Annotated in this window: 52 protein-coding genes (1 of these 52 only partly in view); 31 read left to right on the top strand and 21 right to left on the bottom strand. The window is 78.1% G+C overall.

Features of this window, described 5'->3' with window-relative positions; all coding sequences use genetic code 11:
* Nucleotides 1-102: 102 nt before the first annotated feature.
* From LO771_RS00525 to LO771_RS00500, 6 genes are all read left to right on the top strand, one after another.
* Complete coding sequence (locus LO771_RS00525; RefSeq protein WP_230647167.1) at nt 103-498, top strand: hypothetical protein; 396 nt, start codon at nt 103-105, stop codon at nt 496-498.
* Between the two features lie 190 nt (nt 499-688).
* On the top strand, nt 689-1,069 hold the full coding sequence (locus LO771_RS00520) for a WXG100 family type VII secretion target (protein WP_230647165.1): 381 nt from the start codon (nt 689-691) through the stop codon (nt 1,067-1,069).
* Between the two features lie 98 nt (nt 1,070-1,167).
* A complete protein-coding gene (locus LO771_RS00515) occupies nt 1,168-6,159 on the top strand; it encodes a toxin glutamine deamidase domain-containing protein (protein ID WP_230647911.1) in 4,992 nt (1,663 codons plus the stop codon).
* A gap of 34 nt (nt 6,160-6,193) precedes the next feature.
* Entirely contained in the window at nt 6,194-8,065 is a 1,872-nt protein-coding gene (locus LO771_RS00510; RefSeq protein ID WP_230647164.1) for a hypothetical protein, read from the top strand.
* Nucleotides 8,066-8,196: 131 nt separating this feature from the next.
* Entirely contained in the window at nt 8,197-10,065 is a 1,869-nt protein-coding gene (locus tag LO771_RS00505; RefSeq protein WP_230647161.1) for an ATP-binding protein, read from the top strand.
* Nucleotides 10,062-11,363: an SUKH-4 family immunity protein gene (locus tag LO771_RS00500; protein ID WP_230647158.1), complete on the top strand. Its 1,302-nt coding sequence runs from the start codon at nt 10,062-10,064 to the stop codon at nt 11,361-11,363. Before LO771_RS00505 ends, LO771_RS00500 begins: the two co-directional genes overlap by 4 nt.
* A 122-nt stretch (nt 11,364-11,485) precedes the next feature.
* Here LO771_RS00500 and LO771_RS00495 read toward each other — a convergent pair whose 3' ends face one another.
* The 3 genes from LO771_RS00495 to LO771_RS00485 all read right to left on the bottom strand — a co-directional run bounded on the left by LO771_RS00495 (nt 11,486) and on the right by LO771_RS00485 (nt 14,337).
* Entirely contained in the window at nt 11,486-12,025 is a 540-nt protein-coding gene (locus LO771_RS00495; RefSeq protein WP_230647155.1) for a DUF6328 family protein, read from the bottom strand.
* A gap of 209 nt (nt 12,026-12,234) precedes the next feature.
* Complete coding sequence (locus LO771_RS00490) at nt 12,235-14,058, bottom strand: ABC transporter ATP-binding protein (protein WP_230647152.1); 1,824 nt, start codon at nt 14,056-14,058, stop codon at nt 12,235-12,237.
* Between the two features lie 120 nt (nt 14,059-14,178).
* Nucleotides 14,179-14,337 carry a hypothetical protein gene (locus LO771_RS00485; RefSeq protein ID WP_230647149.1) on the bottom strand — a complete coding sequence of 53 codons (159 nt, stop codon included), beginning with the start codon at nt 14,335-14,337 and terminating at the stop codon, nt 14,179-14,181.
* Between the two features lie 167 nt (nt 14,338-14,504).
* Between LO771_RS00485 and LO771_RS00480 the strand changes: the two genes are divergently transcribed.
* Nucleotides 14,505-15,125, top strand: coding sequence for a sigma-70 family RNA polymerase sigma factor (locus LO771_RS00480; protein ID WP_308188799.1), 621 nt, complete (start codon nt 14,505-14,507; stop codon nt 15,123-15,125).
* Nucleotides 15,126-15,226: 101 nt separating this feature from the next.
* On the opposite strand, the gene LO771_RS00475 is transcribed toward LO771_RS00480, so the two are convergent.
* Nucleotides 15,227-15,895 (bottom strand): TetR family transcriptional regulator, encoded by a 669-nt coding sequence (locus LO771_RS00475; protein WP_230647145.1) that lies wholly within the window; start codon nt 15,893-15,895, stop codon nt 15,227-15,229.
* 129 nt (nt 15,896-16,024) lie between these two features.
* On the opposite strand from LO771_RS00475, the gene LO771_RS00470 reads away from it, so the two are divergent.
* Complete coding sequence (locus LO771_RS00470; protein ID WP_230647142.1) at nt 16,025-17,266, top strand: acyl-CoA dehydrogenase family protein; 1,242 nt, start codon at nt 16,025-16,027, stop codon at nt 17,264-17,266.
* A 132-nt stretch (nt 17,267-17,398) separates the two neighbouring features.
* Here LO771_RS00470 and LO771_RS00465 read toward each other — a convergent pair whose 3' ends face one another.
* Entirely contained in the window at nt 17,399-17,845 is a 447-nt protein-coding gene (locus LO771_RS00465; protein ID WP_230647139.1) for a hypothetical protein, read from the bottom strand.
* 752 nt (nt 17,846-18,597) lie between these two features.
* Here LO771_RS00465 and LO771_RS30495 point away from each other — a divergent pair.
* The 3 genes from LO771_RS30495 (at nt 18,598) to LO771_RS00455 (ending at nt 19,957) form a co-directional block, all read left to right on the top strand.
* Nucleotides 18,598-18,729, top strand: a complete 132-nt coding sequence (locus LO771_RS30495) for a hypothetical protein (RefSeq protein ID WP_255743571.1) — start codon at nt 18,598-18,600, stop codon at nt 18,727-18,729.
* A gap of 92 nt (nt 18,730-18,821) precedes the next feature.
* Complete coding sequence (locus LO771_RS00460; RefSeq protein WP_230647136.1) at nt 18,822-19,484, top strand: winged helix-turn-helix domain-containing protein; 663 nt, start codon at nt 18,822-18,824, stop codon at nt 19,482-19,484.
* A 164-nt stretch (nt 19,485-19,648) separates the two neighbouring features.
* Complete coding sequence (locus LO771_RS00455; protein ID WP_230647134.1) at nt 19,649-19,957, top strand: DUF6401 family natural product biosynthesis protein; 309 nt, start codon at nt 19,649-19,651, stop codon at nt 19,955-19,957.
* Between the two features lie 106 nt (nt 19,958-20,063).
* On the opposite strand, the gene LO771_RS00450 is transcribed toward LO771_RS00455, so the two are convergent.
* Nucleotides 20,064-20,540 (bottom strand): helix-turn-helix domain-containing protein, encoded by a 477-nt coding sequence (locus tag LO771_RS00450; protein ID WP_230647909.1) that lies wholly within the window; start codon nt 20,538-20,540, stop codon nt 20,064-20,066.
* A 254-nt stretch (nt 20,541-20,794) separates the two neighbouring features.
* Between LO771_RS00450 and LO771_RS00445 the strand changes: the two genes are divergently transcribed.
* Complete coding sequence (locus LO771_RS00445) at nt 20,795-21,685, top strand: alpha/beta fold hydrolase (protein ID WP_230647131.1); 891 nt, start codon at nt 20,795-20,797, stop codon at nt 21,683-21,685.
* 676 nt (nt 21,686-22,361) lie between these two features.
* On the top strand, nt 22,362-23,408 hold the full coding sequence (locus LO771_RS00435) for a hypothetical protein (protein WP_230647128.1): 1,047 nt from the start codon (nt 22,362-22,364) through the stop codon (nt 23,406-23,408).
* Nucleotides 23,409-23,565: 157 nt separating this feature from the next.
* Here the strand turns inward: LO771_RS00435 and LO771_RS00430 are convergent, their stop codons facing one another.
* Nucleotides 23,566-24,603 carry a polysaccharide deacetylase family protein gene (locus tag LO771_RS00430; protein WP_230647125.1) on the bottom strand — a complete coding sequence of 346 codons (1,038 nt, stop codon included), beginning with the start codon at nt 24,601-24,603 and terminating at the stop codon, nt 23,566-23,568.
* A gap of 353 nt (nt 24,604-24,956) precedes the next feature.
* Between LO771_RS00430 and LO771_RS00425 the strand changes: the two genes are divergently transcribed.
* Nucleotides 24,957-26,516: a putative glycoside hydrolase gene (locus LO771_RS00425; protein WP_230647122.1), complete on the top strand. Its 1,560-nt coding sequence runs from the start codon at nt 24,957-24,959 to the stop codon at nt 26,514-26,516.
* Nucleotides 26,517-26,597: 81 nt separating this feature from the next.
* Here LO771_RS00425 and LO771_RS00420 read toward each other — a convergent pair whose 3' ends face one another.
* The gene (locus LO771_RS00420; protein WP_230647119.1) at nt 26,598-26,918 is read right to left on the bottom strand and encodes an isoamylase early set domain-containing protein; all 321 of its coding nucleotides are present in this window, start codon (nt 26,916-26,918) and stop codon (nt 26,598-26,600) included.
* Nucleotides 26,919-27,337: 419 nt separating this feature from the next.
* Here LO771_RS00420 and LO771_RS00415 point away from each other — a divergent pair, with 419 nt between their 5' ends.
* Nucleotides 27,338-29,428, top strand: coding sequence for a SpoIIE family protein phosphatase (locus LO771_RS00415; RefSeq protein WP_230647116.1), 2,091 nt, complete (start codon nt 27,338-27,340; stop codon nt 29,426-29,428).
* A gap of 85 nt (nt 29,429-29,513) precedes the next feature.
* Complete coding sequence (locus LO771_RS00410) at nt 29,514-30,164, top strand: AAA family ATPase (protein ID WP_304944743.1); 651 nt, start codon at nt 29,514-29,516, stop codon at nt 30,162-30,164.
* An 87-nt stretch (nt 30,165-30,251) separates the two neighbouring features.
* Here the strand turns inward: LO771_RS00410 and LO771_RS00405 are convergent, their stop codons facing one another.
* The 4 genes from LO771_RS00405 to LO771_RS00390 form a co-directional block, all read right to left on the bottom strand.
* Complete coding sequence (locus tag LO771_RS00405) at nt 30,252-31,214, bottom strand: ribonuclease BN (protein WP_308188798.1); 963 nt, start codon at nt 31,212-31,214, stop codon at nt 30,252-30,254.
* Between the two features lie 211 nt (nt 31,215-31,425).
* Entirely contained in the window at nt 31,426-31,821 is a 396-nt protein-coding gene (locus LO771_RS00400) for a hypothetical protein (protein WP_230647111.1), read from the bottom strand.
* Nucleotides 31,822-31,908: 87 nt separating this feature from the next.
* Complete coding sequence (locus LO771_RS00395; RefSeq protein ID WP_230647108.1) at nt 31,909-32,133, bottom strand: YozE family protein; 225 nt, start codon at nt 32,131-32,133, stop codon at nt 31,909-31,911.
* A 135-nt stretch (nt 32,134-32,268) separates the two neighbouring features.
* Nucleotides 32,269-33,906: a diguanylate cyclase gene (locus tag LO771_RS00390; protein ID WP_230647105.1), complete on the bottom strand. Its 1,638-nt coding sequence runs from the start codon at nt 33,904-33,906 to the stop codon at nt 32,269-32,271.
* Between the two features lie 442 nt (nt 33,907-34,348).
* On the opposite strand from LO771_RS00390, the gene LO771_RS00385 reads away from it, so the two are divergent.
* A complete protein-coding gene (locus LO771_RS00385; protein ID WP_230647102.1) occupies nt 34,349-34,969 on the top strand; it encodes a hypothetical protein in 621 nt (206 codons plus the stop codon).
* 114 nt (nt 34,970-35,083) lie between these two features.
* On the opposite strand, the gene LO771_RS00380 is transcribed toward LO771_RS00385, so the two are convergent.
* Nucleotides 35,084-35,911 carry an aldo/keto reductase gene (locus LO771_RS00380; protein WP_230647099.1) on the bottom strand — a complete coding sequence of 276 codons (828 nt, stop codon included), beginning with the start codon at nt 35,909-35,911 and terminating at the stop codon, nt 35,084-35,086.
* 95 nt (nt 35,912-36,006) lie between these two features.
* Here LO771_RS00380 and LO771_RS00375 point away from each other — a divergent pair, with 95 nt between their 5' ends.
* Together LO771_RS00375 and LO771_RS00370 are read left to right on the top strand one after the other, a co-directional pair.
* Nucleotides 36,007-36,219 (top strand): hypothetical protein, encoded by a 213-nt coding sequence (locus LO771_RS00375; protein WP_230647095.1) that lies wholly within the window; start codon nt 36,007-36,009, stop codon nt 36,217-36,219.
* 405 nt (nt 36,220-36,624) lie between these two features.
* Nucleotides 36,625-37,020: a hypothetical protein gene (locus LO771_RS00370; RefSeq protein WP_230647092.1), complete on the top strand. Its 396-nt coding sequence runs from the start codon at nt 36,625-36,627 to the stop codon at nt 37,018-37,020.
* Nucleotides 37,021-37,151: 131 nt separating this feature from the next.
* Here LO771_RS00370 and LO771_RS00365 read toward each other — a convergent pair whose 3' ends face one another.
* The gene (locus tag LO771_RS00365) at nt 37,152-37,538 is read right to left on the bottom strand and encodes an ATP-binding protein (protein WP_230647091.1); all 387 of its coding nucleotides are present in this window, start codon (nt 37,536-37,538) and stop codon (nt 37,152-37,154) included.
* Nucleotides 37,539-37,868: 330 nt separating this feature from the next.
* Between LO771_RS00365 and LO771_RS00360 the strand changes: the two genes are divergently transcribed.
* Both LO771_RS00360 and LO771_RS00355 read left to right on the top strand, forming a co-directional pair.
* Nucleotides 37,869-38,477, top strand: coding sequence for a QsdR family transcriptional regulator (locus LO771_RS00360; RefSeq protein WP_230647088.1), 609 nt, complete (start codon nt 37,869-37,871; stop codon nt 38,475-38,477).
* A 381-nt stretch (nt 38,478-38,858) separates the two neighbouring features.
* A complete protein-coding gene (locus LO771_RS00355; RefSeq protein WP_230647084.1) occupies nt 38,859-39,155 on the top strand; it encodes a hypothetical protein in 297 nt (98 codons plus the stop codon).
* 7 nt (nt 39,156-39,162) lie between these two features.
* On the opposite strand, the gene LO771_RS00350 is transcribed toward LO771_RS00355, so the two are convergent.
* Entirely contained in the window at nt 39,163-40,080 is a 918-nt protein-coding gene (locus LO771_RS00350; protein WP_230647081.1) for a YhjD/YihY/BrkB family envelope integrity protein, read from the bottom strand.
* Between the two features lie 243 nt (nt 40,081-40,323).
* On the opposite strand from LO771_RS00350, the gene LO771_RS00345 reads away from it, so the two are divergent.
* The 4 genes from LO771_RS00345 (at nt 40,324) to LO771_RS00330 (ending at nt 43,156) form a co-directional block, all read left to right on the top strand.
* Complete coding sequence (locus LO771_RS00345) at nt 40,324-40,626, top strand: GNAT family N-acetyltransferase (protein ID WP_230647077.1); 303 nt, start codon at nt 40,324-40,326, stop codon at nt 40,624-40,626.
* A 168-nt stretch (nt 40,627-40,794) separates the two neighbouring features.
* Nucleotides 40,795-42,036 carry an FAD-dependent oxidoreductase gene (locus LO771_RS00340; RefSeq protein WP_230647074.1) on the top strand — a complete coding sequence of 414 codons (1,242 nt, stop codon included), beginning with the start codon at nt 40,795-40,797 and terminating at the stop codon, nt 42,034-42,036.
* A gap of 207 nt (nt 42,037-42,243) precedes the next feature.
* Nucleotides 42,244-42,687 carry an STAS domain-containing protein gene (locus tag LO771_RS00335; RefSeq protein ID WP_230647072.1) on the top strand — a complete coding sequence of 148 codons (444 nt, stop codon included), beginning with the start codon at nt 42,244-42,246 and terminating at the stop codon, nt 42,685-42,687.
* Nucleotides 42,688-42,793: 106 nt separating this feature from the next.
* The gene (locus LO771_RS00330; RefSeq protein WP_230647069.1) at nt 42,794-43,156 is read left to right on the top strand and encodes a hypothetical protein; all 363 of its coding nucleotides are present in this window, start codon (nt 42,794-42,796) and stop codon (nt 43,154-43,156) included.
* Nucleotides 43,157-43,501: 345 nt separating this feature from the next.
* Here LO771_RS00330 and LO771_RS00325 read toward each other — a convergent pair whose 3' ends face one another.
* The 3 genes from LO771_RS00325 to LO771_RS00315 all read right to left on the bottom strand — a co-directional run bounded on the left by LO771_RS00325 (nt 43,502) and on the right by LO771_RS00315 (nt 47,052).
* Nucleotides 43,502-43,798, bottom strand: coding sequence for a hypothetical protein (locus tag LO771_RS00325; RefSeq protein WP_230647066.1), 297 nt, complete (start codon nt 43,796-43,798; stop codon nt 43,502-43,504).
* Between the two features lie 6 nt (nt 43,799-43,804).
* The gene (locus LO771_RS00320; protein ID WP_230647907.1) at nt 43,805-45,268 is read right to left on the bottom strand and encodes an ATP-binding protein; all 1,464 of its coding nucleotides are present in this window, start codon (nt 45,266-45,268) and stop codon (nt 43,805-43,807) included.
* Nucleotides 45,269-45,381: 113 nt separating this feature from the next.
* A complete protein-coding gene (locus tag LO771_RS00315) occupies nt 45,382-47,052 on the bottom strand; it encodes an FAD-dependent oxidoreductase (protein WP_230647906.1) in 1,671 nt (556 codons plus the stop codon).
* A gap of 154 nt (nt 47,053-47,206) precedes the next feature.
* On the opposite strand from LO771_RS00315, the gene LO771_RS00310 reads away from it, so the two are divergent.
* Nucleotides 47,207-48,223, top strand: coding sequence for an alpha/beta fold hydrolase (locus LO771_RS00310; protein WP_230647063.1), 1,017 nt, complete (start codon nt 47,207-47,209; stop codon nt 48,221-48,223).
* A gap of 164 nt (nt 48,224-48,387) precedes the next feature.
* On the opposite strand, the gene LO771_RS00305 is transcribed toward LO771_RS00310, so the two are convergent.
* Nucleotides 48,388-49,899 carry a M36 family metallopeptidase gene (locus LO771_RS00305; protein WP_230647061.1) on the bottom strand — a complete coding sequence of 504 codons (1,512 nt, stop codon included), beginning with the start codon at nt 49,897-49,899 and terminating at the stop codon, nt 48,388-48,390.
* Nucleotides 49,900-50,381: 482 nt separating this feature from the next.
* On the opposite strand from LO771_RS00305, the gene LO771_RS00300 reads away from it, so the two are divergent.
* The gene (locus LO771_RS00300) at nt 50,382-50,843 is read left to right on the top strand and encodes a hypothetical protein (protein WP_230647059.1); all 462 of its coding nucleotides are present in this window, start codon (nt 50,382-50,384) and stop codon (nt 50,841-50,843) included.
* On the opposite strand, the gene LO771_RS00295 is transcribed toward LO771_RS00300, so the two are convergent.
* Complete coding sequence (locus LO771_RS00295; protein WP_230647057.1) at nt 50,813-51,184, bottom strand: hypothetical protein; 372 nt, start codon at nt 51,182-51,184, stop codon at nt 50,813-50,815. The genes LO771_RS00300 and LO771_RS00295 overlap by 31 nt on opposite strands.
* A 389-nt stretch (nt 51,185-51,573) precedes the next feature.
* On the opposite strand from LO771_RS00295, the gene LO771_RS00290 reads away from it, so the two are divergent.
* The 4 genes from LO771_RS00290 to LO771_RS00275 all read left to right on the top strand — a co-directional run bounded on the left by LO771_RS00290 (nt 51,574) and on the right by LO771_RS00275 (nt 56,037).
* Complete coding sequence (locus tag LO771_RS00290; RefSeq protein ID WP_230647055.1) at nt 51,574-51,807, top strand: RNA polymerase subunit sigma-70; 234 nt, start codon at nt 51,574-51,576, stop codon at nt 51,805-51,807.
* Between the two features lie 3 nt (nt 51,808-51,810).
* Complete coding sequence (locus tag LO771_RS00285) at nt 51,811-52,350, top strand: Clp protease N-terminal domain-containing protein (RefSeq protein ID WP_230647053.1); 540 nt, start codon at nt 51,811-51,813, stop codon at nt 52,348-52,350.
* 184 nt (nt 52,351-52,534) lie between these two features.
* A complete protein-coding gene (gene pepN / locus LO771_RS00280) occupies nt 52,535-55,072 on the top strand; it encodes an aminopeptidase N (RefSeq protein ID WP_230647051.1) in 2,538 nt (845 codons plus the stop codon).
* A 95-nt stretch (nt 55,073-55,167) separates the two neighbouring features.
* A complete protein-coding gene (locus LO771_RS00275) occupies nt 55,168-56,037 on the top strand; it encodes an oxygenase MpaB family protein (RefSeq protein ID WP_230647049.1) in 870 nt (289 codons plus the stop codon).
* 329 nt (nt 56,038-56,366) lie between these two features.
* Here LO771_RS00275 and LO771_RS00270 read toward each other — a convergent pair whose 3' ends face one another.
* A protein-coding gene (locus LO771_RS00270) for an STAS domain-containing protein (RefSeq protein ID WP_230647047.1) crosses the window boundary here: on the bottom strand, nt 56,367-56,439 show its 3' portion. Its footprint extends 272 nt past the window's final position; only the last 73 of its 345 coding nucleotides appear in the window; its start codon lies beyond the right edge, outside the window; the stop codon is at nt 56,367-56,369.

Here is a 56,439-nt window from a genome sequence, read left to right as displayed (position 1 = left end):
GGGCCGACCCCGGGGGTTCCGCCGCCGCCCGCGTGCCGGCCGGGCGGTTGTCTATGATCCGTGTCGGCAGGGCGTCGGAACACGCGAGGGGGAGTGGCCGCCATGGCCCGCGAGCACGAGATCGACGACACCGAACTGCTGGACGTGGCCGACGACCTGGGCCAGGCCGCGTCGCTGCACAGGGCGCTGCGGACCATCGCGGCCAACCCCTCGGTCGGCCCTGAGCTGCAGGACATGGCCAAGGGCGTGCTGAGCGGGCGGATCGGCATGAAGGACGTGATCGCCTCCGACCGCTACCTGGACGCGCTCGGCGACCGGCTCGGGAAGATCCGGGAGGCCGCGGAGGACATGGCGCCGGAGGAGCGCCGCCGCTCGGAGCAGCGGGCGGAGCGGATGCTCCGCGAGGCGGAGGAGGCCGGACGGGGCGGGACGGCCGGCCGCTCCGGCGGCCCGGACGGCGGACGGGACGACAGGCGTCCCGGCGGCACCGGCGGTTGAGGCGAAGGTGTATGGGCGGAGTGCCGGAACGGTGAGGGTGCGTTTCCGGGCGGTCGGGGGAGCTGTCGGGGCGCATCTCCCGTAGATAGGATCTTCCGACTTGGCGGGGCGGCGCCGTGCCGCCGCCGGAGCGGCCGACACGGCCGGTCCGGCCCGGTCCACGAAGTGCGGTGCCACGGGGGTGGTGGGGATGAGCGGGCGCATCGTCGTCGACGAGGCGAACCTGCGTGCGCAGGGACGCGCCCTGGAGGACGTCGGGCGGGACTTCCGGCAGGCGGCCGACACGCTGCGGTCGCGCCTCCAGTCGCTGGAGGGCGGCCAGGAGCCCCCGTGGGGCGACGACGACCTGGGGGAGAAGTTCGGCGTCGTCTACGAGGGCCTGCGCGACGGTATGGAGGAGTCCATGGACTCCCTCGCGGAGCGGCTCGGCGAGACCGGTCGGAAACTGCAGGCCATGGCCGACAACCACGCGGCGCACGAGGCCGACGAGGCGGGCCGGCTGGCCGCTCTGCGCGGCCGGGCGGAGGAGCTGGGCGGCGAGGTCGGCCGCCTGCACCACCCCGCCTTCTGACGACGTCCTCCGACGTCGCGCCACTGATCTGATGTTCCGCCCCTGCGCCGGGAGACGGTGCGGGGCGGCCGTACGGGGGAGTTGAGCTCGTGTCGCTGATGCTGCCGGACAGCCTCGAGTGGGTCCTGGAGATGCTCGGCTTCGACTGGCCGAAGGCGGACGAGGACAAGCTGCGCGAGTGCGCCCAGGTGTGGCGCGACTTCGCCGACGAGGTCGACGACCTCAACCACCGCGCCCTGGCGGCCGCGAACAGCGTCCGTTCGGCGAACAGCGGCGACTCGATCGACGCGTTCGGGAAGGCCTTCGACAGGTTCTCGACCGGCGGGGACGGGTATCTCGCGGACGCCTCCTCGGCGGCGCGGCTGATCGCGGCGGCCTTCGACGCGGCGGCGGTGATCGTCGTCGCCTGCAAGGTCGCCGTCATCGCGCAGCTGGTGATCCTGGCGGCGGAGATCATCGCCGCGCAGGCGGCGGCGCCGTTCACGCTGGGCCTGTCCGAGGTCGGTGCGCTGGGCGCCACGCAGGCCACGAGGATGATCGTGCGCCGGCTGCTGAAGGAGCTCCGGGAAGCCCTGATCGAGGCGATCATGGAGACGCTCAAGGACCCGGTCGTCTCCGCCGTGCAGGCGATGCTCTCGGACCTCATCGCCCAGACCGTCGACCAGGGCTTCGGCGCCCAGAGCGGCTACGACCTGGGGCGTACCGCCGACAAGGGCTGGGAGGAGGGCAAGGAGTCCGCCAAGAACTGGCAGCAGACCTTCGGAGAGTCGCTGCGGGACGGGCTCGGCTCGCGGGCCGGCGGTGCCGCACGGCACCACGCGGAGACCATGGCCGGCCACGGGGACGCCGGGGCGGACCACGGCTCGGACGGCGGCACCGCGGACAGCGGCACCGCGAACAGCGACGGTCCGGCGGGTGACGGCACCGACAGCACCGGCACCGACAGCAGCGGCGCGGGTGGCACCGACACGGGGAGCACCCGCAGCGACGGCGCCGGGAGCCAGGGCGGCGACGGCCGCTCGGGACAGTCAGGCCCCCAGAACCCGCCGGGCTCCCCGGACCCGTCCGGCGGCGCGCCGGACGGACACGGTCCGTCCGGCTCCGTCGCGCCGGGTTCCTCCGTCCCGGCCCCGTCCGGCGGCGGACCGCACCCCCTGCCCGCCGACGGGGGCGCGGGCGGCGGTCACCGGGCCGGGAGCGGCGGGACCACCGGCGCCGGTACCGCCGACCACGGCGGCGGGGCCGCCCGGCCCGGCCACGACACGCCCCCGCTCGACCCGTTCGGCACCCGGCTGGCCTCAGACCCGGCCCCCGCTGCGGCCTCCGCTGCGGCCCCCGCTCCGGGCCACGCGTCCTCAGGCGGCGCGGACGCGCAGACGCCTTCGCACGGCGGCAACCGCCACCCCGCCCCGGATCCCGCGCCCGCCTCTGCGCCCGCCTCCACGCCCGCTCCGGCCCATGCGGGGACCGATGCGGCGGGTGCGGGGGCGGGTGCGGGTGCGGGTCCGGCCGGTGGTGGTCACCCTGCGGGCGAGGGCGGTGCCACGGGTGCGGGCGACCCGTCGGGGGCCGGGTCGCACGCGGGCGGGGAGGGGCAGCCGTCCCACGGTCCTGTCTCCTCCGTCGTGCCCGCTCCGGCGCACGGGGGCGCCGACGCGGCGGCTGCGGGCCCGGCCGTCGGTGACCACCGTGCGGGCGAGGGCGGCGCCGCGGGTGCGGGCGACCTGCCGGGGACCCGGCCGCACCCGGCCGCGGACGGGCAGCCGTCGCCGGTCCACGCCGTGACGGACGGACGGCATGGCCCGGCGGGCGCCGAGGCGACGCCGCAGCCCCACGCCGGAACGGACGGCGGCCCGTCCCGCGACCCGGGGCCGGCCGCGGCCGGACCGGGTCCGGACCACCGCTCCGACGGTCGGACGGCACCCTCGCCGCTCCCCGGTCTCGACGACCGCACCGCCCCCCTGCCGCACTCCGTCCCCGACGGACACGCAGCACCTCTGCCGCACAACGCCCCTGACGGTCACCCGGCGCCCCTGCCGCACAACGCCCCCGACGGCCGCCCCGCGTCCGACCCCCTGTCCGGCCGGCTGCACGGCGACGGGACGCCCTCGCCCGTCCCCTCCCACGACGGGGACGTGCGTCCGGCCGTCTCCGACGGGCCGGTGCGGGTCGGCGGCGACGCGTCCGTCCTGCCGGACCGTGCCGACGGGCGGGACGGGGCGTCCCCGGACCCCGTCCCCCGCGCGTCCGAGTCCGGCGCGGACCTGCCCCTGCAGCGTCACGAGCCCTCCGACGCCGGGCCCGACGCCGCGCCGCAGCGGGACCGTGCCGACGGGAGCGACCCCGCCGGAGCGCTGCCGCACGCCGGACCGGCCGTCCCGCACACCTCCGCCGCCGACCCCTCCGGAACGGAGGACGGCCCCCACCGCCACACCACCGTCCAGACCGCCTCCGCCGCCGTCGCCGACGCGCCCCCGTTCCACGCGCCCGCCCCGGACGGCAGCACCGACCAGTCCGACGCCCGGCAGCCCGCCGCGGGACCGGCCACCCCGTCCGCCGACGCCGCCCACCCCGCCGGACCCGCCGCCGGCACGTCCGGCGCCTCCTCCGGTACGCCCGCCGCCCACCGCCCCGGCGGTCAGTCCGTGCCGGGCCAGGGCGGCCCCCGCCCCGCCGACGGCGGCTCCGCTGGCCCCGGCCGGCGGGACGGCGGACCGTCCTCGGCCGCCGCCCCGGCCGGTACGGGTCTGCGGCCCACCGAGGGCCGCCCCGACCCGCGCACCGACCCCCGCCCCGACCCGCGCACCGACCCCCGCGCCGGGGCCGTCGGCGACCGCCCGGCCGGCCGGCCGCACACGCCCGAGCGGGCACCCGCCTCGGACCGGGCACCCGCCTCGGACCGGGCCCCCGCCTCGGACCGGCCGCGCACGCCCGGGCGCGGGGACGGGCCCGACGGCCCCACCCGCCGCCCCGAGACCCCGCAGGACCGTCCGGCGGCCGACGACCCCGCCCGGCACGGCGGCCCGCAGGACCCCGTCGCCCGGCACGGGACCCCCGCCGCCGTCCCCGTCCCCGTCCCCGGCGGCGTCCGGCCCGGTGCCACGGGGCACGCGGACCTCCGGCCCGCGCCCGACGCGCCCGACGCGCCCGGCACGCCCGACCACCGGCGCCCCCTGTCGGCCGACCGCCCCTACGACACCCCCGGCGGCCTGGCCCGCGTCGAGGAGCACCACCAGCAGGAGCTGGAGAGCCGCATCCCGCGCCATCCGGACGGCACCCCCCGGCGCCACCCCGACCCGTACGGCGACTGGCCCGGCGCGGTCAACGGCGACGGCCACCGCTCGCCCGGCCGCGACAACAACTGCCTGGACGTCGCGCTCTCCAGTGCCGACACCTACAGCGGGAACCCCACCGCCGCCGCCGCGCGCACCGACGACGGCAGTCCGGACGGCGAGCACGGCGGACGCGACCGCGCCGAGCGGCGGCTCGGCGCGCCCTTCCAGGACCTGGGCGACGGCGACCAGGCCTTCCACCGGCTGGAGGACCGGCTCCGCCGGGCCGGGCACGGCTCCCAGGCCGTCGTCGTCACCCAGGACGCCCACGGCCGCGCCCACGCCTGGAACGTCGTCAACCACGACGGCCGCATCACCTACCTCGACAACCAGACCGGGGCCCGCGGCGACAAGCCCCTGCACAGCGGCGACCACGGCGTCTTCGCCGTCCCCCTCGACCCCGACCGCCGCCCGATCCCGCCGGACCGCCCCGCCGCCGACGGCGGCCGCCGCCCCGCCGACCCCGCGGGCAAGCACGACCGCGAGGAGGACGGCGGGACGCCCGGGGGGCACGATCCCAAGCGGCGCAGGACGGACGGCCCCGACGCGGGGACGGGGGGCGCCCCGGGCGCCGTCGCCGGATCCGGGCACACCGCGGGCGGCCACACCGCCGGCGGCCACGACGGGCCCGGCTCCCCGCAGGACTCCGACGGCACCCCCGAGGACGGGGCCGAGCGGCGGTCCAAGGGCTCCACCGACTACGACCGGCGCCAGGACGCCGACCACACCCACTACGGCGTGCTGCCGGACGCGACCCAGCAGCACGCCCGCGGGACCAACGAGTTCACCCAGACCAACACCGAGGTGGCGCACGCCTTCCTCGAGAGCCACCTCGACGACGGCACGGTCGCCGCCGTCCTCCACGAGGCGGCGGGCCGGGCCCACAGCGACCCGCCGCAGCTCGGCTTCGACAAGCGGGAACTGGCCGACCGGCTCCCCGGCTTCGACGGTCTGACGCGCGGTCAGCAGGGCGCCGTGGTGGCCTCCCTGGGCCGGCTCAGCCTCGGCTTCCACCAGGCCCACGCCGTCGGTGCCAGCCCCGAGCGCGCCGACAGGCCGTACGCGTACGACGACGACGCCGACCGCAGCGGCCTGTCGGCGCGGGAGCGCAAGAAGCAGCGGAACGACGACGCCGCGCTCACCGACACCGCCTCGCGCGGCGTCGCCTACCACGCGAGCCAGGACTTCCGGACCGCGGGCCCGCCGTCCGGCGGCGACGCGCCCGCCCCGGCCCACCTGGTGCGCGAGCACCTGGTCGAGGACGGCCGCTTCGGCGACCGCGACGCGGTGTACGCCCTCGCCGCCGGGCCCGGCCGCGGCGACCACCGGCCGGACTTCTCGGGCAAGAACTTCGCGGTGATCGAGGTCGTCGATCCCGACGGCAACCACCGGTACGTGGTCGACAGCTCCATCCCCGCCAACCAGGCGGGCCGGCGCCCCGAGCACTCCGAGCCGCACCTCGGCCGCTGGATGGACCGCCTCAACGCACGCCAGGAGGCCGGCGGCTACACCGTCGCCAGCCTGTACACGGAGCGCGAGCCCTGCGGCAGCAAGCCGGGCCATGCCGGCTGCTCGCGCTACATCGCGGAACGGCTGCCCGGAGTGCCGGTCGACTACGGTGTGGGCTACCGGAAGGGGGTGCAGACCGGCGACGGCGACCCCGCGCAGAGCGCGGCCGACATGACCGAGGACGCGCAGCGCGACCTGAACCGGCTGGGGACGATCTGGGCGCGCATGGCGCAGGCCGGCCAGCTCTGACCCCCCGCAGGACGGACACCGAGGAAAGACGGCTGTGACGAGGACTGACGACGGGACGGACCCGGGGGACGGCGCCGCGGCGGAGCGTGCGGTGGGCCGCTGGGCCGCCGACGGGCCGCACGGACGGCTGCTGGTGCTGCGGGGCGTCCGCGGGGCCGGGAAGAGCGGCGTGCTGCGGCGGGTGCTGGCCGCCCTGCCCGGCACCGCCGTGGTGGAGTGCGCGGGCCGCGACGTCGACGACGTCGCCGCGGCCGTCCTGGAGGCGCTCGGCGCCCTCCCGCACGGCGTCCGGCCGCGCGGGACGTTCCGCGACCTGCTCGACGGGGCCTCCGCCGTGCCCGGCCTGGTGCTGCTGGACGTCCACCTGGCCGGTGCGTACCGGGGGTCGGCGGCGCCGCAGGCGGTCCTCGACCGCGTGGTGCGCCACCTGGCCCGCCGCGGCGGGCCCGCGGGGTGGGTCGCCCTGGAGGCGGACGCCTCGCTCCGGGCGGCCCCGTCCGCGACGACGACCGCGGTGGACCTCCCGGCGCCCGCCGGCCCGCCGCCGCACGCCCCGGACCCGCGGGCGGAGCGCACCTTCGACCCGGCCGACCTGCCGGACCTCATCGGCAGCCCCGGCTTCCTCGCGGCGGCCGACCGGGCCGAGCTGGTGGACGCACTGCCGCTGGCCTGGCCGGACGGCGTGCCCCACAACTCCCTCGCGGCGGACGTCCACTACCTCGACCTGCTCGGCGTGCGCCCCGGCCGCGACCGGCACGGCGAGTGGCTGGCCGCGCTCCACCACCGGCTGGTGTGCCAGGGCGCCGCGGACCTCGCGGCCCGGCTCGCCGACGGGGCCGACCTGCCGTGGCGCACCGTGTGGGCCCACTGGCTGCCGGCGGGCCGCTCGGCGGACGCCCGCCCGGTGCCGGGCCCGGTCGAGGCGGTCCTGCCCGCCGTGCTGGACGGGGACGGGCGGCAGGTCGTGGTCAGCCGCGACCCGGACGTCCCGGACGAGGACGTGGACACGGGCGCCGTGCGGGCCCGCACCGAGTACGTCTTCGACCTCGCCACGGGTGAGCGGCTGGGCGGCCCGTACCGGCGCACCGCCGGCTCGGCCGAGGCCGCACCCGTCCGGCCCGCCGATGACGGCTGGGAGCGGCTGACCTGGTCCGACGGCCGGCTGCGGGCCGCCGGCAGGGTGGCCGCCCCCCGCTTCCCCTTCGAGGTCACCGGCGGTGTGCGCCGCGGCGGCGACCTGGTGCTGGCCGGCGCCGACGGGATCTTCCGGATCGGGCTGTCGGCCCCGGTGGACGAGGAGGCGCCCGGCTGGGCCCGCACCCCCTTCGTCGAACCGCTCGTCTCCGAGGCCCTGGAGGACCTGCCGGCCGCCGCCGTCCCGCCCGACCCGCGGTGGCTGGCCGCGCCCTTCGCCGGACTGTGGCGGCCCGCCGCGGACGACCTCCCCGACGGCCTCGCGGACCCGGGGGCGCGGGCGTTCCTGACCGGCACGGGCATGCCGCTCGCCTCCGGCCGGGGCACGCTGTGGACCGGCCACCTGCCCGAGGAGGGCCTGGAGGAGTGGGACCGCGAGCCCGACGGCAGCGGCGGCGTCCGCGTCCTGTACCGGATCGGCCAGTGGCTGGGCGGTGACCTGCTGCTGGACGGCTCCACGGGCCGGGTGCTGCTGGAGGACCTCGACGGCGACACCGAGCACGCCGCCGACGCGCTGCCGGCCTTCTGCGCCATGCTGCGCCTGGTCTGCGAGCCGGGCCGCACCGTCCGCCAGGTCAACCGCCGGTACGTCGCGGACCAGCTCGACCACTGGCTGCGCGCGCTGGACGCCGAGGCCGCCGACGGCTGCTGGCACACCCTCCTGCACGAGCGGCAGGACCTCGACCCCGCCCTGTGGGGCGACGAGAAGTGACGCATCCGCACCCGCACCTGCATCCGCACCTGCATCCGCACCCGCCCGGCCCCCCCGGGGCCCCCGCGCCCGGCCGCGCCGGGCGGGCGTCCCGGCCCGCGGCTGCACCGTCCAGTCTGGAGGCCACCCGCGTGACCGGCCCGACCACCCACCGGCCCCACCCGCACGTCGGCGGGCGGGCCGCCGCGCTGCGCGCCCTGGCCGCCTGGCGCTCCCGGGCCGACGGCGCGCCCCGGACCGTCCTGCTCACCGGGGGCCCGGGCAGCGGCCGCACGCGCCTGCTCGACGGGTTCCTGATGCTCTGCGACCCGGAGTACCGGAAGCGGATCGACACCGCCGTCCTGGACCCGTCCACCGTGCCGGCGGGCGACCTGCCCGAGCCCCTGGTGTTCGACGCGGCGGGCCTCACCGCCGGCCAGCTCCTGTGGGCGGTCGCCGACGAGCTCGCCCCCTCCGCCGGGCGCACCGTCGAGGCGCTCCGCCTGCTGGCGGAGCCGCGCGTGCGGCCCGCGGAGGTCGTCGTCGCGGACACCGACCGGGCGGGGGTGCTGCCGCTGCCCGGCGAACCCGCCCGGGTCGCCGCCGAGGTGCTGCTGCCGCTGGCGGAGTCCCCCGGGGTCCGGCTCCTCGCCGACGTGCCGCGCGAACAGGCCCGGTGGCTGGCGGACCGGCTGCCCGCCGCGGAGCTCCTCGTCGTCGACCTCGACGAGGAGCCGTGGGCCGACCCGGCCGGACTGCGGCTCCAGGCCGAGCACGCCCTCGGCGGCCCCGGGGACGGCCCCGACCGGGTGGCGCGGGCCGCCGGGAGCCCCCTGGCGGTACGGCTGGCCGCCCGTTCGGCGCTCGCCGTCCCCGGGGACGGCGTCCCGCTGCCGCGGGGCGTCGGCGACGCCCTCGACGTCCACGCCGGGCGCTGCGGCACGGACGAGCTGACCCTGCGCCGCCTGCTCGCCCCGCTCGCCCTGGCCGCACCCGGCGAGCCGCTGCCCCTGGCGCTGTGGGCGCCGCTGGCCTCCGCCGTCGCCGGGAGGGACCTGGGGCCCGCCCTGGCCGGCGGCCGGCTCCTGCTGATGCCGTTCGTCGAGCCCGTCGGCGACGACGCCGACCCCGCCGTGCGCATCGTCCACCCCGCCGTCGCCGCGGAGGTGCGCGAGCGCTTCGGGGGCGCCGTCCGCGAGGTGCAGCGCCGCATCGCGGCCGCCCTCCTCGCGGCCGTCCCCGGTGCGGAGGGCGGCGAGGGGCCCGGCCGCTGGGAGCGCGCCGCGCCGTACGTGCGCGGGCAGCTGGCCGGGCACGCCCTGGAGGGCGGCGTCCTGCCCGAACTGCTGGACGACCCCGGCTTCCTGCTCCACACCGACCAGGTGCGGCTGCGCGCCGCCGTCGGGCACCTCGCCGCCTCCGGCGCCGGCCTGCCGCCGCTCGCCCGCACCTGGCTGCGGCTGGCGCCGCTGTTCACCCGCCACGAGGCCGGTCCGGTGCTGCGGGCCGCCCTGCTGGAGCACGCCTGCCACCGCGACGGCCTGCCCGCCCCCGACCTCGGCCCCGGACTGCCGTGGCGGACCCTGTGGACCCGGCCGCTGCCGGGCGTCACCGCCCTCACCGCGGCCGTCGCGCCCGACGGCACGGTGGTCGCTGCCGCCCACGTCCCCGGGGCGGAGCCCCCGCTGAGGGTCCACGACGCCCTCACCGGGGAGCCCGTGGAGGCCGCCCCCGAGCAGCTGGCCCCCCTGCCGGAGGAGCGGCGCGAGGCGTGCCCGGTGCGGCTCGGCACCGGCGGGGACTACGTGCGCCTGTGGCCGCGCGAGGGCGGCGGCCCGTCCGGCCTCCTCCTCTCCGCCGGACCGCTCGGCGGCGCCGACGTCACCCCGGACGGGGTGCTGCTGGTCGCCGACGCCGCCGGCCTCGGCGCCCTGCGGCTGCACCTCCCCGCCCCGGGGCGGGCCCGGGCCGCCGCTACTGTGGAACCCCCCTCCGGCTCCGAAGGAGAGCGACCCGCGTGACGACCCGTGAGCAGGCGATCGAGGCGGCCCACCGGTGGATCAACGGCGACCGGCCCGAGGAGCGGTGGCGCCGCATCGGCGTGCACGAGTTCGACCTGGGCTGGGTGCTGTGGGCCGAGCCGCAGGAGGCCCCGGCGGACGCCCCCCCCGGCGCACGGCGCGCCCCGGCCGAGATCGGCCCGGCGTGCGCGGTCGTCGACCGGGGGACCGGGGAGCTGACCCACTGGCCGTCCGTGCCCGTCGAGGAGGTCGTCCGGCTCTACCGGGACAAGCTCGGCGCCGGCACGTACGACCCCGCCCTGCCGCCGGCCGTCGGCCCGGGCGCCACCGCCGTCCTCACCTACCGTGACGCCGCGGGCGAGGAGCGGAGCCTCTTCCGGATGTCCGCCCCCGGCACCGGCCACCCCGAGGTCGCCGCCTTGCGCGAGCTCCGGCGGCAGGGCGTCCGCCCGGAGGACGTGCTGGCCGTCCACACCGACCTGCGCCCGTGCGAGCTGCCCGGCGGCTACTGCGCCGCCGCGCTGCTCGCCGAACTGCCCGTCGCGGCGTTCTCCTACAGCCACGACTACGGCCCGCGCTACGACCGCCGCGCCGCCGCCGTCCGCGCCCTGGCCGACGCCACCGAGGAGGTCTTCCGCAGCGCCGGCCGCCCGGTCCCGCCGCGCCCCAACCGGGTGCCGTTCCCCCGCGACGTCCCCGCCGCCGGGCCCGAGCGGGACGCCGCCCTCGGCCGCCGCCTCGCCGGCCTGTTCGGCGCCGAGGGCGTGCACCGCGCCGACGCCGACGACACGGCCGCCTCGCCGCTGCCCGAGCCGGCCCGCCACACCCTGGTCTGGGCCGGCCTGCCGGTCCGCGTCGAGGGCTTCTTCGAGGTCCTGCCCGGCCTGGCCGACGTCGCCTCCCACCTGGCCGCCGCCGGCCGCGGCGCCCGGGTCCCCGAGCACACCCGCGCCCTGCTCGCCGAGTACGTGCTGCTCGGCACCGACGGACACGCCCTGGTCGCCGTCCAGTGCGGCGACGGCGGCACCGGCACGGGGGCGGGCACCGGCCGGGTCTGGGCCGTCGACCCCGGCAACGGCACCGGCCGCTACCTGAACGCCGACCTGTCCGCGTACGTCCGCTGCCTCGCCCTCCTCGCGGAGCGGCGCCCCGCCCTGCGCGGCCTCGACCCGTACGCGGCCGCCACCGCCGTCGACGCCCTGCAGCGGGACCTCGCCGCCCTCGACCCCACCGTCTTCCAGGACCCGGAGAACTGGTGGGCGGTCGTCGTCGAGCAGATGTGGGACGGCCTGCTCTGACCCCCCGCTCCCGGCGTGTCTGACCCCCCGCTCCCGGCGTGCCGGGCCCGGTACGGCGACCGGGCCCGGCACGCCGGGAGCAGGGCAGCGGCCGCGCACCCCCGGCTCCCCCCGGAGAGGGCTCACTCCCCGGGCGGCCGCCGGCTCTCCGGCCGCTCGCCGCGCCAGCGGATCCAGTACGGGACCAGCAGCCAGCAGACCGCGAACCAGACCATCACCGCCGCCGTGGTCCACACCGCGGCCGCCCGGCCCGTCGCGACGTGCAGCAGGAGCAGCAGCGAGGAGCCCACGGTGAGGGCCAGCAGCACCACGCCGAGCCCGGTCAGCCGGGCGGCCATCTGCACCAGCTCCGGCTTCAGCCGCCGCCCGCTGAGCATCCGGTGGAAGGAGACCGGCGCGATCAGCGCCCCGGTCGCCGTCGCCCCCAGCACCACGGTGACCAGGTAGACCCGGCGGTCGAAGTCGCCCAGCCGGGCGAAGCGGGGCGTGAAGGCCACGCTCAGCAGGAAGCCGAGCAGGATCTGCACGCCCGTCTGGGCGACCCTGACCTCCTGGAGCAGCTCGGCCCAGCGGCGGTCCGCCCGCTCCTCGGGCGTCTCGTCGCGGCCGTGCCGCGGGCCGGGGGCCCGCTCGGGGCCGGTACCGCCCGGATCCTCGCCCATGGCCGCCTCCCGCCGCTCGTCCCCGACCGGGTGCCCGCTGCGCGGGGCGCCATGCCCCGCCGAGCGGGTGCGGTCCCGCCCGGCCGGGACGCCGGGGGCCCCTGGCGGCGGCGCGCCGGAAGCCCCCGGCCGGGGCGGCCGGGGGCGGAACCGGGCCGAGGGGGCCGGGACTCCCGGCCGGGCGGGCTCGGGCGGGGACTCGGGCGGGCTCAGGCGGTGCCGGCGCTCCCCAGGCGGTCCGCCGGCCGCACGCCGTGGCCGACGCCGTCCGCGGAGATCTCCAGGACCGCGTCGGCGTGCCGCAGCAGGGCCGGGTCGTGCGTGATCAGGACGGTGGTGCGCCCCGCCATCAGGCGGTGCAGCGGCTCCACCACCCGCGCGGCGGCCTGTGCGTCCAGTCCGGCGGTCGGCTCGTCCAGCACCAGGACGGGCGTGCCGCGCAGGAAGGCCCGGGCCACGGCGATCCGCCGGGCCTGGCCGCCGGACAGCTGCAGGCCGTCCTCCCCGAGGACGGTGTCGTAGCCCTGCGGCAGGGCCCTGACGAAGGCGTCCGCGTCCGCGTCGGCCGCGGCCCGCTCCACCTCCTCCGCGGTCGCGTCCGGGCGCCCGTAGGCGATGTTGTCCCGGACGGACGCGTGGAACATCTGCGGCTCCTGCGGGAGCAGCGTGACCGCGTCCCGCACGGAGACCGCGGTGGCGTCCCGCAGGTCGGTGCCGTCCACGCGGACGGCGCCGCGCTCGGGCTCCATGAACCGCACCAGGAGCTTGGCCAGGGTGGACTTGCCGCCGCCGCTCGGACCGGTCACGCCGAGGACCTGGCCGGGGGCGACGTCGAAGGTGACGTGCCGCAGGGCCGGCCGGTCGCGCCGTCCCGGGTAGGACGCCCGCACCCCCTCGCAGGACAGCCGGCCGCGGACCCCGGTCAGGGGCCGGGCGCCGGGCCGGTCCCTCACGGGCGGCTCGGTCGTCAGCAGTTCGGCGACGCGCTCGGCGCCGGCCCCCGCCGCGCCGAAGGAGGCGACCAGGCCGGAGAGCTCCTGGGCGGGTCCGAAGAGCTGGGTGAGGAAGGCCGCGAAGGCGAGCAGCCCGCCGATGGTGAGGGCGTCGCGGGTGAGCTCGAAGGCGCCGAGCCCGACGACGAAGAGGCCGCCGACCACCTCCAGGACGTTCAGCAGCGCCGGGTAGGCCAGGGCGGTGCGGGCGGTGGCGAGGTCGGCGTCCATCAGGGCCCGTCCCTGCCGCCGCACCCGCTCCACCTCGCGGCCCTGCTGGTTGTAGGCGTGGGCGAGCGCGGAGTTCGCGAGGCTCTCCTCCACCACCGCGGTGACCCCGCCCTCGCAGCGGCGCGCCTCCCGGGAGAGCCGCTGGATGCGGGCGCCGAAGCGGCGTGCGGTGAACCAGAACAGGGGCGCGGCGGCGAACGCCGCCAGCGCCAGCGGCCAGCTGAGGAGGAAGGCCGCGCCCGCGAAGAAGACCAGGGTGATCAGGGCCGTCGCCGCCTGGATCAGCCCGGAGGCGACCAGCTGCTCGATCTGGTCGATGTCGGTGGTCAGCCGGGCCACCACGTCGCCGTGCCAGCGGCGGCGCAGCGTGTCGGGCGGCAGCGTGTGCAGGTGCTCGACGACGGCGGTCCGCAGCCGCAGCAGGAACCGCTCGGCGACCCGGGTGGCCGCGTACTGGCCCAGGTACGCCAGCAGTGCCCCGAGGACAGCGATGCCGATCATGGCCGCGGCGAGCGGCCAGAAGGCGGAGAAGCGGCGGGGGACGAGGACGTTGTCGACCAGGTCCTTGAAGAGCCACACCGACACGACCTCGCCGGCCGAGCCGGCCACCAGCAGCACGACGCACACCGGCAGCCACCACCGGTCGGGGTGCACCCACGGCCGGAAGCGGCGGAAGATCTCGCGGAAGGGGAGGGCGGGGGCCAGGGCCACGGGGGCCCGGTCAGGGCCCTGCGGGCCGGCGTCGCCCGCCCCGGGCGGCCGCCCCGCGGCGGACCGTGCCGCCGTCGCGCCGTTCGGCTTCTCGGTCACGTGCACCTCCGGGCTGCGTGTCGGCGGTCCCCGCAGCGGAGCGGGGGTGCTCCGTGCAGTGGAGCGGGGGCCGGCGTTCGGGCCGGCCCCCGCGGTGAGGATCACTGTGAGGCGCTACTCCTAGTAGTAGTAGCGGTGGAAGCGGCGGAACCGGCGGAACCGGCGGTGGCCGTAGCCGCCGTAGCCGCCCCAGCCGCCCCAGCCGCCCCAGTCGTCGTCCCAGTCGCGGCCGCAGCGCCGGCCGCGTCCGCCACCGAACGGTCCTCCGAAGACGCTCATGGTGCGTATCCCTTCTTCGGCTCGGGAGGGAGATGTTTCGACCCTGTGGTCGACCTCCCCGCAGAGGTGTACGTCCCGGACTGCCGAATGGATTTGTCCGATTGGTTGCTTTATGACACGCTTTAAGAAGACTTGACCTTTCCCGCCGCCGCACCGAGGAGGCGTCAGTGCTGAGGAGCGCAGCGTCCCGGAACCCCGTGGCGGCCCCGGCCGACGAGGCGGCCGGGCAGCTGCCGGACGAGGCCCTGCTCGCAGGGCTCGTGGCGCGCGACCCGGAACTGGCCGCCGCCTTCGTCCACCGATTCCAGCGGGGGATCCTCGGCGCCGCGACCGCCGTCCTGCGCAATCCGCGGACCGCCGAGGACGTGGTCCAGCAGACCTACGAGCACGCGCTGCGGCACGCCCGGGCCTACGACCCCGACCGGGGGAGCGTGCGCCGCTGGGTCACCGCCATCGCCCACAACCTGGCGGTCGACGCCGTCCGCACCCGCTGCCGCACCACGCCGGTGGACCCGGACGTCGTGGCCGCGCTGGGCGGCGGGGCCGCGGAGAGCTCCGAGGACCAGGCGCTGGCCCGCGAGTCCGCCCGCCGCTGCCGGGCGGCCCTGGCGGCGCTGCCCCGCGAGCAGCGGCGGGCCCTGGTGATGGCCGGCCTCTACCTGATGACCGCGCGCGAGGTCTCGGAGCGCGAGCACATCCCGCTGGGGACGGCGAAGACCCGCATCCGCCTGGCCAAGGGCAGGGTGCGCGAGGCGCTGGCGGCGCAGGGCGCCGCCCCCGGCCGCTGACGCCCGGCCCCCGTCCCGGTCCGTCCCGGCCCCCCGGCCCTGCTCCTGGCCCCCCGGCCCTGCCGCCGCCGCCGTTCCGCGGGCCCTCCGCGGGTCCTGTCCTACTCCTCCGGCTCCCGCTCCCGGGGGGCGGCCCCGGTCGCCGCCACCGGCCGCTGCCCGGCCGCCGCCAGCCGCCCCCACAGGAGGTCGGCAAGGGCCCGGACCATCTCCTCGCGCGGGCAGGGCCGCTCCGCCAGCCACCAGTCGCCCGCCGCCAGCACCATCCCGGTGATGCCGCGCCCCCAGGTCTCGGAGAGCAGGTCCGCCTGCGCCCCCAGGTCGACGTGGCGGCGGACGGACGCGGCGATCTCGTCCGCGATCTTCTGCAGCGCCGGCGCCAGCGGGCGGCCCGGGCCCAGGCCGTCGGCCGCCTCGGGGTGGGTGAGGAAGCGGTACACCTGCGGCCGGGCCTCGATCGCGGCCAGGTAGGTGTCCAGCACCGCCTCGACCAGGTCGCGGCGCTCCAGCGGCAGCGCCAGGGCGGACCGCATGGCGCTCAGCAGCCCGGCGGTGTGGCGCTCCGCCAGGGCGGCGAAGAGCCCCTGCCGGTCGGTGAAGTGCCGGTACAGGATCGGCTTGGAGATGCCGGCCTCGGCGGCGATGGCGTTCATGCTGGCGCGCGGGCCGTCCCGGCGGATGACCCGGTCGGCCGCGTCCAGCAGTTCCTTCCTCCGCTGTCCCGGCCCGCCCGCGGCTCCCGCCGGTGCCGCCGTTCCGTCGCCCGCCATGGCGCCGCTCCTCCCTGGTCGCGCCCGGTGGGCGTTGACATCCACTACTGATCGGTAACAGACTTCGTACGAGGTTACCCGAGGTAACACCAAGGCGCGCGCGTTCCGCGGACCCCACCGGAGAGACCGATGACCTTCACGTTCGAACTCAACGACGACCAGGCCGCCGTCCGCGACTGGCTGCACGGCTTCGCCGCCGACGTCGTCCGTCCGGCCGCGGCCGAGTGGGACGAGCGCGAGGAGACCCCCTGGCCGGTCATCCAGGAGGCCGCCAAACTCGGCATCTACTCCCTCGACTTCTACGCCCAGCAGTACTTCGACCCCACCGGCCTCGGCATCCCGGTCGCCATGGAGGAGCTGTTCTGGGGCGACGCGGGCATCGGCCTCGCCATCGTCGGCACCACCCTCGCCGCCGTCAGCGTCCTCGCCAACGGCACCGAGGAGCAGATCGGCACCTGGGTCCCGCAGATGTTCGGCACCCCCGACGACGTCAGGGTCGCCGCCTTCTGCTCCTCCGAGCCCGACGCCGGCTCCGACGTCTCCGCCATGCGCACCCGCGCCGTGTACGACGAGGCCAAGGACGAGTGGGTGATCAACGGCACCAAGACCTGGGCCACCAACGGCGGCATCGCCGGGGTCCACGTCGTCGTCGCCGCCGTCGACCCCTCCCTCGGCGCCCGCGGCCAGGCGTCCTTCGTGGTCCCGCCGGGCACCCCCGGCCTCAGCCAGGGCCAGAAGTTCAGGAAGCACGGCATCCGCGCCTCGCACACCGCCGAGGTCGTGCTCGACGGCGTGCGCGTCCCCGGCCACTGCCTGCTCGGCGGCAGGGAGAAGCTGGACGAGCGCCTCGCCCGCGCCCGCGAGCGGGCCGCCGCCGCCTCCCGCGGCGAGTCCGCCGGCAAGCGGGGCGGGAACGCCGCCATGGCCACCTTCGAGGCGTCCCGCCCCGCCGTCGGCGCCCAGGCCGTCGGCATCGCCCGCGCCGCCTACGAGGTCGCCCTCGACTACGCGAGGACCCGGGTCCAGTTCGGCCGCCCCATCATCGACAACCAGGGGATCGCCTTCACCCTCGCCGACATGCGCACCCGCATCGACGCGGCCAGGCTGCTGGTCTGGCGCGCCTCCTGGATGGCGGCCAACGGGAAGCCGTTCACGGCCGCCGAGGGCTCGATGTCGAAGCTGTACGCCGGTGAGACCGCCAAGTGGGTGACCGCCCAGGCCATGCAGATCCTCGGCGGCAACGGCTTCACCCGCGAGTACCCCGTGGAGCGCATGCACCGCGACGCGGCCATCTACACGATCTTCGAGGGCACCTCGGAGATCCAGCGCCTGGTCATCGCCCGCACCCTCGCCGGTGTGCCCATCCGCTGACCGCGCCCCGGTGCCCCGGGCCGGCGCCCCTCCCGCGTGCGGGGGAGGGGCGCCGGCCCGGCCCGTTCCCCGGCCGTCAGCCGTCAGCCGTCAGCCGTCAACGGCCGCCCGGCACCCGTCGGCGGCCGCCCGTCACCCGTCCGCCGCGGACCGGCGGCGCAGGCCGTGCACCAGTGCGTCCGTCACCGCCCGCGCCTGCCGGGCCAGCTCCTCCAGCCGCGCCCCCTCCGCCTCGTACAGCCGCAGCGCCTCCTCGACCACCGCCGGCCCCGTCCCCAGGCCGGCCAGGTCCACCCGGGCCGAGCGGTACCCCTTGCGCAGCGCCACCAGCTCGGCCTCGACCTGCAGGAGCACCTGCCGTGCGAGGAGCACCGGCTGCCGGTGGAGGACCCCGTACCGGCGGTAAGGGGCCGGCAGCAGCCCCCACAGCCAGCGCTCCGCCTCCGCCTCCCACCCGGGCACCCCCGGCGGCGGCACGTCCGGGGGCCACCCGACGGGTGCACCCCCGGACCGCCCGGCGGGCGCACCGGAGGGCTGCCCGGCCCGTGCGGCGCCCGGCGGACGGGGGTCCTCGCTCATCCCTCCACCGTGGCCCCGGTCCCGCCCCGGCGCCACCCGGCCCCGGCCGCCCGGCCCCCGACGCCGGCCGCCGGGAGCCACGCTGCCCGCAGCCCCACCGCCCTCAGCCCCGCCGGCCGCCTCCCCGCTGCCCCGGTGCCCCGGGTGCGCGCCGCGGGTACGCGGCGGCCCCCCGGGTAGGCGGCGGACACGGCCGACCGGCCGCCCGGGACCGCCGCGCCCCAACCCCCGGCGGCCCGCAGAGCCCGGGGGCCCCGCCCGGCCGGGCGCCCACCGGCGCCGGCCGGACCGCCGCGCCCGCCTGACGAGTGGAGGAGAGAGACGATGCACAGCCCAGCCCCGGGAGGACGGGACGCCGCCGGGCGGGCCGCCGCCGGCACGGTGCCTCCCGTCCCCGAGCCCGAACCGCTCCGCCCCGGCCCGGACCGTCCCGAACCGGAGCCGCCGCCCGGACCCGTACCGCCGGGTCCCGTCCCGCCCGCCCCCGGGCCGCTGCCCGGCCCCGGACCCGAGCCGGAGCCCGTTCCCGCGCCCCCCTCGCCGGGGCCGCTCCCCGAGCCCGAGCCGCAGCCGCTGCCCGCGCCCGAGCCGCCGCCCCCGTCGATGGGCTGACGCCGTCGGGGGCGCGGCGGCGCCGGTGACCTGACGCCGCGTGATCCGCGGGCGCCGGACCGGACGCCACCGGTCCGGCGCCCGCGGTGTGCCCGGCACCGGGGCGGCGGGCACGCCCCTCCTTCTGGTTGAATGGGGGCATGGACACCACCACGACGGACGGAGCCGGGGGTCGCCACGACCTCGAGCCGTTCTGGCCGTCCCGGCAGGGCCACCACTTCGACCAGACGTGTCCCCGCGTGCCCGGCGCGCACGGACACGCCTCCGCCTGACCGCCCGGACTCCTCCGGGGTCGGGCCGCCGTGTCCGTACCGCGCGCAGACGCCGCCCAGCAGCCCTCTCGCGCGAAGGACCCGAACCCGCCATGTCGAACGTCTCCACCCTGCCGGCGACCCCGCCCACCGCATCCTCCCCCGTCCCGCACCTGCGGGCCCTGCCTCCGCACGCCGCGCGGACCGGCGCGGCGCCGCAGTCCCCGCCGCAGTCCCCGCCGCAGCTCCCGCAGCCGTTCCCCCTGCAGCTCCCCGAGGGCGCCACCGTGCTCGCCGCGCTGCCGGACACGGCGCTGCCCGAGCAGCTGCTCGCCCGGTACGCCGCCGACCGCTCCGGTGCCCCGATGGTCGGCTACCTCGTCCTGGTCCCCGCCTCCGCCGTCCCGCCGCCCGCACCGCTTCCCGGTCCCGACCCCCTGCCGGAGCCGGAGCCGGAGCCGGACCGGGGACCCGGGCCGGGCGTCGCCGTCGACACCGACCGGCGCACCGTCCACGTCGACGGCGTGCCGCTCGACCTGACGTACCTGGAGTTCGAGCTCCTCGCCCACCTCACGGCGCACCCCCACCGGGTCCACACCCGCGACCACCTGGTCTCGGCCGTGTGGGGGTACGGGCACGTGGGCGACGGCCGGACCGTGGACGTCCACGTCGCCCGGCTGCGCCGCAAGCTGGGACCGGCCTACCGCGACAGCATCGTGACGGTCCGCCGGGTCGGCTACTCGTACGCGCCGCCCGCCCGGGGCGCGGGCGCCTGACGGCAGGGTGCGGCAGCCGCCGGCCCCGGCGGCCCCGGCGCGGTCCGTCTGCGCCCGGCCCCGGGGCCCGGCGGCACCGGGCCCGCCGGTGCGGTCGCCCTGGTGTGACCAGGACCACCTGCGCGGGGGGTTTGGGGTGACGAAAGCGTGATTAGTGTGGACGGATGCCCCACGAGAGCCCCATCCCGGACCCGCTGGCCTGGCTGACCGCCGCCTACGGCCCCGAGCTGTCCCGCCTGGAGGAGGACCCAGGCCTGCTCGCCGCCGTCGACCAGCACGCCGCCGCGGTGCGCGACGCCGTCCCCCTCGACGCCCCGCACCTCTCCGACTACCTCCTCGGGTTCCTCGACGAGCTGCACGACCGGGGCTGGCGCCCGCACGACCCGGAGCCGTTCCCGGCGCTGCGGCTCACCGCCCTGTGCTGGCTCGCGCGCCGCGCCGGGCTCCTCCCCGCCGACGACTTCCTGGCGTGACCCCGGGTCCGCGCCCGGCCGCCGTCCCGCCGGGCCGTACGACCGCCGGGCCTCTGGAGGACCTGACCGCAGTGCCCGGTGCCGCCCCTCGCCCCGCGGTGGACCCTCACCCCGAGGCGGACCCGCCCTCCGCGGGGTCCGGCTCCGCGGCCCGGCGCCGCTCCGCGGCGACCGCTCCGGCCGTCTCCGCGAGGAAGCGCCGGACGGCGTCCAGCTCCGCCTCGTCGTAGGACCCCGCGGCCGCCACCACCCGGCGGATGAGCGGTCCGAAGAACGACCAGCCGAGGGCGACGGCCCGGTCCTCGACCGAGAGCAGCACCCGCCGCCGGTCCCGGGTGTCGCGGACCCGGCGCACGTGCCCCTGCCGCTCCAGCCGGTCCACCAGCGCCGTGACGGACGCCGAGTTCAGCCCGAGCTGCTCGCCGAGCAGGCCGGGTGTCGCGTCGGCGCCCGCCCGGTCGGCGTCCAGCAGGTGGATCAGGGCCCGCAGGTCGGTGGGGTGGAGCCCGTGCCGGGCGGCGAACTCCGCGCCCAGCAGGTCGAGTTCCACGGTGATGCCGCGCAGCAGGTGCACCAGCTCCAGGCCGGGCTCCTGCCCCTGCGCCCGCCCGTGCCCCCCTTCGCGCCCGCGCCCTCCCTCACGCCCGTGCCCCCCTTCCGGCCCGTGTTCCTGCGCCTGCCGGTCCGCGGTGTCCTCCACGGCTGCCCTTCCCGTCCGCCGCCCGTCTGCCGCGCCACTCTGCCACGGGATCCTGTCGCGGGGCGGCCCGCACGGCTATTGTCTCGATGAACGAGATGATTGGCCAGTGAGGTAAACGCTCCCTCGGAGGTCCCCCCGTGCCCGGAACCGCCCCTGCTCCCGCCACCCCGGCCTTCCGCAGCCCGGCCGACGCCGAGGCGTTCTCCGCCGCCTACGACACCCTGCTCGCCCGCTGGCCCGTGCCGTTCGAGGCGGTCGACGCCCCCACCGCGTACGGCACCGCCCGCGTCCTCGTCTGCGGCCCGCAGGACGCCCCGCCGCTGGTCCTGCTGCCCGGCGGCGGCGCCACCTCGGCGGTCTGGTACGCCAACGTCGGCGCCCTGGCCCGCGTCCACCGCGTGCACGCCGTGGACCTGGTCGGCGACGTCGGCCGCAGCGTGCACCGGGGGCGCCCCCTGCGCGGCGCCGCCGACCTGGCGGCCTGGCTCGGCGAGGTCCTCGACCGCCTGGGCCTGGACCGCACCCACCTGTGCGGCCACTCCTACGGCGCCTGGACCGCCCTCCAGTACGCCCTGCACGCCCCCGCACGGGTCGACCGGCTGGTCCTCCTCGACCCCACGCAGTGCTTCACCGGCATGCGGGCGCGCTACCTGCTGCGGGCCCTGCCGCTGCTGCGGCCCACCGCCGTGCGGGTGCGCTCCTTCCACACCTGGGAGACCGGCGGCCTCCCGCTCGACCCGGACTGGCTGGAGCTGACCGCCCGCGGCGCGGCGGGCGTGCGGCGCCGGAGCGTCGTCGTCATGCGCCGCCCCCCGGCCGGGCGGCTGCGCACCCTCACCGCACCCACCCTCGTCCTGGCCGCCGGGCGCAGCCGCGCCCAGGACCCCGGCCGCCTCGTCGAGAGCGCCCGGCGGCTGCTGCCGCACGCGCGGACGGCCGTGCTGGCCGGCACCTCCCACCACACGCTGCCGATGCGCCCCGCGGACGAGCTCGACCGCCGGATCCTGGAGTTCCTCGCCCTGCCCTGAGGGCGGGGGGACCCCCTCCCCGCGCCCGCGGCGCGCCTGGGGGTGCCGCGTCGGCCACCGAGGCCCGGGCGAGGGCCGGGAGGTCCGCCCGGCGCCGCCCTGCGCCGGGCCCTGGCCGGGTGACGCCTCCTCGGGTCCCTGTTCCGCGACCGGGAGGCCCGCCCGACGCCGGACGCGCCCGCCGAGCAGGGGGCGGCCCGGTCCCGGCCCCGGGGGCCGTGCCCACGCCGCAGTACGGCAGGTACGCGCCGCGGCGCCCGGCGGTTCACCTGCCGTCCGTCCTGCTGCGGCGGCTGTGCGGATCGTCACGACCGGCCCCCGCGGCCGCCCGCCGGGGGAATACTGACCGCCCATGGACACTCCCACCCACCCGGACGGCGACGGGCCCCCGTTACCGGACCGGCTCGGACCCCGCCCCCGGCCCGACCGGGCGCACACGTCCCGCGCCCGCATGTCCGACGCCTTCCCGGCCCGCCGCCGCGGCGGTCCCGGGCCGCTCCCCGGGACCGCGGCGCGGTCCGGCGCCGGGCCCGGCGCGGGGTACGGCCCCGGCGCGGGGCCCGCGCCCGCCCCGCCCCCCGGCCCCGGCGGCCCGGCCGGACCGGGGGAGGGGCCCTGGGACGCCTTCGCCAGGCCCGTCCGCGGCCCCGGCGGCCCCGGTAGCCCCGGCGGCCGTTTGCCGGAGCCCGGCCCGCCCCCCGATCCCGCCCCGGACCCGGACCCGGGCCCCGCCCGGCTCGGCCTGGAGCCCGCCCGCATCACCGGCGCCCCGCCCGCGCCCGGGTCGGCCCCTCCGGCGCCCCCGGCCCGTCGGCCGGCCCGTCCCCCGGCGCCCCCGCCGCCCGCGGTCCCGCGGCGCAGCCCGGCCGTCCCCGCGCCCGGGAGGCCCACCGCCGTCCCCCCGGCGTCCGGGGTCGACGCGCCTCCCGCGCGCCCCCGGACCGCGGTCACGGCCGTCGTCGGTGCGGCGGCGGTCGCGGTCGCCGGGACCGCGTTCTGCCTCCTCGCCGCCGAGCCGCCGGAGCGCGCCGCCCCCGCCCCCGCCCGCGGCACCCGGCCGCTCCCGGCGTCCCCGGCGGCGGCCGCCGTGCCGGTGCCGCCGCAGGCCGCGGGAGGGGTCGCCGCCGTGGTGCTGGACGGCGTCTCCGGGGAGGTGCTGATCGGCTCCGGCCCCCGTACGTCGGCGGTCACGGGCACCGTCGCCGCCGACCGGGGGACGCAGCCCCGCTGGGAGGAGCGGGCCGGCCCGGGAGGCGGCCGCGCCCTTCACCTGTCCTGCCGGACCGCCGGAGGGCGGGTGCCGGTCCCGTGCGCCGGGCGCATCAGCCTGACCGTGCCGGACGGCACGGCCGTGCGGCTGCTGCGGCTCTCCGGCCGGGCGGTGCTCACCGGCCTGGCGGGCGACGTGGACCTCTCGGCGGCCTCCGCCGACGTCCGGGCGGCCGGTCTGCGCTCCGCGCGGCTCACGGCCGAGATCGCCTCCGGCAGCATGGACCTCGCCTTCGCGGCGCCGCCGGCGCGGGTCGCGCTCTCCGCGGCCTCATCGCACGCCGCGGTGCACCTGCCGGGCTGCGCGGCGTACGCGGTCAGCAGTCAGGGGACCCGGGCGAGCGTGGACAGCCGGCTGCGCCGCGACAACGCCTCGCCGCACCTGGTGGAGGTGGGGGCGGACTCCTCCGACGTGCAGCTGCTGCCGGACGCGCCCGCCCCCGGCCCCTGCTGAGCCGGCCCGGCGGGGCCGCCCCGCCGCCCGTCCCCGCGAGGAAGGCCGGCGGACGGCCCCGCGGCCGGGCCCCTCCGGCGCGCGCCTTGCCGCCGTGCCCCTCCGCGGCGCGTGCCGCCGCCGTGCCCTCCGGCGCGCGTCCGGCCGGTACGCCCGCTCAGTACGCCCGCGCCCGCGCGCGGTAGGCGGGCGCGAGCCGGGACTCCTCCGCCTTCGGGAAGGCCACCGTGGCCGGGTCGCCGTCCGAGGTGTAGCGGGACGACGGGTTCGCGGCCAGCCTGTCGAGCCACGCCGTGGAGCCGTACTCCGCCTCCTGGCCGTTGGCGCCCTCGGAGCGGATGCGCGGGATCGCGGCCGCGTCGAAGGAGGCGGAGAACGGGGACGGCGCCGGGTTGGCGCCCACCAGGTACACCCCGCGGTGCTGGTACGACACGCCCTGCGAGGAGCCGCGCACGGCGAGCGCCGCCTGCTCCGGCATGGACCCGAACGGGAGCGCGAACGAGACCACCCGGGCGCCCGGCGCCAGCTGCCGGATCTCCCTCAGGTCGCCCGCGATCTCGTGCTGCACCTCCTCGTCCCCCAGGGTGCGCAGGTTGGAGTGGTCCATCGTGTGGTTGCCGACCTCGAAGCCGTGCGCGGCGAGCCAGCCGAGGGCCTGCTTGCCGCCGGTGGCGGAGAAGGGCTCGCTGTTGACGAAGAAGGTCGCGGTGGCGCGGAAGCCGGGGTGGCGGCGGGCGACGTCCAGGAGGATGCCGAGCGCGCTGTCCGGGGCGGGCCGGCCGTCGGCGCCGAGGCGCACCTGGCTGTTGGTGGAGTCGTCGAAGGTCAGCACGACGGGGTGCGCGCCGGCCGGGACGTCGATCCGCCCGCCGGTGAACTCGGCGGCGGTGATCGGCACGTACCCCTCCCGGGCGAGCCGCTCCAGCTCGGCCCGGAAGTCGGCGGGGGTGCGGTCGTACACGCTCGCGGGGTGCTCGGTCAGCTGGTGGTACATCAGGACCGGGACCTGCCCGAGCTCGTTCGCCCGTACGGACGCCGGGTCCCTGGGCGCGTGCGCGGACGCCGACCCGGCGTCCCCGGCGGGCCGGGCGGAGGCGGCGGAGGAGTCCGTGCCGGCGGACCCCCCTGCCGAGCAGGAGGTGGCGAGCAGCCCGACGAGCAGGGCTGACAGGACGGGGACGGAGCGGCGGCGCACGGAACCTCCCGGGTGGTGGTGGACAGGCAAGACGTTGCCTGCGCGGCCCCCGGCCACAACCGTCCTGGCGCCGAACGGCCCAAGGAATGCCCGCCGGAGGGGGCGCGGCGGGGCCCGGGAGGCTGCCGGAGGGGGGCGCGGGAGGCCGTCGGAGGGGGTGCGGGTGCGCGGCGGGCGGGTCCGCGATCCGTCCGGGTGATATGCGGCAATTAACAGGATTATCCGACTGTGATCGGTCAATGACTCAGCGACGGGTCAGTCCACGATCAGGTTGGTGTCGAATGTCCCCTGCATCCGCAAGCCGGGCCGGTGCGACCCGGAAGCACTCCCTCCTGCGCACCCGCAGGAGCCGCGTGGCACTCGCGGCCGGCGTCGTCGTCCTCGCCTGCGGCGCCGCCGGCGCCTTCACCGTCCAGGTGCTCACCCCGCAGCTGACGGTCCGGGGCCTCGGCGCCGACTCCGTGCTCAACGCCGCGCACGCCAAGTCCCTGGCCATGTCCGTCACCGCCGACGACACCTCCCTGCTTCACACCCTCAAGGTCACCCTCGACGGCCACCCCGTCCCCACCCGCCTCCACGGCGACCGCCTGGAGATCCAGCCCGGGGCGCTCGCCGAGGGCCGCCACCGCCTCTCGGTGGAGGGCAGCCGCGGCTCCATCCCCTTCACCAGCCCCCGGGCCACCCGCACCTTCACCGTCGACACCACCGCCCCCGTCGTGCGGCTGGAGAGGACCCGGGCGAGGACCCTGCACTCCCCGGTCACCGTCAGCGGCACCGCGAAGGGCGCGTCCAGGGTCGAGGTCGACGGGCACGAGGTGAAGCTCGGCGACAACGGCTCCTTCTCCACCGTCGTCGAGAACCCGCCCCCGCGCGTCACGGTCACCGCCGTCGACCGGGCCGGCAACCGCACCACCGACGACGTCCACGCCGTGGTCCCGCACCCGCTCATGCGGGCCGCCCACCTCACCGCCATCGGCTGGACCTCCACCGAGCTGCGCGAGGGCGTCCTCGACCTCATCCGGCAGAAGAAGCTCAACGCCGTCGAGCTCGACATCAAGGACGAGGACGGCGAGATCGGCTACGCCTCCCAGGTGCCGCTCGCCCGGAAGATCGGCGCCGCCAAGGGCTACTACGACGCCCGCAAGGCCATCGCGGAGATCCACAGGCTGGGCGCCCAGGTCGTCGGCCGCATCGTCGCCTTCCGCGACCCGATGCTCGCCAACGCCGCCTGGAAGGCCGGCCACCGCTCCTCCGTGGTCCAGACCCCCGACGGGCAGCCCTACGGGGGCGGCAACTACGGGTCGCTGTCGTTCACCAACTTCGCCGACCCCACGGTGCGCCGGTACAACACCGACCTGGCCGCCGAGGCCGCCTCGCTGGGCTTCGACGACATCCTCTACGACTACGTCCGCCGCCCCGACGGGCCCCTGTCGAGCATGCGGTTCCCCGGGCTCGGCAGCGTGACCCCCGAGAAGAGCATCGCCGACTTCGTGGCCGAGACCCGCGCCGTCGTCCGGCCCAGGGGCGCCTTCCTCGGCGTCTCCGTCTTCGGTGTGGCCGCCACCCGGCCGCGCGAGATCGCCCAGGACATCGGCCTCATGGCCCAGCAGGCCGACTACATCGCCCCCATGGTCTACCCGTCGCACTGGGGCGCCGGGGAGTACCGCGTCGACAACCCCAACTCCCAGCCCTACGCCATCGTCCAGCGTTCGCTGGCGGACTTCGTGCGCAAGACCAAGGGCAGCGAGTCCCAGGTCATGCCCTGGCTCCAGGACTTCTCCCTCGGCGTCCACTACGGCCCCGACGAGGTCCGGGCGCAGATCCGCGCCGCGGCCGACGACGGCATCCACTCCTTCCTGCTGTGGAACGCCGGCGCCAAGTACCAGGGCGACGCCCTGGCCGTCGTCCGCTGACGCGCGCCGCCGCCGCGCCCCCCGCGCGCCGCCGCCCCCGTCCGACGAGCGGACGGGGGCGGCGGCGCGCGGCCGGCCCGCTCAGGTCAGCACGTAGCCGTTGGTGCCGTCGTGCTCGTCCGCGTGCTCCTCGTCGAACCAGTGGCCGTCCTCGGCCAGGTACCGGAACCCGAACCGCTCCTTGGCCGGCAGCGCCACCGTCACGGCGCGGCTGCCGTCGGGGCGCTGCTCCATCGGGTGGGCGCCGGGCCGCCACTCGTTGAAGTCGCCCACCACGCTCACCTGCGTGTGCGGGTGGTCGGCGGGCAGGACGAAGGTGACCTCGACGCGGTTCTTGTGCTTGGTGCGCTCCAACACGGCGGTCCGCTCCTCGATGGTGGGGGATGTCGAGGCGATCCTCACCCACCGCCGCCGCCTTCGGGCCGGATCCCCGCCCCGCCGCCGCCGTGGCTCACCCGCCCGGCGTCATCCCGTGCCCCGGACCGCCCCTCGACCGCCCCGGCCGCGCCCGGACCGCCCCGGCCGCGCCCGGACTGCCCCCGGCCGCGCCTGGACCGCGGCGCCCCGCCGCCGTGCGGCGTCCGGCGGGGTGCGGACGGCCCCCGGGCGAGGTATCACGGGTAGAGGCGTGCGGCCCGCCCGCCTCCGCAGCCGCGCACCCCGCCGCCGCGACGGGGCCGTACCGCCCGACGGGGCCGGCCCCGTCCGGCGGGGCGCCGCCACCACGGCGGAAGCCACCACGGCGGACGCCGCCGCGAGGGGGCCGGCCCGACCCGGCCCCGCCGCGGGGACCGTGCCGCCACGAGGAGGGAGCCGACGGTATGGCCGCGGATCCCGCGCCGCAGCAGCGGGCCGCCGATGCGGGCGTCACCGCCGCACCGGGCGGCCTGCTCGACCTACTGCGTGTGGCCGCCGTCGTCCTGGACTCCGACGGGCGGATCGCCCTGTGGAGCCCCGAGGCCGAGCAGGTCTTCGGCTTCACCGCCGCCGAGGCCCTCGGCCGCTACGCCGCCCGTCTCTTCGTGGCACCCGAGAACCGGCAGCTCGCCATGACCCTCTTCGGCCGGGTGCGGGCCGGCGCCGTCTGGGCCGGCGTCTTCCCCGTCCGGCACAGGGACGGCTCCGACCGCCAGGTCGAGTTCCGCACCATGCGCCTCGTCGACCGCGGCGGCGGCGTCCTCGCCCTCGGCCTCGCCGCCGACGTCAGCACCGTGCGCCGGGTCGAGACCGACATGGCCCTCTCCGAGCGCCTCGTCGAGCAGTCGCCCGTCGGCGTCGGCGTCTTCGACACCGGGCTGCGGTTCGTCCGGGTCAACGCCGCCCTGGCCGGGCTCGCCGGCCGCCCGGCCGCCGCGCTCCTGGGCCTCACCCCCGGCGAGGCCCTGCCGTCCGCGGACGCCGACGGGGTCGAGTCCGCGCTGCGCCGGGTGCTCGCCACCGGCAGGCCCGTCCTGGACCAGCGGGTCTCCGGCGGCCCCCAGGACGAGACCGGGCGCGACCACGTCTGGTCCGTCTGCCACTACCGGCTGGACGACTCCACCGGCCGGGTCCTCGGCCTCGCCGTCTCCGTGATCGACGTCTCCGAACGCCACTGGGCGTCCGCCGAGGCCATGGAGGCCCGCGAGCGCCTCGCCGTCATCGCCGACGCGGGGGTGCGCATCGGCACCACCCTCGACCTCCAGCAGACCGCCCGGGAACTCGCCCAGGTCGCCGTCCCCCGGCTCGCCGACCTCGCGGCGGTCGACATCCTCGACTCGGTGCTCGGCGACACCGACGACCCCTTCGGCTCCGCCACCGCCGCCGACGGCTCCATCCGCTTCCGTACCCTGGCCGTGGCCGCCGGCTACCCCACCCAGGCCATCCACGCCGCCGACCCGGTCGGGGCGATCGCCCACTACGACCCCTCCCGGACCATCAGCACCGCCGTCCGCGAGGCCCGCCCCGTCCTCGTCCCCCGCACCGAGGGGCCGCTGATGGACGAGGTCGCGCGGGACGAGCAGGCCGCCGGGGTCCTGGCGCGCGCCGGCGTCCACTCCTATCTCGCCGTCCCGCTCACCGCCCGCGGCGAGGTGCTGGGCACCCTCAGCCTCTACCGCACGGTCACCCCCCGCGCCTTCGGACGGCAGGACGAGACCCTCGCCTGCGAGCTCGCCGCCCGCGCCGGCGTCTGCATCGACAACGCCCGCCTCTACGGCCGCGAACGCGAGACCGCCCTCACCCTCCAGCGCAGCCTGCTGCCCCAGGAGCCTGCGGCGCACACGGCCCTGGAGACCGCCACCCGCTACCGGCCCGCCGCCGCCGGCCGCGAGATCGGCGGCGACTGGTTCGACGTCCTGCCGCTGGCGGACGGCAAGGTGGCCCTGGTCGTCGGCGACGTCATGGGCCGCGGTGTGCGGGCCGCCGCCGTCATGGGGCAGCTCCGCATCGCCACCCGCGCCCTCGCGGGCCTCGACCTCGCCCCGGCCGACCTGCTGGCCCACCTCGACGACATCGCGGCCGGCCTCGGCGACTCCTTCGCCACCTGCGTCTACGCCGTCTGCGACCCGCGGTGCTCGCGCTGCGAGATCTCCTCCGCCGGCCACCTGCCCCCGGTCCGCGTCCTGCCCGACGGCCGGGCGGCCCTCGTCGAGATCCCCGTCGCCGCGCCTCTCGGCGTCGGCGGCGTGCCGTTCTCGTCCGTCACCGTCGACACGGCCGACGGCACCCTCCTCGCGCTCTACACCGACGGGCTGGTCGAGCGCCGCGACCGGCCGATCGACAGCGGCCTGCGCGAGCTGCTGTGCCTGCTGGAGGGCCCCGCCCGGCCGCTCCAGGAGACCTGCGACACCGTCCTGGACGCCCTGTACCGCTCCCCGGACGACGACGTCGCCCTCCTGCTCGCCCGCCTCGGCGGCGGCACCGCGGCCCCGTAGGGCGGACCGGCGGGGCCTGCGGGTGCCCCGCCGGAACCCCCGGTGCACCATGGGGCGGGCACGGCACGGGCGGACGGAGGGGCGCATGCACGGACACGCCGACGGACACGCCGGCGGGGGCGGGGGCGGGGGCGGGGGCGGGGGCGGGAGCGCCGGCGCGGACGGCGGCGGGGGCGCCGCGGTGTGGGTCGTCGCCGGGGCGCCCGGTGCGGGCAAGTCCACCGTGGCCGACCTCCTGCTCGCCGCACTGCGCCCGGTGCCCGCGCTCCTCGACAAGGACGTCCTCTTCGCCGGCTTCGTCGCCGCCGTCCAGCGGGCCCACGGCCGTCCGCCGGGCGAGCGCGAGGGCCCCTGGTACGACGACCACGTCAAGCTCCACGAGTACGCCGGCATGACCGCCGCGGCCCGGCAGATCCGCCGGCCCGGCTGCCCCGTGCTGCTGGTCGCCCCGTTCACCGGCCAGATCCGCGACCCCGGCCGCTGGCGCGCGTGGACGGCGGAGCTCGGCGGCGACCCCGTCCGGCTCGTCTGGGTGCGCTCGGACGCCGCCACCCTGGCCGCCCGGCTGCGTGCCCGCAGCAGCCCCCGCGACACGGGCAAGCTCGCCGGCTTCGACGCCTTCACCGCCCGCACCCTCCCCGACGTGCCGCCGCCCGTGCCCCACCGGGAGATCGACAACCGGACCGGCGCGCCGCTGCTGGCCCAGCAGGTCGCGGCCCTGGTCCGGGACGGCTGACGGCGGCACCCCGCACCTCGCCGCCCCGCACCTCGCCGCCCCGCCCCGAGGAGGAGCGTCCCGCCCCGCGTCGGCGCGGCGCGGCGGCTACCGGCGGCCGCGGGGGACGTGCGGCCGGTGCAGGCGCAGCCCGTGGAACCGCAGCCCGTGCGGCCGGGGCCGGTGCAGGTGCAGCTGCGGGCGCCCCGGGTGCGTCCGGCGCGGCCGGGCGTGCCCCGACGGCCGCAGGTGCACGTGCAGGTGCGGCCGCAGCCGCTCCCGCTCCTCCACCAGCTCCCGCCCCACCAGGGCGCCGCCGAAGACCACCACCCCCGCGCCGATCAGCCACGACTGCACGATCAGCACCGTCCCCACCGCGCCGTAGCTCACCGCGTTGGAGACGATCAGCGGTGCGAAGACCAGGGAGGAGAAGACCCGCAGACCCACCAGCCCGGCCACGGTCGTCACCGCCCCCGGCAGCAGCCGCCGCCAGGACAGCCGTCCGCCGAGCAGGAAGTGCTGGCTCCACCAGAAGAACAGCACGGCGGCGGTCAGCGTCACCAGCACCCGCAGCGGGCCCCGGCCCGCCAGCAGCCCGCCGCTCAGCACGTCCGCGAAGAGGTAGGCGGTCAGCACGGTCAGCCACACCACACGCCGCCAGGCGGTGTGCCAGGGCCCCGACGGCATGTCCCACACCCGCTCGTACCCGGTCTGCACCACCGAGGCGAAGGAGAGGCCGAAGACCGCCAGCGCGGCCACGCTCAGGGCGCTGGTGGTGCTCAGGACCTTCGCCGGTGCCGCGAAGAGCTCCTGGACGGCCGCTGCCGACCGGCCGGAGATGCCCATGCCGTCCACCACCCACTGGGCGAAGCCGTGGCCGCCCACCGGGTCCGCCGCCGCGACCACGATCAGCAGCGGGACCAGGGTGACCAGCCCCAGCGCCGAGAAGCTCAGCGCCCGGTGCATCAGCTCCAGCTCGCCGCCGCGCCGCCAGCCGCGCCGCACCCCCGAGCGGTGCCAGGTCAGGTGCAGCCGCCGGTACCAGGGGACCGCCGACGGGCGCGGCCGCATCGGGCGGACCGGATGCAGGATCCGCCGCCCCTCCGGCCCGGCGCCCGCCCGGTCCGGCCGCCCGGTGGCAGGGCCCTCGGGACCGCGGCCCTCGGGGCCGGCGTCCGCCCGCCGGGGCCCTTCCGGCCAGGGCTCCTCCGGGCAGGGACCCTCCCGCTCCCCGCCCCCGGGCTCCTCCCGGCCGGTCCCCGCGCCGCCGGGTCCCTCCCGGTCAGGCATGCCGGTGCATCCGCTCCCGGATCCCGCGGACCAGCGCGTCGGTGACCATCTGCAGCTGCAGGTCCGCCTCGCGCAGACGCTGCCCCTCGACGGTGTACACCTCCAGCAGCCGGTCGACCGTGCGCGGGTCCATGCCGGCGTCGGCCAGGTCGCGGCGGGTCGTCGACCAGCCGTGCCGCAGCCCGGCGATCTCCGCCCGCAGGTGCAGGTCGGCCTGCCGGGCCAGCAGCAGCGGCTGGTGGTGGAAGACGTCGTACTGCTCCCAGGCCGCCGGCAGCAGGCCCCACATCCACCGGACGGCGGTCTCCTCCCAGCCGTCCGTGCCCGGTGTGCGGACCGCGTCGGGCCAGCCCCGGGTCACGGGGGCGCGGCGCCGTTCATCGCTCACCCCTCCAGCGTGCGGCGCCGCCCCGGCTCCCGCGACCGGGCGGGGGAGCGCCCGGCCGCCCGGGGGCCGGACGCGGTCCGGTGCCGGTCACCGGACGTGGCTGTAGCGCTCCCACGCCTCCTCCAGGGTGTCCACCGCGCCGGTGTCGGCGCCCCGGGCGACCAGGCGCTCGCGGCACCGCTCCAGGTCGACCGGCCCCTCCGGCCACTCCGGGTCGTCGAGCACCGTGCGGGCCAGGTCGCCGAGTGCGCCGTGGATCTGGGCGTACGAGAGGAGCCAGGCGCGGAACGTCCTGTTCTGCTGATCATTCATGCCGGGCATCCCTACCCCCGGGACCGCCCGGGGCGACACCCCCGGGCCACATCCACCCGTCAGGGCCGCACGGGCCCTGCGGCCCCTCCGGCCCCGGCCGCCCCGCGGGTCGCGCCCCGCACCCCCGGCGGGGGCCTACTCCTGCCCCGACGCCGGGAGCCGGGCCCCGTCGGCCGCGACCGCCACCCGGTCCCGCCCGGTGCTCTTGGCCCGGTACAGGGCCCGGTCCGCCCGGTCGAGGAGCGCCTCCGCCGACTCGGTCCCGTCCCACAGCGCCACCCCGGCCGAGAACGTCTGCCCCAGCGGGGTGGCCCCCCGCAGCCGCTCCAGCACCGCCGCGGCCTGCTCGGCCCGCAGCCCCACCACCAGCACCCCGAACTCCTCCCCGCCGTAGCGGGCCAGCAGGTCCCCCGAGCGCAGCTGCCGCTGCCAGGCCGCGGCGGCGCCGCACAGCAGCCGGTCGCCGGCGAGGTGGCCGTGGGCGTCGTTGAACCGCTTGAAGTGGTCGAGGTCCAGCAGCGCCACACAGACCGGGTCGCCGCTGCGGGCCGCGCGGGCGAGCTGCCGCGCCACCTCGAAGTCCCAGGTGCGCCGGTTGGGTATCCCGGTCAGGCCGTCGCTGCCGGCGAGCTCCGCGAGCCGGTCCGCCTGGACCTGCACCTGCGCCGCGAGGTCCGCCACCCGGACCACCACCAGCAGGAACAGCACGGCCGAGGCGACGCTCACGGCGAGCCAGTCGATCCGCTCCGCCCCGCAGGCCCCCTGCGCGAAGAGCACCCCCGGGGCCAGCAGGGTCGCCGCCGCGAGGACCGCCAGCCGCCTGCGCGTCAGCTTCGACGCCGCCCGGCCCGCCACCTCGGAGAGCGTGCGCATCGAGGGGTGCAGCGCGGCGGCGCCCCACAGGAGGTAGGAGAGCAGCCACCCCGCGTCCAGGATCCGGGCGTCGCCCCGCCCCGCGGCGGACAGGGCGGCGAAGGCCGAGTCGGTGAGGGTCAGCAGGACGAGGGAGGCCGCCAGCAGCCAGTACGAGCCGTTCCGCAGCCCGGCCGGGACGAGCACCCGCAGCACCATCGCCGCCACCACCAGGTCGGCGGCCGGGTACGCCAGGGACAGCAGCTGGGCGAACGGGCCGTTCAGGCCGCCGCCCGCCGCCGGACGCATGAGGAAGACCCAGCACAGGAGCCCCAGGCCGGTCGCGACCAGCGCGCCGTCCAGCAGCCCGGCCCGGTCGGAGCCCGGCCCCCGGCGCCGGGTGAGGGCGTGCAGCGCGGTCGCCAGCACCGGGTAGGCGGCGAGGTGGAGGACGTCGGCCGCGGAGGGGAACGGCGGGCGGTGCAGGACGTCCTCACGGAGCCCGTGGACGACGTCGCCGCACGTCCACAGCAGCTGGGCGGCCGCCAGCAGGTACCACCGGCCCGCGGCGGCGGGCCGGTGCAGCCGGACCCCGAGGACCACCGCCAGGGCGCTCGCCACGCCGGTCGCCGCGTAGAGCGCGTCGCATGCCCGGCCGCGCGGCAGGGCGGAGCAGCAGCCCGTGAGCAGGGCGCCGACGGCCAGCCACCGGACCCACGCCGTGCTGCGGAGCCGCGCGCCGGCGGGGGAGCGGGCCGGGAGGACCGCCGGTCCGGGGCCGCCGCCGCAGGCGCGTCCGGACGCCGGGGCCGGCACGTTCGGGAAGGGCGCGTTCGGGGAGGGCGCGTCGAGGGAGGGCCCGTTCGGGGAGGGCGCGGCCGGGGCCTCCGGGGAGGGCGGGACCGACGACCGATTCTCCATCCACCTCTCCCTGACCGCTCTCCCCGCGCGCCGACCGCGACCCTCCCCTTATAACGACTTCGCTCACCTTCGGGCGGGGTTTCACCGAATTCTCCGCAGGAAGCGACACGTCCGAAACCCGCAACCGCCGCCCCACCTGCGGGGCAGCCGCCCCGGGGACCCCGGGGCGCCGGACGTACCGGGTGGTAGGACACCCCTTGTGCGTATTTCGGGGAGTAGGTTACGTTTCGTTTCCTACCACCCGGCAGGATGCCGGTACGGCCGTACGCGGCCGGGACCGGCCGGTACCGGCGCGGGGGAGCGGCCGTCCGGGCCGCGGCCAGGCCCCCGCCGCGTCCGGTCCTGCCGGGCGCCCCCTCCGGACCGGGATGCCCGGCCGCCGCACCGCACCCCCGTGCGTGCCGTGTCCGGACCGGGACGGTGAGCAGCAAGGGAGCAACACGTGGCACGTCCGACACCCCCGCAGGAGCCCACCCCCGACCCCCGCCGCCCGGTTCCCGGCCGGTCCGTCCCGGGACGGCAGGCCGCGGCACGGCCTACCCCCGCCCGTGCCGAGCTGCGGCCGTGCGGCCCCGGAGCCTCCGTACCGTCCCCCCACTGGCCCGGAGCCGTCTGCCCGCCCACCTCGGCCGGGTTCCAGCAGTCCGCCAAGGCGTGGCTGTTCGAACTCGCCCCGGCCCGCTGGTGGCACGAGGAGCTGCTGCACCGGTACCCCGTGGAGCTGGCCCGGATGGTCCGGCTGCGGCTGGAGGCCGACGTCGCCGCCATGCACGCCGGGCTGCGGACCGTCGCCGGTCCGTCCGCCGCCGGTCCCGTCCCCGCCGCCGGGCCGGCGGCGCGGCCGGAGCCGGTCCTGGTGCCGGTGCAGCCGGCCTCGGAGCTCTACATCCGCGAGCGGGAGTGGGCCCGGGCCATGCTGGAGCAGGTCAAGCTGGTCGAGCAGGCGCTGCGGACGGCCTGCGTGCGCCCCCGGCGCCGCCGCGCCTCGGCCGCCGCCTCCCCGGGCGTGGCGGCGGGCCCGCTCCGCTCCGCGCTGCCCAGGCAGCGCCCGGCCACGGGCTGACCCGGCGGCCCACCCGCCCGGTGCGCGGGCCGGGGCCCGCAGGTCGCCGACCTGCGGGCCCCGGGCCCGTACCCGGCGCCGTGCCCCGGTGGTCCGGGGCGCGGCGCGGGGGCGTCAGTTGAAGGCGTCCGGGTCCGGACCGATCCGGGTGCCGGACTCCAGGGCCCCGATCGCCGCCATGTCGTCCGCGTCCAGCTCGAAGCCCGTGACGTCGATGTTGGCGCGGATCCGCTCCGGGGTGACCGACTTGGGGATCACCACGTTGCCGAGCTGGAGGTGCCAGCGCAGCACCGCCTGGGCGGGGGTGGTGCCGTGCTTCTCCGCGACCGCGGCCACCGCGGGGTCCTCGAGCAGCTCGCCGCCCTGCGCCAGCGGGCTCCACGCCTCGGTGGCGATGCCGTGCTCGGCGTGGAAGGCCCGCAGCTCGGCCTGCTGGAGGTGCGGGTGCAGCTCCACCTGGTTGAGGGCGGGGACGACGCCCGAGTGGTCCATCAGCCGCCGCAGGTGGGCGGGGGTGAAGTTGGAGACGCCGATGGCGCGGGTGCGGCCGTCGGCCAGCAGCTTCTCGAAGGCCCGCCAGGTGTCCAGGTAGCGGTCCCGGGCAGGGGTGGGCCAGTGGATCAGGTACAGGTCGACGTGGTCGAGCCGGAGCTTGGCCAGGCTCTCGTCGAAGGCGGCCAGCGTGGAGTCGTAGCCCTGGGCGTCGTTCCACAGCTTGGTGGTGACGAAGACCTCCGAGCGGGGGAGCCCGGAGGCGGCCAGGGCGTCGCCGACCCCCTTCTCGTTGCCGTACACGGCAGCCGTGTCGATGCTGCGGTATCCGGCCTCCAGGGCGGTGCCGACCGCCGCGGCCGTCTCCTCGTCGGGGACCTGGAAGACGCCGAAGCCGAGCTGCGGGATCCGGACGCCGTTGTTGAGAGTGACGGTGGGGATGGAGTTCATGCCCCTGACACTAATTGCGGACGCCTTCTATTGCAAACGCACACGCCCGGGAAAACCCCGCGCCGGTGTCCGACCCGTCCCCTACCCTGGGGCACATGTACGAAGCACTCTCCGACGCGGCGCGCGACACCCGCGCGCTCCAGCGCGACCTCGACGCGGCCAACGACGCCGTGCGGGCCTTCGCCGCGCGTCGCACCGACTGGCCCCCCGAGGCCGTCCTCGAACTGCAGCGCCTGCAGACCGGCTACCTGGCCGCCCTCGACGCCCTGCGCTCCGTCCCCCGCGGCGGGCTGTGCACGGCCGCCTGACACCCGCAGAACCGCCTCCTCCGCGCGCCCCCGCACCGCTCCCGGTGCGGGGGCGCGCCGGTCTACCACAGCGGACGGCTCCCGTCCCGCAGAGTCCGCCAACTGCTCCGACGCCGTCCCGGAGCGGGCAGAATCCAGCCGTGCTCTCCATCGCTCACGCATCCGGCCCCGCTCCGCGGCCGGCCGCCCCCGCCGGCGTCTCCGCCGGCCTCTCCCGCGCCGCCGCCCCCGAGGCGGGCGCGCCCCCCGCGGCCCCCTCCCTCGGCGCGCGCCGGCGCGCCCCCCGCGCGCGCTGAGCACCCTCCGGGCGAAGCGGGCGCCGCCGAGTCGCCGAAACTCGTCATGCATATGCCAAGTGCATGGCACCATCGTGAGCATCCCCGGTCGGACAGCAGGAGTAGCCCCGTGGTTTCCTCGACGGCGTTCTGGTGCACCAGTTCCGCGGCGCAGGTGGCGGGCGAGCGGCGCACCTACGCCCTCGGCGGCCAGTTCACAGCGACCGCGGAGGCGGCGATGGACTGGCTCTACGCCCGGCTGACGGCGATCGCCGAGCAGCTGGACCCGCCCGCCCCCACCACGGTCCGCGACTGGCTCGGCGATCCGGCCCGCTACGCCGACGGGCTCCGCGGACTGCACGCGGGGCGCATCGTCGCCGTCGACCTCCAGCAGGACGAGGTCTGCTACACCGTCGGCGTACGGGCGGTCCGCTGCGCGGCGCCCCCGGTCTCCTGGCCGGACCCGGTACCGCCGCTGGTCCCCGCCGCCCTCCGGCCGGCCGTCCTGCCCGCCCTCCTCGGCTGACCCGCTCCGGGCCCCGCCGTCCGCGGGGCCGGCGCCCGCCCGGCGCCGGGGCCTCCCCTCCGGTCGGCCCGCCCCCCGGCGGAGCCCGCCCGGTACCGCGCTCCGCGCCCCGGGGCCGGCCCGGACGGTCCTCACGCGGCGACGGGCGCCCCGTCGGCGCGGACGGTGAACGCCACCACCTTGCCGTCGGGCGTGCGGCGGATCTCCGGCGGCGCGCCCAGCAGCGCCCGCACCAGCGGCAGGCCCCGGTGGTGCTCGTCGTCGGCCGCCGCGTCGGTGGGCTCCGGCAGCCGCGGGCTGGGGTCCTCGACCTCGCAGCGCAGGGCGTGGCCGCAGACCGACACGTGCACGGTCATCCGGCCCCCGGCGTGCTCCACCGCGTTGGAGGCGATCTCGCCGAAGACGTGCACCGCACGGTCGACCGCGTCCCCGTCGCGCCAGGACAGGTCCAGCAGGGACTGCAGCCAGCGGCGCGCCAGGTGGGCGTGGAGGGCCTGCGCGGGGAAGGACCACGTCACGGAGGCGGCCTGTGCGGCGCACCCGTCCGTCCGGTCCGCCCCGGCGCCCCCCTGCCGGGGGACCGTGCAGGGCGACGGCGGCCGCCCCCGCGTCACCGGCGGTCCGCCGCCGGCCCCCGGCAGGGGGAAGAGGCCCGCGCGTGCGCCCGGGTCGAAGAGGGACGGCATCACCATGCCCGCTCCAGTCTGTGGGGGGCCGCGGCGCGGAGGCCGCGGATCGGTCCGGGACGGGCCGGAGGCGCGGCGGTCCGGGCGGGGCGGCTGTTCGCCGCCGAGGCGGGCCCGCCGTGAGACGCGGCGGCGAAATGTCCCATAAGGCACACTAGCGGTGTGTCGCACAGGACGGAAGGGAAGCCGCCGCCGACGGCCCCGGAGCGGGATTGCACACCCCCTCCGAGCAGGGACGACCTGCTGGAGCTCGCCCGGGCCCGCTTCCGGGTGGACGGCCTGTTCGAGATGCGGGAGCTGGCCGACGCGCTCGGCGTCTCCCGGGCGACCGTCTACCGGTGGGCGGGCAACAGGGAGCTGCTCCTCGGCGAGGTTCTCTGGGACCTCACCGGGCGGACGCTCGCGTGGGCGCGCGATCAGGCGCGCGGCGACGGGGCGCCCTACCTCGTCGAGGTGTTCGAACGCTTCGTGGTCGCGGTCGACGAGTCCGCCCCCCTGCGCCGCTTCCTGCTCCGCGATCCCGAGCTCGCCCTGCGGGTGCTCACCTCGCGGCACGGCGTGGTCCAGACGCGCCTGGTCGCCGCCGTGCGCGACATGTTCCGGGCCGCGGAGGAGCGGGGCTCCTTCCGGCCCGCCATCGACCTCGACACCCTGGCGTACGCCGCCGTCCGCCTCGGCGAGGCCTTCGTCTACAGCGATGTGATCACCGGTACCGACCGCGACGTCCGCCGCGCGGTGGACGTGCTCCGCCTGCTGCTCCGCGGCATGTGACGCACCCCCTCCGGCGGGGCCGCCGGACCCCGGGCGTACGGGGCAGTCCGCGGCGCGCCGCCCGCCCGGGGCCGTCGGCGCGCCGCGGGCGGGCGGCGACCCCGGCGTTCCTGCGGGGGCGTCCCGCCTCCCGCGTCCGCGGGCGGATCCCCGGTGCGGCCACGTCGGGTCGCGTGCCCCGGACGGTCTAGCGGGGCGCCCCTGCGCCCGGCGGCCTCGATTCGCTCCTCTCGCCCCTCTGACCTGCGGTGACGCCCCGTGTGCGGGGGAAGCGGAGCGTGTCCTGGAGGTGACTCAGGGGAGTCGCCGGCGTGCGGGCCGGGTTCGAACTTGCTTACGTTCGTGCCACCGGTTGTTCGGATCAACCCGAAGGGAAGAACCATGAGCAAGCGCATCACCCGCATCGCCGCCACCGCGGCCCTCGCCGCGGCCGTCACCGTGGTCCCGCTCGCCGGCACCGCCAGCGCCTCCTCCTGGGGCCACCGCGGCCACCACCACGGCCACCACCACGGCCACCACCGCGGCCACGGGGGCTACGGCGGCGGTTACGGCGGTTACGGCGGTTACGGCGGCGGCTACGGCTTCGGAAACCGCGGACTCGGCTACGGCGGCCTCTTCGGCTTCGGCGGCTACGGCGGCTTCGGCGGCTTCGGCAACAACGTGGCGATCGTCTTCTGACGTTCCATCACCAGCGCCACCGCCACCGGCGGGGCCCGGACCCGGTCCGGGCCCCGCCGGCCCGTGTGCGCCCGTCGGCCCGGCCCTCCCGCCCCCGCGCCGCCAGCAGCCGCACCACCGTCCCCTCCGACGCGAGGACGTACCCCAGGCTGACGGACGCCGTCACGGCCGCGCCGACCACGATCAGCCAGGAGAGCAGCGTGAACACCGCGCCGTACGCCCCGAACTGCCGGACGGCGCGGTCCAGGGCCCGGGGCAGGTACAGGCGCGCCGCCCCGCTCAGCACCACCACGGAGACCGCGCACAGCACGGCCCCCGGCAGCAGCGGCCTCCACGGCACCCGGCCGCCCAGCAGCAGGTGCTGGGTCCACCACCACAGCAGGACGTCGACCAGCAGGACGAGCGGCACCCCCAGCAGCGGCCCCACGCCGAACCCGTTGCGCAGCGGCCCCTGGAGCACGAACACCGCCAGCCACACCGCCAGCCAGACCGGCCACCGCCACGCCGCGATCCGCAGGCCCGACCGCGGCAGCCGCCACGCCCGCTCGCACACCCGCTGCAGGGCCCGGCTGCACGCCGTCGCCGAGACCAGCGTCACCACCGCGCCGACCACCCCGAACGTCTCCCGCGTCACCCCGTCCGGCGACTGCAGCAGCTGCTTGACCAGCTCCAGCGACTCGCCGCGCAGCCCGAACTCGCTCCGCAGGGAGGACAGCAGCTCGTCCCGCACGGGCGCGGGCGCGAACGCGCTGAAGACGAGGAGCGCCGGCAGCGCGGCCAGGAACACCTGCGCGGCCAGCCGCGTCCCGTTGTCCAGCACGTCGACCCGCAGCAGCTGCTCGGCCACCCGCGGGAGGAGGGGGATCCGCGACCACAGCGCCCGGACGGTCCGGCGCAGCCGCGCCGCCCGCTCCCGCGCCCTCACCGGGGGACCCCGCGGGCGCCGTACCCGCATCGCACCTGTGACACCCGCCGCTCCTCGACGCCTCGCCGCCGGCCCCCTGCGTCCACCCTGCCCGATCGCGCCCCGCCGGGCCCGTCCGCAGGACGGAACCGGGGTGTCGGCCGCGGGGGCGGGTACGGTGCATCCCGCGGGCGGCCGGCCACCGGGGCCCGCCGACCGGCCGGGGCGGCGGACCGCCGCGGCCGACCAGCGCAAGGAGAGCCGATGGACATCGCCGTGACCGACGCCCCCGGGCGGAGCCGCTTCGAGGCCAGGGAGGGGGACCGCCTGGCGGGCTTCGCCGAGTACATCCGCAGCGAGAACCTCGTGGTCTACCCGCACACCGAGGTCGATCCGGCCTTCGAGGGGCGCGGCGTCGGCAGTGCGCTGGCCCGTGCCGCGCTGGACGACGCCCGGGCCCGGGACCTGGCGGTCCTGGCGACCTGCCCGTTCATCGCGGGCTGGATGGGGCGCCATCCCGAGTACGCCGACCTGGCCTACCAGAACCGCAGCAGCGTCCAGGACTGACCCGGCCCGGCCCGGCCCGGCCCGGGACGGCCCGGGCCCGGACGGCCGGTCCGGCCCCCGGGCCCGGACGGCCGCGGGCCCGTGCCGCCGCGCGTCGCCTCGGCCACGGCGGCCGCGCCCCCTACCGTGGCGGCAGCACTGCGACGGACCCGGCGGACGGAGACCACGATGGCGGCGGCGGACAACGACCCGATCGACGTGCTGGTGGTGGGCGCCGGCATGGCAGGCCTCGCCTGCGCCGCCGACCTGGCGGCCGCCGGCCTGAAGGTGCGGGTGGCGGAGGCGTCCGACGGGGTCGGCGGGCGCATGCGCACCGACGTCCGCGACGGGTTCCGGCTGGACCGCGGCTTCCAGGTCTTCAACACCTCCTACCCCCAGGTGCGGCGCCGGTTCGACCTGCGGTCCCTGCGGCTGCACCCCTTCACGCCGGGCGCGCTGCTGCACACCCCGCGCGGCAGGCTGCGCTTCACCGACCCCACCCGCAGGCCCCGCGACTCCGCCGACCTGGTGTCGGGCCGCCTCGCCTCGCCGCGGGACCTGGCCGCGCTCGCCGTCCTCAGCGGCCGCGACATGCTGCTGCCGCCCGCGGTGCTGCGCCGGTCGGCGGACGTCACCACCCGGGAGGCCCTGGCCCGGGCGGGGGTCTCCGAGGCCCTGGTGGAGACCTTCTTCCGGCCCTTCCTCTCCGGGGTGTTCCTGGAGGACCGCCTGGAGACCTCCGGCCGGTTCTTCCACCTGGTCTGGCGCTCCATGCTGCGCGGCACCCTGTGCCTGCCCGCGGCGGGCATCGGCGCGGCGCCCGCCGCCCTCGCCGAAGCCCTGCCCCGGGGCACCGTCCGGCTGGAGCAGCCCGTCGAGGGGCTGACCGGGGAGGGCGCCCTGCTCAGCGGCGGCCGCGAGCAGGCGGCCCGCGCCGTGGTCGTGGCCACCGGCCCGGCGGCGGCCGCCGTCCTGCTGCCCGGGCTCGCCGTCCCGGACACCCGGGCGGTGACCACCTACTACCACGCGGCCCCGACCGCGCCGCTCGCCGAGCCCACGCTGCTCGTGGACACCGAGGGCGGGGTGCTCAACACGGTGGTGCTGAGCGAGGTCTGCCGCGGCCTCGCCCCGGCCGGCCGGGCCCTGGTGTCCACCTCGGTGCTGGGCGGCGGGGGCCGCGAGGCCGAGGTCCGGCGGCGGCTGGCCGACCTGTACGGGACCGACACCGCCGCCTGGGAGCCGGTCGCCGAGTACCCGGTGGCCGAGGCGCTCCCGGCGATGGCCCCGCCGTGGCCGCTCACCCGGACCACGCGGTTCGCGCCGGGCCGGTACGTGTGCGGCGACCACCGGGCCACGGGCTCCGTCCAGGGCGCGCTGGCGTCCGGGGCGCGGGCGGCCAGGGAGGTGCTGGCGGACCTGGCGGCGGCCTGACCCCGGCGGCCCGGCCCGGGCCCGGACCGGACCGGGGCCGGTTCGGCCCGGGGGTGCCCGCGGGCCGGCCCCGACCGCGGCCCGGTTCGCCGCTCCGTTCGCCCGTCCGTTCGGGCTGCGGAGGGAGTGCCGAGCGAGGAAACGTATCTGCGGTGACACCGGGTCCGCCGCCGTTTCACCGTCCGCGACGGGAGCAGAAGCGCAGCCGTGAACGATCACGATTCCTGGTTCCCGGACGCCCTGAGCCTCCTCCCGCTGCCGCGCGTGGAGGCCGCGGCCGACGAGGTGGTGCTGAGCGCCGCGGGGGCCCTCGACGGCGACAGCGCCGACGAACTCGCCCGCAGGGTGCAGGCCGAGGCCGACGGGGGCGCCCGCTGGCTGGTGCTGGAGATGTCCGGGGTGCGGTTCGTCGACTCCTACGGACTCGCCGCGCTGCTGCGCGTCCGCCACACCCTCGTGAACGCCGGGGGCGGGCTGGTGCTCGCCGCCCCCGCCCCGTCGGTGACGAGGATGCTGGAGATCACCCGGATGCAGCACGTCTTCCCCGTGGCCCCCGCCCTGCCCGCCGCCGTCGACCACCTCCGCCGCTCGCGCGGCGCCGGCCTCCCCGCCGGGCCGTGCGCCGACCGTCACCCGGACGGCGGCTGCTGAGCCGCGCCGAACCGGGCATGCGAGCCGTGGGCCGGGCCCCGCCGGGCGCGGCCCACGGCCGCGACCGCGGCCGGACCGCCCCCGACCGTGGAACGGAGCAGGTGCCGTGGACGCCCTCCTCTGGCTGCTCATCCCCGTCATCGCCGCGGTGGGCGCGGCCGTCTGGGCCGCCCGGGCGCAGCGGTCCCGCACCCCCGGCCTCTGGCGCGACCTCGAACAGCACCGCCGCATGTCCGACGCCCTCGCGCGTACCGGCACGGACGCACCCCCCGCCCCCGCCCCCGCCCCCGCAGCCGGGGACCCGGCCGGAGCCGTGCGGACGGCCCCGCCGCCCGAGGCGACCCGGCTGCGCCCGGCGGGTGCGCCCGGCGGCGGGGCCGTCCGTGCGGTCGGGGTGCGCCGGCTGCGTCCCGGGACGCGCCGGCGCCCGGTGGCCGCCCGCGACCGCGCCGACTCCTCCTGGCCGTAGGCCGGGCCGCGGACACCCCCGGCGCCCCCGGCGCCCCTGGCACCGCGGGCCCGGGGCGGGCCCCCTCCGGCCCGTCCGCAGCATCGGGCTCCACGCCGGTACGGCCGCCGCACCACGGCGGTACGGCGGCCGCACCACGGCGGTACCGCCGCCGCACCGCGACCGCGGTGCCACGTCCCGCGCCGGTCCCGGCGGCCGTGACCGCGCCGCCACCGGCCCCCGGCCGGGACACCGCAGCCGCAGGCCCGGGACCGGCGGACCGCAGCAGCCGCCCCGACGGGCGGCGGGCCCGCGGTCCCGGGCCGCGGTCGTGCCGCGCGGGACACGGCGCCGCCCTGCCCGGAACTACCCCGTGTAGAGCGGCAGCAGCACCTCGGCGCGCTCCGCGACCAGCCGCTCCGCCGCCGCCACCGACGGCTGCGCCGCCAGCTCGCGCGGCGGCGTCCGCAGCACGTCCTCGAAGCGCGCCGCACGGGCCCGCTGCCTCCTGCGGGCCTCCGCCCGCGCCCGCGCCGCGTCCTCCGGTTCACGCCACCGCCGCGCGCCCTCGCGCACCAGCTGCGACGCCCGGAACAGCAGCCGCGTCACCACCACGGAACCGATCGCGCCGGCGCCCAGCCACGCCGTCAATCCGCCACCCATGACGGGCTACTGCCCGCCCTCCGCGGATGCAACCCGGTCCGCGGCCCCCTCGTCCGGGCCCTCCTCCTCCGGGCCGGTGAGCGGCAGGCAGACCACGAAGCGGGTGTCGCCCGGCCGCGACTCCACGCGGATGTCGCCGCGGTGCCGGTTCACCACGATCCGGTACGAGATGTCGAGTCCCAGGCCGGTGCCCTCGCCCACCGGCTTGGTCGTGAAGAACGGCTCGAAGATCCGCGGCCGCACCTCCGGCGGGATGCCGTGCCCGGTGTCGCCGACCTCGACCAGCAGGTGCCGCCCGTCGCCGCGGGTCCGCACGGTCAGGGTGCCGCTGCCGTCCATGGCGCCGAGCGCGTTGTCGAGGAGGTTGGTCCACACCTGGTTGAGCTCGGCTGCGAACGCCGGGATGCGGGGCAGCCCCCGGTCGTACTCCTTCACCAGCCGCACCCCCGGCGGGACCTTGGCCTGCAGCATCACCAGGGTCGCGTCCAGCAGCTCGTGCACGTCGACGGTCTGCTGCGGGGCCCGGTCCAGCTGCGCGTACTGCCGCGCGGCCCCCACGAGGTCGGAGACGCGCCCGACGGCGTCGTCGATCTCGCCCATGAGCAGCTCGGTGTCGACGCTGTACGCGATCCAGCGCACCGCCGCGTCCAGGTTCTCCGCGCCCACCGCCTCGCCGACGGCCGCCAGCCAGCGGGCGTCGATGCCGCCGGAGACCAGGGTGGGGGAGAGGTCCCAGGCCCCCTGCACGCCGTGCTCGTCCAGCCAGTCGGCGAGGCCGTCCTCGGCGTCGGCCGCGGCCAGGGCGGCCAGCTGCGGCGCGTCGGCGGCCCGCTCCACCGCCGCGTCCTGCAACTCCACCAGGGCGCGCAGGCGGCTGCCGTCCAGCCGGCCGTCGGCGATCATCGCGAGCTTGTGCCGCATCCCGGCGACCCGCTCCCGCAGCGCCGCGGTGGCCCGCACGGCGGCCGCGGCGGGGTTGTTCAGCTCGTGGGTCAGGCCCGCCGACAGGGAGCCGAGCGCGATCAGCCGCTCCCGCTCCCCGAGGAGGACGCTGCTGGCGCGGGCGCCGAAGAAGAGCCCCTCCAGCAGGTGCAGCGCCATGGGGAACCAGGTGCGGACGGCGGTGGCGAACTCGTCCGCGGGCAGCACGAAGAAGTCGGTGTCGACCAGCGCCCGCAGGCTGTGCTGGTACACCTGCTCGACCCTGTCCCCCAGGTAGGACTGGACGGCGCCCGCGTAGACGCCGCGGTGGTCGGTGCGGGAGATCTCGATGTCGTCGCCGTGCAGGCGGCGGCTCAGCGCCACCGCGCCCCGGAGCATCACGAAGAAGCAGGTGGCGGGCTCGCCCTCGGCGAAGACCGCGCTCCCGGCGGGCCGGTGCTCCACCCGGCCGCGCTCCGCCAGCCACTCCAGCTTGTCCCGGTCCAGGGCCTTGAAGAGGAAGAGCGTCCGCAGCCCGTCCGGGGTCAGCCGCTCCCCGGCGGGTGCCGCGCCGGTGCCGGGGGCGCCCGCCCCGGCGGTGTCCGCCCCTGCGGTGTGCGCCCCGGCGGTGTCCGGGCCGGGGGTGTCCGGGCCGGGTCCGTTCACTGCGCCTCCAGGTACCGGTGCACCAGCGAGACCGCCATCGCGCCCTCGCCCACGGCGGACGCGACCCGCTTCACCGAGTCCGCCCGCACGTCCCCCGCCGCGAAGACGCCCGGCACGCTCGACTCCAGGTGGTACGGGGCGCGGTGCAGCGTCCACCCCGCCGGGCGCCGGCCGCCGGAGAGCAGGTCCGGCCCGGTGAGGACGAACCCGCGCGGGTCGCGCTCCACCACGTCCGCCAGCCACTCCGTGCGCGGCTCCGCGCCGATGAAGACGAAGAGCGACGCCGCCTCGACGGTCCGCTCGCCGCCGGACCGGGTGTCGCGCAGCACCAGCCGCTCCAGGTGCCCGTCGCCCTCCCCGCCCGCCACCTCCGTGTACGGGTGGACCGCGACGTTCCCGATGCCCTCGATCTGCTGCACCAGGTAGTGCGACATGGAGCGGCGCAGGTCCGGGCCGCGGACCAGCAGGTGCACCTGCCGGGCGTAGTGCGAGAAGTGCACGGCCGCCTGGCCCGCGGAGTTGGCGCCGCCGACGATGTACACCTCCTCGTCGCGGCAGTTCATCGCCTCCGTCGTCGCCGAGCCGTAGAAGAGGCCCGCGCCCGCGAAGTCCGCCAGCCCCGGCGCGTCCAGCCTGCGGTAGGAGACGCCCGTGGCCAGCACCACCGCGTGCGCCGTGATCGTGCTGCCGTCGCCGAAGCGCAGCACCCGGCCCGACCCGGCCGCCTCCAGCCCCGTCACCTCCCGGGTGGAGAGGATCTCCGCCCCGAAGCGCAGCGCCTGGCGGCGGGCCCGGTCGGTCAGCTGCGCCCCGGAGACGCCGTCGGGGAAGCCCAGGTAGTTCTCGATGCGGCTGCTCTGCCCGGCCTGCCCGCCTGCGGCCTGCCGCTCCAGCAGCACCGTCCGCAGGCCCTCGGACGCGCCGTACACCGCCGCCCCGAGCCCGGCCGGACCGGCGCCCACCACGACCAGGTCGTAGAAGTCCGCCGCTGGGCTGGTGCTCAGGCCCACGTGTGCGGCCAGCGCCGCCTCGTCGGGCGCCACCAGGGACTTCCCGTCGGCGGTCACCACCAGCGGCACGTCCTGCGGGGTCAGGCCCGCTGCGGCGAGCAGCCGCCCGCCCTCGGGCTCGTCGGCGGGCAGCCACCGGTAGGGCACGAGGTTGCGGGTGAGGAAGTCCCGGACCGCGAACGACGGCGCCGACCAGCGGTGCCCCACCACCCGGGTCTCGGAGGCCGCCGGGTCCGGCGTGGCGAGCCACGCCTCCAGCAGGCCGTCGACCACGGGGTAGAGGTTCTCCTCCGGCGGGCTCCAGGGCTTGAGGAGGTAGTGGTCGAGGTCGACCACGTTGATCGCCTCGATGGCGGCCCCGGTGTCCGCGTACGCGGTCAGCAGCACCCGCCTGGCCAGCGGGAAGAGGTCCATCACGGCTTCGAGGAGCGCGATGCCGTCCATCCGCGGCATCCGGTAGTCGGCGAGGACCAGCGCCAGGCGCTCGCCCCGCAGCTTGAGCTCCCGCACTGCGTCCAGCGCGTCCTCCGGGGAGGCGGCACGGACCACGCGGTAGCGCTCGCCGTACCGGCGCCGCACGTCCCGGGCGACCGCGCGGGACACGGCCGGGTCGTCGTCGACGGTCAGGATGACCGGGTTCGCCGCCACGCCTCCCATCATGCCCCCGTCCGGCGGCCGCGCCACCCCCGGGAGCGGGGCGTACCGTGCCCGCAACCTCCCCGAAACGCGCCGCCGCACCCGCCGTCCTACCGTCGGAGGAGGACGCGCGCGGCGGGCGCGCCGCGCCGCGACGAGGCGGGAGGTGAGGCCCATGCGCTCCTCCGCGGCACGCACCGCCCCGGCCGCCCGGCTGCGGCCGGTGGCCGACGGCGACCTCGCCCTGCGGTACTGCACGGTGCACGGCCACCGGCGGGCCTTCCGCATGGCGGGGGAGGGGCCGGCGCTGCTGCTGGTCCACGGCATCGGCGACTCCTCGGCCACCTGGTCCGAGGTGATCCCCGCCCTGGCCCGCAACCACACGGTGGTCGCCCCGGACCTGCTGGGCCACGGCGCCTCCGCCAAGCCCCGCGCCGACTACTCGGTGGCCGCCTACGCCAACGGCATGCGGGACCTGCTGGGGGTGCTCGGCATCGAGCGGGCCACCCTGGTCGGGCACTCGCTGGGCGGCGGGGTCGCCATGCAGTTCGCCTACCAGTTCCCCGAGCGGACCGAGCGGCTGGTGCTGGTCGGCGCCGGCGGGGTGGGACGCGAGGTCGTCCCCGTCCTCCGGGCCGCGACCCTGCCCGGCGCCGAACTGGCGCTGGCGGCCCTGCGGCTGCCCGGCGCGGGCCTCCAGGTGCGGCTGGCGGTGCGGCTGCTGCAGCTGCTGGGCACCGGCCTCGGCCTGGACGCGCCCGACCTGCTGCGGGCGGTCGACGCGCTCCCGGACGCCACCGCCCGCGCCGCCTTCGTCCGCACCCTGCGCGGGGTGGTGGACCGGCGCGGCCAGGTGATCACGCTGCTGGACCGCTGCTACCTCGCCGAGGGCATGCCGACCCTGCTGGTCTGGGGCGCGCGCGACGGGGTGGTCCCGGTGGTGCACGCGCACCGGGCGCACGCGGCGATGCCGGGCAGCCGGCTGGAGGTCTTCGAGCGGGCCGGGCACTTCCCGTTCCGCACCGACCCGGCGCGGTTCACGGCGCTGCTGGAGGAGTTCGTCGCGTCCACCGCCCCGGCGGACTGGAGCGCGGAGCAGTGGCGCGCGCTGCTGCGGGCGGGACGGCCCGGCGTGCCGCCCGCCCCGGGCGCCCCCGGCGGCGCGCCCGCCGCGGGGAGCGGCGCCACCTGACGGCGGCGGCGCGCCGCCGGGGGTGTGCCGCCGCGGGTGGGTGTGCCGCGGCGGGTGGGCGTGCTGCGGTGCGGGCGTGCGGCCCGGGTGCCCGGGGCGAGGCGGGCGCGCGGCGGGCGTGCGGCCCGGCCGCGGGTGCACGCGCCCGGGCCGCACGCCGCAGGTCAGGCCTTCCCGAGCAGGCCGCGCTTGGCGAAGATCCTCGCCACCCGGTCCGCCGCTGCCTTCCCGTTCAGTGCGCGGGCGGCGCCGACCACGTTCTGCGCGGCCTGGGCGAAGGTGGTGTCCGGGCGGTAGTAGAACTGCGACTCCACGATGACCCGGTCCGCCTGGACCCGGCCGAGGGTCCGGTTGACCTCCCAGAGCGCCGCCGACCAGATCTCGCCGTCGTCGTGGACCTCGCCGGTCCTGTCGGCGACGGTCTTGGCGGTGTCGGTCCGCCGCAGGCAGTGCGGGGCGTCGGTGTAGGACGTGGCGTCCCAGTCGGCGACGCAGGGCCGGTCGTAGCCCTTGCCGCGCGGGACCGACAGGGTGACGGCGAGGTAGTCGCCGAAGCCCTCGCCGATGGCGCCGGCCTCCTCGGTGGCGCCGAAGCCGGGGGACTGGTCGTCCTGGACGGCGTGGCCGTACTCGTGCCACACCACCTCCAGGTCCTCCGCGTCGTCGACCCCGCCGGTGCCGAAGGAGATGGTGTCGGTCTCCGGGTCGTAGTACGAGTTGTCGTCGGCGAAGGCGTCGGCGGCGAACCGCTGCGGCTCGGCGTTCGCGTCGGTGAAGCCGATGCTGCGGAGGTACCGCTGGGCCGTCGTGATGCCGTAGTAGGCGGAGACCTGCTCGAAGCCGGGCCGGTCGCGGTGGAACAGGAAGCGGTGGCGGGCGGACGACACCGCGTCGTCGTTGGTGTCCTGCGCCCAGCGGCCGATGAGGAGCCGGCGGTCCGTCAGGTCGTCCAGGGCGACCGTGCGGTACGCCCCGGCGAGCCTCGGGTAGTCCTTGTTCCCGCGGTCGGTCAGCCTCTGGTCCCGGAGGGCCGCGACGGGGTTGGGGTCGAAGACGCGGCCGGTGCCGCGGAAGCCGTCCGACAGCCGGGTCACCGCGACGGTGGAGCCCGTGCGGGCGTCCACCAGGGTGCGTATGCTGCCGCCGCCCGCGGTCCGGGTGACGACCTGCCAGACGAGCCGGGGGTGCGCGCCTCCGACCACGGAGAGCCGGGCGTCGCCGCTGACCCGCGGGGCGGGGCCGCCGGGCAGCGGGCGCTTGCCCGGGGCGCCGCGCTGGGCGCCGTCCTGCGCGGCGAGCCGGGCGGCGGCGGCCAGACCGGCGGTCCGGGCCCGGCCGGCGGTCACCGCCGGGCGGACGTCCAGGCCGGCCGGGACCGGGCGGCGGCCGTCGACGACCGTGGCGGCCTTGCCGTTCCTCGGGGTGTGCCGGACGAGGAAGCCGTCGACGACGGGCAGGCCGCGGTAGAGCTGCCGGTACCAGGTGTGCGTGCCCGTCAGGGAGACGCGGGTGCGGACGCGCTGGAGGTCGGCGGTGCCCCCCGCGGCGGCGCCGGCGGTGCTGCCGACGGGCGCGGGTGCGGGGGAGGAGGCGGCTGCCACGGCCGTGGCGGGCAGCAGGCCCAGGAGCAGGGCGGCGGATGCCGCCGCGGTGAGCGCACGCTTGGGTGCAGGCACGGATGTCCCTCCGGGGATGGGGCCGGGATGCGAACGTGCGCTCCAGGCAACCACCCGTGTGCGGTTCCCCGGCTCGCCCGCGGGGAGGAACCGCCGTACTCCCGGCGGGTGAGCTTCCCGGCCGGACGGCGGGAGGAGGGGGATGGGGCCGTGCGGCCGGCGCCGGCTGTGGTAAGGGCGCGCGGTGCCGGCGGTGCTCGGGGGCGCGCGAGGGCGCACTGCGGCGCACCGGGGCGGGTGTGCCGCAGTCCCTTGCCATGAGCATGCTCAAGACGGCACCCTGGGAGCCGGGGGAGCGGGGGGTATCGCTTCGACCTCGCAGCGCCACACGATCCTCGGACGTCCCGCGCAGGGGGAGGCGGCAGCCGCCATGGGAGAACCGACGGCCGCACAGGCAGGTCGTACACGCACGGAGCAGGCCGGAGAAGGTGTGATCCCCACGCGGGGCGCGGCACCGGCGGCACCCGCGGAAGGGGTGTGTTGTGTGTGACGGCGACGCCCGCTTCACCTGCGAGCAGACCGCCCGCTCCACGCGGGACGGGGGCGGCCCGTACCTGCTGGCCCGCTCCGAGGCCGCGTCACCCGCCCTGGCCGCCTACTGGCTGCTGTCCCGCGCCCTCGACCTCGGGGTCCAGCTCGACGGCGTCGGCCTCTGCGCGGTCCGGGGCGAGCTGAGGGACGCGGACGAGTACCTGCGGGCCCTGGCCGTGCTGGGCTCCGGCTTTGCCTACGTGCTCGAACTCGCGGTGGACGACACCGTCCACCGCTTCACCGCGCGGCCCGCGGCGCGTCACGGGCGCGCCGAACCCGCGGCGGGCCGCACCTGGGACGCCGGCCTGACCCGCGGTCACGGCGCCGGGTGCGACGCCGGACGTGACGCAGGCCGGGCCGGCGTGCCGGCCCGGCCCAGGACTCACGCGGCGGCGGTCCCGACCGGGTCCTGAACGCCGGTCCCGCCGTCGCCGCACACCCACGCCAGCGCGTCGTGGACGCCGCGCGCGTACTCGCGCTCCGTGTCCGACCACGGCGCCGCGTCGGCGGTCCGGCGGGCGGCCGCCCGCTCCTCCGCGACGAGCACCGCCGCGAGCGCGACCGGGTCCGCGGCGGCCGCCCGGAGCGCGTCCCCGGCCGGGGCCGAGCCGCCCCTGCCCAGCGCCCACCGGTACGCGGCGGCCGCGCCCCGGAAGAACGGCAGCCGCGGGCTGCGGGCCGCGTAGGCGTACGCCCGCCGCACCTCGGCCCGGTGCCGCGCCCCCACCCGGAAGTCCCCCGCCCGATCCGCCACCGGACCCCCCGCCGCCGGAATCCGAGCCGTGAAACCGTCCGCCGTGAAACGCTCCGCCACTGCCCCGCCCTTCGTCGTCATGCAGGTGCTGCTCCCCGCGATGCCGCCGTCCATGCCTCCCCGCGCAGGTGTCAACAGGCCCGAAACACTTCTTCACCGCCCCGAAACGCCGTCGGCGCACCGGTGTTGTCCCGTCCTCCCGCCGCCGCCCCGGCGCTCACGGAGCCGGACATGCCCGGCGTCGGCGCCGCCGATCCCGCGCCGACGGGCCGCTCGGAACGGTCCCCCCCCGGCGCGCCGGGTCCGTGCGGACGTGCCCGCGCGCCGTGGACCCGACCGCCATGTCAACCAAGGTTGACAGCCTTCCTCTGTCAACCTACATTGACAGCATGAGCGACGGAGTACGGCTCGCCCAGGAGGCGAGCAGCCGCGACCCCGCGGTGGGACTGCGGGCGGTGCGCGCCCTGCGCGAGCTGGCCGACCGGCTGGAGTCCCTCCAGGTCGGCAACGCCCGCGAGCAGGGGTGGTCCTGGCAGGACATCGCCGTCTGCCTCGGTGTCAGCAGGCAGGCGGTCCACAAGAAGCACGGCGGCGGCCGGGGGCTCCTCGGCAGGGAGAGGTAGGCGATGTTCGAACGGTTCACGGGAGAGGCGCGCGAGGTCGTCCGGCTGGCCCAGGAGGAGGCCCGGCGCCTGCACCACCCCTCCATCGGCACCGAGCACCTGCTGCTCGCCCTGGCGGCCGGACAGGACGGCACCGGCCGCGCCCTGCGGGACCGCGGCCTGGACCCGGACGGCCTGCGCCCCCGGATCACCGCCGCCCTCGACGCGGGCCTCGACGCACAGGCGCTCGCCACCGTGGGCATCGACCTCGACGAGGTGCGGCGGGCCGCCGAGGCGAGCTTCGGCCCCGGGGCCCTGGCCCGCGCGGGCCGTCCCGCGGCCAAGGGGCACCTCCCCCTCTCGGACCGGTCCAAGAAGGTGCTGGAGCTCTCCCTGCGCGAGGCGCAGCGCCTCAGGAGCGGACACATCGGCTCCGGCCACCTCCTGCTCGGCCTGCTCCGCGAGGGCGGCGGCCTCGCCTGCCGCGTCCTCACCGACGCGGGGGCCGACCTCGACGCCCTGCGGGACGAGACCGCGGCCCGCCTCACCGGCGGGACGGCCTGACACCGCGACGCGCCACGGCGGCTGCGGCAGGACGGCCGCGACGCGTCGGCCGCGACGGGGACGGCCGGGAGGGGGGACGGCCGGGAGGGGGGCGGCCGGGAAGGCAGGCGGCCGGGGCGGACACCCGCCCCGGCCGTCCGCCTGCCGCGAAACGCCGTCCACGTACCGGACCCGGTACGGCAGCATGGCGCGCATGCCTGCCCTGACCCGCACCGAAGCCGAGACCCGCGTCCGCCTCCTCGACGTCCACCACTACGCCGTCGACCTCGACCTCACCCGTGGCGACGAGCTCTTCGGCTCCACCACGGAGATCACTTTCACCGCGCGCGAGGCCGCCGAGACCTTCGTCGAGCTCAAGCCCGCCGCCCTGCACCGCGCCGTCCTCGACGGCCGCGAGCTCGACCCGGGGACGCTGCACGGCAACCGCCTGCCGCTCGCCCTCACCGCCGGCGAGCACCGTCTGCGGATCGAGGCCGACATGCGCTACTCCCGCACCGGCGAGGGCATGCACCGCTTCACCGACCCGGCGGACGGCGAGGCGTACGTCTACACCCAGCTCTTCATGGAGGACGTGCAGCGGGTCGCCGCCGCCTTCGACCAGCCCGACCTCAAGGCCGTCTTCGAGGTCGCCGTCACCGCGCCGTCCGCCTGGACCGTCCTCGGCAACGGCGTCGCCGCACGCACGGAGGAGGCGGACCCCGCGGGAGGGGAGGCCGCCCGCTGGCGGATCGCCCCCACCCCGCCGATCAGCACCTACCTGCTGGCCGTCGCCGCCGGGCCCTGGCACTCCGTCCGCACCGAGCACGCGGGCCTGCCCTTCGGCCTGCACTGCCGGGCCAGCCTCGCCCCCCACCTCGACGCCGACGCGGACGAACTGCTCGACACCACCCGCCGCTGCTTCGACCGCTACGCCGAGATCTTCGACGAGCCCTACCCCTTCGACTCCTACGACCAGGCGTTCGTGCCCGAGTTCAACGCCGGGGCGATGGAGAACCCGGGACTGGTCACCTTCCGCGACGAGTTCGTCTTCCGCTCCGCCGTCACCGCCACCGAGCGGCAGACCCGCGCCATGGTCGTCGCCCACGAGATGGCCCACATGTGGTTCGGCGACCTCGTCACCCTGCGCTGGTGGGACGACATCTGGCTCAACGAGTCCTTCGCCGAGTACATGGGCTACCAGGTCCTCTCCGAGGCCACCGGCTTCACCGGCGCGTGGACCGAGTTCGCCGTCACCCGCAAGGGCTGGGGCTACGACGCCGACCAGCGGCCCTCCACCCACCCCGTCGCCCCCGACCCCGAGGCCGTCCCCGACACCGCCTCCGCCCTGCTCAACTTCGACGGCATCTCCTACGCCAAGGGCGCCTCCGCGCTGCGCCAGCTGGTGTCCTGGCTCGGCGAGAAGGACTTCCTCGCGGGCATCAACGACCACTTCGCCCGTCACCGCTTCGGCAACGCCACCCTCGCCGACTTCGTCGACTCCCTGGCCCGCGCCACCGACCGCGACGTCCACGCCTGGGCGGGGCAGTGGCTGCGCACCACCGGCGTCGACACCCTCACCGCCGTCGTCGACGCGCACCCCGACGCGTGGACCCTCGCCCTCCGCCGCGACGGCAGCCGTCCGCACCGCGTCTCCGTCGGCGTCTACGACCGGGACCCCGGCGACGGCCGCACCCTCGTCCTGCGCGAGCGGTACGAGACCGACGTCCCGCAGGCCGAACCCTCCCCGCGCCCCGGCGCCCGGCCCGCCCTCGTCGTGCCCAACGACCTCGACCTCACCTATGCCAAGCTCCGTCTCGACGAGGCCTCCCTGGAGGCCGTGCTGCGCGGGCTGTCCGCCGTCCCCGACGGCCTCACCCGCGCCGTCGTCTGGAACACCCTGCGCGACATGCTCCGCGACGGCGACCTCGCCCCCGCCGACTACCTCGCGACCGCCGCCGCCCACCTCCCGCAGGAACGGGACCTCGCCGTCGTCCAGGGCGTCCTCGGCTTCGCCCGCCTCCACGTCGCCGACCGCTACCTGCCCGCCGAGCGGCGCCCGGCCGCCCTCGCGGCCCTCGCCGCCCTCGCCCGCGACCTGCTGCGCGCCCCCGACCCCGGCCTGCGGCTCGCCGCCGCCCGCACCCTCCTGTCCACCGCGGGGCCGGACGACCTCCGCGCCTGGCTCGCCGACGGCGCCGTCCCCGGCGGGCCGGACCTCGATCCCGACCTGCGCTGGCGCCTGCTGCTGCGCCTGGCCGTCCTCGGCGCGGCCGGCCCCGCGGACATCGACGCCGAACTCGCCCGCGACCCCAGCGCCACCGGGCAGGAGGGCGCCGCCCGCTGCCGCGCCGCCCTGCCCGACCCCGCCGCCAAGGAGGCCGCCTGGGCCGCCCTCTTCGAGGACGACGCCCTGTCCAACTACCTCTTCAACGCCACCGCCCAGGGCTTCTGGCAGCCCGAGCAGCACGACCTGCTGCGCGGCTTCGTCCCCCGCTACTACCCGGCGGCCGTCTCGCTCGCCGCCCGCCGCGGCGCCGCCCTCGCCGCAGCGGCCGCCCGCCACGCCTTCCCCGCCCACGCCGTCGAGCCGGAGACCCTGCGCCTGGGCGAGGAGTGCCTGCGCACGGCCGACCCCGTGCCGGCGCTGCGCCGCGGCCTCGCCGACCAGCTCGACGACCTCGCCCGCGCCCTGCGGGTGCGGCGCGCCGGATCCGACGGCGCCCCCGCCCCCGCCGCGGACTGAGGGCGGCGCATCATGGGAGGGAGCCGCCGCGGCCCCACGGCCGCGGCGGTCCGGCACCCACGGCGGCCCCGCCGCCCGCCCCGGGAAGGAGCGCCATGAGCCCGCAGCCCGTCGCACCGCACACCGTCCCGCCCGAGGGCCTGTTCGGCCCCGCATCGGTCAGCTGGCGGGTCCACTCCGACCCGGTCATGGGCGTCGCCGGGCTGCGGGCGCTGCTCCTCCAGGCCCTGCACCCGCTGGCCATGGCGGGTGTCGCCGAGCACTCGGCGTACCGGGAGGACCCCTGGGGGCGGCTCTACCGCACGGCCTTCTTCATCGGCGCCGTCACCTACGGCACCGGCGAGGAGGTGCGGGAGGCGGTGGACCGGGTCCGGAAGGTCCACCGGCACGTGCGGGGCACCGACCCGGCCACCGGGCTGCCCTACCGGGCCGACGACCCGGAGCTGCTCACCTGGGTGCACTGCACCGAGGTCGGCTCCTTCCTGGAGGTCTGCCGGTCCGCCGGCCTGCGCCTGACCGACGCCGAGGCGGACGCCTACCTCGGCGAGCAGGCGCGCGTCGCCCGCCTGGTCGGCGTCCCCGCCCGCCACCCGCTGCCGCGCACCGCGGAGCAGCTGGACGCGTACTTCCGGCAGGTCCGCCGGGACCTGCTGCTGACCCCGGCGGCCCGCGAGGCGGCCCGGTTCGCGCTGGCGCCGCCCTTCCCCGCCTGGGTGCGGTACGCCACCCCGGCCCGGCCCGCCTGGGCCGGCCTGACCGGCCTCGCCTTCGCCCTGCTGCCCGACTGGGCCCGCCGCATGTACGGGCTGCCCGGCTGGCGCGCCACCGGCGTCGTGGCCCGGGCCCAGGTCCGGGCGCTGCGCACCGCCCTGCTCGCGCTGCCCCGGGCCACCCGGGAGGGCCCGCACCTGAGGGAGGCCCGCCGGCGCCTGGAGGCCCCGGCGGAGGCCCCGGCCGGCTCCTGACGCACCGGGGCGTCCGGCCCGTGCCCGGCCCGCGCACGGGGCGCCCGCGCGGTCCTGAGCACCCGTGACGGCGACGGCGCCCTGGTCCGCTCCACCGGCGGCCGCACCGCCCGCCCCGCCCCGCCCCGGACCGCGGGTACCCCCGGACGGCTCCCGGGCGGTGGACGGGGCCCGGACCACGAACGACCTCCGCTGCCGGTGCCGGGACCGCCTCCGGCGGGGGACGGACGACGGCGCCGGGTCCCGGAGCACCTGCTCCGGGACCCGGCGCCGTCGGCGCCCGCGGGCGTCCGCCCGGCTGCCCCCTGGGTGCGGGGGCAGCCGGCGTCTCAGCAGGCGAGTCCGGCCGTGCGGGCCTCGTCCGCCCCCGGCGAGAAGCGGAACAGTCCGCTGACCCCCGCC

This window comes from Streptacidiphilus sp. ASG 303 (assembly GCF_020991365.1).
In the GTDB taxonomy this organism is placed as follows: domain Bacteria; phylum Actinomycetota; class Actinomycetes; order Streptomycetales; family Streptomycetaceae; genus Peterkaempfera.
This window is presented reverse-complemented; position numbering and strand designations above follow the sequence as displayed.

Excerpts from the sequence above, each read along its gene's own strand:
- LO771_RS00525 (WP_230647167.1), top strand. The coding sequence starts at position 103 with ATGGCCCGCGAGCACGAGATCGACGACACCGAACTGCTGGACGTGGCC.
- LO771_RS00520 (WP_230647165.1), top strand. The coding sequence starts at position 689 with ATGAGCGGGCGCATCGTCGTCGACGAGGCGAACCTGCGTGCGCAGGGA.
- LO771_RS00515 (WP_230647911.1), top strand. The coding sequence starts at position 1,168 with ATGCTGCCGGACAGCCTCGAGTGGGTCCTGGAGATGCTCGGCTTCGAC.
- LO771_RS00495 (WP_230647155.1), bottom strand. The coding sequence starts at position 12,025 with ATGGGCGAGGATCCGGGCGGTACCGGCCCCGAGCGGGCCCCCGGCCCG.
- LO771_RS00485 (WP_230647149.1), bottom strand. The coding sequence starts at position 14,337 with ATGAGCGTCTTCGGAGGACCGTTCGGTGGCGGACGCGGCCGGCGCTGC.
- LO771_RS00475 (WP_230647145.1), bottom strand. The coding sequence starts at position 15,895 with ATGGCGGGCGACGGAACGGCGGCACCGGCGGGAGCCGCGGGCGGGCCG.
- LO771_RS00470 (WP_230647142.1), top strand. The coding sequence starts at position 16,025 with ATGACCTTCACGTTCGAACTCAACGACGACCAGGCCGCCGTCCGCGAC.
- LO771_RS00465 (WP_230647139.1), bottom strand. The coding sequence starts at position 17,845 with ATGAGCGAGGACCCCCGTCCGCCGGGCGCCGCACGGGCCGGGCAGCCC.
- LO771_RS30495 (WP_255743571.1), top strand. The coding sequence starts at position 18,598 with ATGGACACCACCACGACGGACGGAGCCGGGGGTCGCCACGACCTCGAG.
- LO771_RS00460 (WP_230647136.1), top strand. The coding sequence starts at position 18,822 with ATGTCGAACGTCTCCACCCTGCCGGCGACCCCGCCCACCGCATCCTCC.
- LO771_RS00455 (WP_230647134.1), top strand. The coding sequence starts at position 19,649 with ATGCCCCACGAGAGCCCCATCCCGGACCCGCTGGCCTGGCTGACCGCC.
- LO771_RS00415 (WP_230647116.1), top strand. The coding sequence starts at position 27,338 with ATGGCCGCGGATCCCGCGCCGCAGCAGCGGGCCGCCGATGCGGGCGTC.
- LO771_RS00410 (WP_304944743.1), top strand. The coding sequence starts at position 29,514 with ATGCACGGACACGCCGACGGACACGCCGGCGGGGGCGGGGGCGGGGGC.
- LO771_RS00405 (WP_308188798.1), bottom strand. The coding sequence starts at position 31,214 with ATGCGGCCGCGCCCGTCGGCGGTCCCCTGGTACCGGCGGCTGCACCTG.
- LO771_RS00395 (WP_230647108.1), bottom strand. The coding sequence starts at position 32,133 with ATGAATGATCAGCAGAACAGGACGTTCCGCGCCTGGCTCCTCTCGTAC.
- LO771_RS00390 (WP_230647105.1), bottom strand. The coding sequence starts at position 33,906 with ATGGAGAATCGGTCGTCGGTCCCGCCCTCCCCGGAGGCCCCGGCCGCG.
- LO771_RS00380 (WP_230647099.1), bottom strand. The coding sequence starts at position 35,911 with ATGAACTCCATCCCCACCGTCACTCTCAACAACGGCGTCCGGATCCCG.
- LO771_RS00375 (WP_230647095.1), top strand. The coding sequence starts at position 36,007 with ATGTACGAAGCACTCTCCGACGCGGCGCGCGACACCCGCGCGCTCCAG.
- LO771_RS00355 (WP_230647084.1), top strand. The coding sequence starts at position 38,859 with ATGAGCAAGCGCATCACCCGCATCGCCGCCACCGCGGCCCTCGCCGCG.
- LO771_RS00345 (WP_230647077.1), top strand. The coding sequence starts at position 40,324 with ATGGACATCGCCGTGACCGACGCCCCCGGGCGGAGCCGCTTCGAGGCC.
- LO771_RS00340 (WP_230647074.1), top strand. The coding sequence starts at position 40,795 with ATGGCGGCGGCGGACAACGACCCGATCGACGTGCTGGTGGTGGGCGCC.
- LO771_RS00325 (WP_230647066.1), bottom strand. The coding sequence starts at position 43,798 with ATGGGTGGCGGATTGACGGCGTGGCTGGGCGCCGGCGCGATCGGTTCC.
- LO771_RS00315 (WP_230647906.1), bottom strand. The coding sequence starts at position 47,052 with ATGGGAGGCGTGGCGGCGAACCCGGTCATCCTGACCGTCGACGACGAC.
- LO771_RS00310 (WP_230647063.1), top strand. The coding sequence starts at position 47,207 with ATGCGCTCCTCCGCGGCACGCACCGCCCCGGCCGCCCGGCTGCGGCCG.
- LO771_RS00290 (WP_230647055.1), top strand. The coding sequence starts at position 51,574 with ATGAGCGACGGAGTACGGCTCGCCCAGGAGGCGAGCAGCCGCGACCCC.
- LO771_RS00285 (WP_230647053.1), top strand. The coding sequence starts at position 51,811 with ATGTTCGAACGGTTCACGGGAGAGGCGCGCGAGGTCGTCCGGCTGGCC.
- pepN (WP_230647051.1), top strand. The coding sequence starts at position 52,535 with ATGGCGCGCATGCCTGCCCTGACCCGCACCGAAGCCGAGACCCGCGTC.
- LO771_RS00275 (WP_230647049.1), top strand. The coding sequence starts at position 55,168 with ATGAGCCCGCAGCCCGTCGCACCGCACACCGTCCCGCCCGAGGGCCTG.